The organism is Pseudonocardia oceanicola (assembly GCF_047200735.1).
In the GTDB taxonomy this organism is placed as follows: Bacteria; Actinomycetota; Actinomycetes; order Mycobacteriales; family Pseudonocardiaceae; genus Pseudonocardia.
Genome location: NZ_JBJZON010000006.1, coordinates 1 through 56,986, shown reverse-complemented (window position 1 = coordinate 56,986; position 56,986 = coordinate 1). Strand labels below are relative to the sequence as shown.

Below are 56,986 nucleotides of genomic sequence, written 5' to 3'. Positions count from 1 at the left end.
GCCGTCCTGCCGCGGTCGCGCGGGCGGAGGCGACGGCCTACGCCGGGCCGTGCGCCTGCGTGGTGGCGCTGGTGGTGGAGGCCGACCGCGCCGGGCTCGATGCGATGGCCGCGGCGCCCGGGGTGCGGGCGGTGGAGGCGGCCCCCGCGGGGGTCACGGCCCCCGAGCTCGCGCTCTCGCCGCTGCTGCCGGGGCAGACCACCGCCGCCACCCCCCTCCCGGACGACGGCCCCCTCCCCTCTCCCTGAGGGTGGCGGTCCCGGCCCGGTGAGGGTGGGGGTGGTGCATGCACCGCCCGGCGGGTGCCCCCGGGGCAGACACCGGAGGCCCGCCCGCGCGGCCCGATCCGGGCCCGCGACACGCCCGGCGCGGGCGACGCGCCGGCACTCCGACACGCCTCGAGGCGGTGAGCTGCGGGTTCGCGGCGGGCCCGGCGGCGGTCACGGAACTGTCGGTGCCCGGGGCTACTCTGGCCGCACCCCCGGACCCGGGGGACCCGACACCCGCCGATGCCCCGGCCACCGCCCGGCCACCGCCCGGTCGCCGGCCGTGCACCCGGACGCCGTACCCCGAGGGCGGCCGGGCGGCCGCCGTCGGGGCCTCGTGGGCCCGCCGCATCACCCGCGCGCGAGCGCGTGAAGGGAGTCTCGACGACCCATGGCCCCGGCGAGCGGGAACAGCAGTGTCGACTAAGGCCGACTCCTTCGTCCACCTCCACACGCACACCGAGTTCTCCATGCTCGACGGTGCGGCCCGGCTCGACGACCTCTTCGCCGAGGCCGCGCGGATGGAGATGCCCGCGCTGGCGATGACGGACCACGGGAACGTCTACGGGGCGTACGAGTTCTGGAAGAAGGCCAACGCGGCCGGGATCAAGCCGATCATCGGCATGGAGGGCTACCTCGCCCCGGGCTCGCGGCACGAGCGCAAGCGGGCCACTCTCGGCACGAACGGCGCGACGTCGGACAACCCCGACCTCATGTACACCCACATGACGCTGCTGGCCGAGAACACGGAGGGGATGCACAACCTCTTCCGGCTCTCCAGCCTGGCCAGCCTCGAGGGCTACTACTACAAGCCCCGCATGGACCGGGAGCTGCTGGAGACCTACGGCAAGGGGATCATCGCGACCACCGGCTGCCCGTCCGGCGAGGTCGCCCGGCTGCTGCAGCAGGACCGTTTCGACGACGCGTGCCAGGCCGCGTCGGACTACCGGGACATCTTCGGGAAGGACAACTTCTTCTGCGAGTTGATGGACCACGGGATCGAGATCGAGAAGCGGGTCCAGGAGGACCTCTTCGCGCTGAAGAAGAAGCTCGACCTGCCCGGGCTGGCCACCAACGACCTGCACTACACCTACCCGGACGACACGAAGCCGCACGAGGTGCTGCTCTGCGTGCAGACCGGGAAGACGCTCGCCGACCCGAACCGCTTCAAGTTCGACGCGCAGGACTTCTACCTCAAGTCCGCGCAGGAGATGCGGGCCCAGTGGGACCCGATCCACCCCGAGGCCTGCGACAACACGCTGCTGGTCGCCGAGCGGGTGGACGTCTCGTTCGGTCACCAGGACCTGATGCCGCGCGCGCCCGTGCCCGAGGGGGAGACGGAGGAGTCCTGGCTGATCAAGGAGGTCGAGCGGGGGCTGCACAAGCGCTTCCCGAACGGCGTCACCGAGCAGTACCGCCGCCAGGCCGAGTACGAGCTCGGCGTGATCATCCAGATGGGCTTCCCCGGGTACTTCCTGGTCACCGCGGACCTCATCCAGCACGCCAAGTCCGTCGGCATCCGGTGCGGCCCCGGCCGCGGCTCCGCGGCGGGCTCGCTCATCGCGTACGCGCTCGAGATCACCGACCTGGACCCGATCCGGCACAAGCTGATCTTCGAGCGCTTCCTCAACCCCGAGCGCATCTCCATGCCGGACATCGACATGGACTTCGACGAGCGCCGGCGCGGCGAGATGATCCGCTACACCACGGAGAAGTACGGCGAGGACCGGATCGCCCAGATCATCACGTACTCCACGATCAAGGCGAAGGCCGCGATCAAGGACTCCGCGCGCGTGCTGTTCGGCCAGCCCGGCTACTCCGTGGCCGACCGGATCTCCAAGGCCATGCCGCCGGCCGTCATGGGCAAGGACATCCCGCTGTCCGGGATCTTCGACCCGGGCCACAAGCGGTACGCCGAGGCCACCGAGGTCCGCGCGCTGTACGAGGCGGACCCCCAGGTCCGGGAGATCATCGACACCGCGCGGGGCCTCGAGGGCCTGAAGCGGCAGTGGGGCGTGCACGCCGCGGGCGTGATCATGTCCAGCACGCCGCTGATCGACGTCATCCCGATCCAGCGCCGCGAGGCGGACGGCGCCATCATCACGCAGTTCGACATGGGCGTCTGCGAGACGCTCGGGCTGCTGAAGATGGACTTCCTCGGCCTGCGCAACCTCACGATCATCGACGACGCACTGGAGAACATCGAGCTCAACGGCAAGCCGAAGCTCGAGATCGAGACCGTCGAGCTGGACGACCCGAAGACCTACGACCTGCTCGCCCGGGGGGACACGCTGGGCGTGTTCCAGCTGGACGGCGGGCCGATGCGGGACCTGCTGCGGCGGATGGCGCCCACCGAGTTCGACGACATCTCCGCCGTCGGCGCGCTCTACCGGCCGGGCCCGATGGGCGCGAACGCGCACAACGACTACGCGGACCGCAAGAACGGGCGGCAAGAGGTCACGCCCATCCACCCGGAGCTGGCGGAGCCGCTCAAGGACATCCTCGGCGAGACCTACGGCCTGATCGTCTACCAGGAACAGGTCATGGCGATCGCCCAGAAGCTCGCGGGCTACTCGCTCGGCAAGGCGGATCTGCTCCGCCGCGCGATGGGCAAGAAGAAGAAGGAGATCCTGGACAAGGAGTACGCCGGCTTCGCCCAGGGCATGAAGGACCACGGGTACTCCGAGGACGCGGTCAAGACGCTCTGGGACATCCTGCTGCCCTTCTCCGACTACGCCTTCAACCGCGCGCACTCCGCCGCGTACGGCGTCGTCTCCTACTGGACCGCGTACCTCAAGGCGAACTACCCCGCCGAGTACATGGCCGCGGTGCTCACCTCGGTCCGGGACGACAAGGACAAGGCCGCGGTCTACCTGGCCGAGTGCCGCCGGCTGGGGATCAAGGTCCTGCCGCCGGACGTCAACGAGTCGGTCCGCAACTTCGCCCCGGTCGGCGCGGACATCCGCTTCGGCCTGGGCGCGATCCGCAACGTCGGCTACAACGTGGTCGACGCGATCGTCGCCGCGCGCAAGGAGAAGGGCGACTTCACCGACTTCTCCGACTTCCTGCGCAAGGTCGACGCGGTGGTCTGCAACAAGAAGGTCATCGAGTCGCTGGTCAAGGCCGGTGCGTTCGACTCGCTCGGCCACTCGCGCAAGGGTCTGCTGCTCGTCCACGCGGACGCGATCGACGCCGTCATGAGCAGCAAGAAGGCCGCGTCGATGGGCCAGTTCGACCTCTTCGGCTCCCTCGACGGCAGCGGGGGCGACTCCGCCGGAGACCCCGCCCTCGGCTCCCTCTTCGACGTCAAGGTGCCCGAGGACGAGTGGGACACCAAGCACAAGCTCGCCGTCGAGCGGGAGATGCTGGGCCTCTACGTCTCCGGTCATCCGCTCGACGGCGTGGAGCAGGCGCTCTCGGCCAAGGCGGACACGCCGATCCAGTCGATCCTGGAGGGCACGGTCGGCGAGGGCGCGCAGGTCACCGTCGGCGGCATCCTCGCAGGCGTCAACCGCCGGGTGAACAAGAACGGCGAGCCCTGGGCGTCGGCCCAGATCGAGGACCTCGCCGGTGGCATCGAGGTGCTGTTCTTCCCGCGGGCCTACCAGGTGGTGGGGGTCGACGTGGCGGAGGACGCGATCGTGCTGGTCAAGGCCCGGGTGAACAAGCGGGACGACCGGGTGTCGCTGATCGCCAACGACCTCGCCGTCCCGGAGCTGCAGGCCGCGGGAGAGGCCGGCCTGCCGGTCAAGGTCAGCCTGCGCACCGAGCTGTGCACCCCCGAGCGGGTCGCGCAGCTCAAGGAGGTGCTCAGCCACCACCCCGGCACGTCCGAGGTGCACCTCGCGCTGGTCTACGGCTCGAAGATCACCCACTGGAAGCTCGCCGACACGCTCAAGGTCACCAACACGCCCGCGCTGATGGGCGACCTCAAGGCCCTGCTCGGGCCCGGTTGCCTCGGCTGACCAGCCGACGGCGAACGGCGCTCTCGCTCCCCCGGGTGGAGCGGGAGCGCCGTTCGCGGGGCGTGCGCTCCTGCCCTCGCTGCACCGGGGAACGCGGTCAGTCGGCGCGGTGCACCAGCGAGCGCCAGTGCGCCCGGGCCTGGCGCTGCCAACGGTGGTGCAGTGCGTCGAACAGCGCGGCGGCGCGGGTGCCCGCCCACTGGTCGGGCAGCAGCTCGGCCGGGAGCTCGGGGTCCAGGAAGGGGAAGCGCCGCCAGGCGTGCACGAGCAGGACCTGGTGGGTGAGCACGTCGGCCGGGTCGACGGGGGCGGCGTCGGCGAACTCGGCGAGGAACTCCTCGTACTCGCGCTCGACGGCGGCGAGGTCCCAGGCCTGGGCCACGACGGCGGCCTGCTCGCCGATCCGGCCGAAGGGGCCGACGAACGAGCTGGTCACGGCCTCGAGCCCGAGGTCGGCGACCACGTCCGCCGCCTCCGCCTCCTTCGCCGGGTCGGGGGAGACCCAGACGCCGGGGGCGGGTGAGCCGAGGCCCGCCCAGGCCAGGCGGGTGCGCAACCGGTGCCGCAGCTGCCGGCGCGACTCGGGGACGCTCACGAGTAGGACGAGCCACCGGCCGTCCCAGGCCGGGGCGGGGTTGCCGAAGGAGTAGATGCGCTCCGCACCGGCCGAGAGCAGCTCGCGCCCGGCGCCGGTGAGCGTCCAGCGCACCCGGCGCCCGGCGCGGTCCGAGCTGACCAGGCCCTCCGCCGCGGTCCGGGCGAGGGCCTGCCGCGCCGACTTGCTCTCCACGCCGAGCCCGGCGAGCACGTCGATCAGCACCTGGGTCCAGACCGGCTCGTCCCGCGGCAGCACGAACTCGCCCAGCAGGGTCAGCAGCAGCGAACGCGCGCTCGTCTGGCCGAGGCCGCGGCGGCGGGACAGGACCGGATGGGGGCCCTCGGGATCCCCGGCGTCGGCGCCCCCCGGACCGACATCCGTGCTGGCTTCGGCGGACATGGTCGGGTCAGGATAGTGCCCCGGATCGTGCGCCCCGCGGACGGCGGGAGGGGACGTAGGGTCCCCGCGTGACCGCCGAGTCCCGGACCCCCGCCGCCGACCTGCTCGCCACCGACCGGGCGCATGTCTGGCACCCGTACGCCCCGATGCCGGCGGCCGTGGACCCCGTGCCGATCACCGGCGCGCAGGGCGTGCGGCTGACCACCGCCGACGGCCGGGACCTGGTCGACGGCATGTCGTCCTGGTGGGCGGCGATCCACGGCTACCGGCACCCGGTCCTCGACGCCGCGGTCACGGACCAGCTGGGCCGGATGAGCCACGTGATGTTCGGCGGGCTCACCCACGGCCCGGCGGTGGAGCTGGCCCGGCTGCTGGTCGAGATCACTCCCGGCCCGCTGCAGCACGTGTTCCTGGCCGACTCCGGCTCGGTCTCGGTCGAGGTCGCGATCAAGATGGCGCTGCAGTACCAGCGCTCGCGCGGCCGGACGGCGAAGCACCGCCTGCTGACCTGGCGCGGCGGCTACCACGGCGACACCTTCGGCGCGATGAGCGTCTGCGACCCGGACGGCGGCATGCACTCCCTGTGGCGGGACGTGCTGCCGCAGCAGGTGTTCGTCGGCGCCCCGCCGCGCGAGTTCTCCCACGAGTACGTGGCCGAGTTGGCGGAGGCGGTCGAGCGGCACGCGGACGAGCTCGCCGCGGTGATCGTGGAGCCGGTGGTGCAGGGCGCCGGGGGCATGCGTTTCCACGATCCGCGCTACCTGCACGTGCTGCGCGAGCTCTGCCTGGCCCACGACGTGCTGCTGGTGTTCGACGAGATCGCCACGGGGTTCGGCCGCACCGGCGAGCTGTTCGCGGCCGACCACGCCGGGGTCTCGCCGGACGTCATGTGCGTCGGGAAGGCGCTGACGGGCGGCTACGTGACCATGGCGGCGGCGCTGTGCACCACGGAGGTGGCCCACGGGATCACCGAGGGCGAGGCCGGGGTGCTGATGCACGGGCCCACGTTCATGGGGAACCCGCTCGCGTCGGCGGTGGCGCTGGCGTCGACCCGGCTGCTGCTCGACCAGGACTGGCGCGGCCGCGTCCGCCGGATCGAGGCGGGGCTGACGAACGGGCTCGCGCCGCTGCGGCGGGCACCGGGTGTGACCGACGTGCGGGTCCTCGGTGCCGTCGGGGTCGTCCAGCTGGATCACGGGGTCGACATGGCCGCCGCGACCGCCGCGGCCCTCGAGGCGGGGGTGTGGCTGCGCCCGTTCCGGGACCTCGTCTACACGATGCCGCCGTTCGTCTGCGACGACGCCGACCTTGCGCGGTTGACGGAGGGGGTCGCCGCCGTCGTCGCCGCGGCGTGACCCGCAGCTCACGTCGGGATCACCCGGTCGGTGCTTCTGTGGCGCCACCCGTCGTGATCCATCCTATCGGGGTCGGACGGTCGCCGGGACGGAGGGTGCGGCACACCGCGCAGCACGTGCCGTCCCTCGGACGGGGCGTTGGTCCCCGATCGTGCTGGTGCTGGGCGCACCGCCACGAGCACGTCGAGTGATCGATTCAGGAGAACCGGACTTTCGGGCACGGACCGTCGGGAACCAGACAGGGCGCTCGTTCGATGGCTGGGTGGACTCGCCACCGTGGGGAGTTCGCCGCACGGCCGCACCGCCGCACTCGTGCGCCCCCAGCCAGATCGATCCCTGACCGGAGGACCCGACGTGCCGGACCAGAACCCGGGCACCGCCCTCGCCGGGCCTGCCCCCGACCGCTCCCCGGCGCCGGCGCCTCGCCGGCCCCGCCTCGATCCCCGGACCCTGCGCGCCGACCTCGGTGCCTCGGTCGTGGTGTTCCTGGTGGCCGTCCCGCTCTCCCTCGGCATCGCGCTCGCCTCGGGCGCGCCGATCATGGCCGGCCTGATCGCCGCCGTGGTCGGGGGCGTGGTCGCGGGCCTGCTCGGTGGCTCGCCGCTGCAGGTCAGCGGCCCGGCCGCCGGGCTGACCGTGATCGTGGCCGGCCTGGTCGACCAGTTCGGCTGGCCGGTCACCACCCTGATCACCGTGGGCGCCGGCATCCTGCAGCTCGGCTTCGGGCTGTCCCGCCTCGCCCGGTTCGCCCAGGCCATCCCGCCCGCCGTCGTGCACGGCATGCTCGCCGGCATCGGCGTCACCATCGCGCTGGCGCAGCTGCACGTCGTCCTCGGCGGCAGCGCGCAGACCGGTGCGCTCGAGAACCTCCGCGAGCTCCCGGCCCGGCTGGTGAACCTGCACGGCGGCGCGGTCCTGGTCGGGCTGGCCGCCGTCGTGATCATGATCGGCTGGCCCCGGCTGCCCGGGCCGCAGAAGTCCGTGCCGGGGGCGCTCGTCGCGGTGGGCGTGGCCACCGCGCTGAGCTTCGCGCTGTCCGGCGTGCCGCGGGTCGACCTCCCCGGGAACCTGATCGAGTCCGTGGCGCTGCCCGTGCTGCCGGGCTCCGGGCTCTGGCCCGCGGTGCTGGGCGGCATGCTCACCGTCGCGCTGGTGGCGAGCGTGGAGAGCCTGCTCTCGGCCGTCGCCGTCGACCGCATGACCCAGGACCGCGACGGCGGCGCCCGCGCGGTGCGCACCGACGCCGACCGCGAGCTGCTCGGCCAGGGCGCCGGCAACGCCGTCTCCGGCCTGCTCGGCGGTCTGCCGATCACGGGCGTGATCGTCCGGAGCTCGGCCAACGTCCGCGCCGGCGCACGGACCCGGGCCTCCGCGGTCCTGCACGGCGTGTGGATCGGGCTCTTCGGCATCGCCCTGGTGGCGGTGATCGAACTGATCCCGCTGGCGGCGCTGTCCGGGCTGCTCGTCGTCGTCGGCCTGCAGCTGGTGAAGCCCGCGGACATCCGCACCGCCCGTGCCCACGGCGAGCTGTCGCTCTACGTCGTGACCGTGCTCGGCGTGGTCTTCCTCACCCTGCTCGAGGGCGTGGCGGTCGGCCTCCTGCTCGCCGGCCTGCTCATGCTGCGCCGCGCCGTCCGCGCCCGGGTGCGCGTGCTCGAACCGACCGCTTCCACCCCGCGCCGGGTCGTCGTCGAGGGCACACTGAGCTTCCTTTCGGTGCCCGCGCTGTCCCGGGTGCTGGGCGCGGTGCCCGCCGGCGAGCCCGTCCGCGTCGACCTCGTCGTCGACTACCTCGACCACACCGCCTACGACCACCTCGAGTCCTGGACCCGGCGGCACCGCGCCGGCGGGGGCCGGGTCGAGGTGAGCGAGCCCACCGGCGCCCGCAGGGACCCGCGGCACGGCCGGTTCACCACCTGGGCCCAGTGGCGCTCGGAGCACGCCGGGCTCGCCGGGGAGGGTCCGAGCGCGCCGATGCTGGCCGGGGTGCGCGCCTACCACCGCGAGACGGCCGAGCACGTCCGGCCGACCTTCTCCGGCCTGGTCGGTGGGCAGAACCCCGCCGGGCTGCTGGTGACCTGTGCCGACTCCCGGGTACTGCCGAACATGATCACGCACAGCGGCCCCGGCGACCTGTTCACCGTGCAGAACGTCGGCAACCTCGTGCACGGCACCGGCGCGCTGGCCGCGGTCCGGTACGCCACCGCGGTGCTGCGGGTCCCGCTCGTCGCGGTGTGCGGGCACTCCGGCTGCGGGGCGATGCAGGGCCTGCTCGACGGCGTCCCCGCGGACCTGCCCGACGGCGCGCTGGGCGACTGGCTGCGCAGCGGCCGGCCCAGTGTCGAGGCGTGGCTGGCCGGCCACCCCGCGGGGCGGGCCGGGGCGGACGCCGGGTTCGCCCCACGGGACTGCCTGGCCATGGTCAACGTCGCGATGCAGCTGGACAAGCTGCGCGAGCTCGGGGTCGACGCCGAGCCGATGGGACTGTTCTTCGACATCCGCACCGCCGACGTCCTGGTCTACGACGCCGGCGCCCGCGCCTTCCGCCCGCACGACTCGGTCGACCCGGGGGCCGGAGCGCGACTGCCGGCCGCCCTGCGCGGGTAGCGGGGAACATCCGCGGAACCGGAGGTGTTGAGGCGGACATGGCAACGGTGGAACTGACGACCGACAACTTCAACGAGGTCGTGGCGGGCGACGGCACCGTGCTCGTCGACTTCTGGGCCTCCTGGTGCGGCCCCTGCCGGCAGTTCGCGCCGGTGTTCGACGAGGCGTCGGAGAAGCACCCCGACATCACCTTCGGCAAGGTCGACACCGAGGCCCAGACCCAGCTGGCCCAGGCCTTCGGCATCTCGTCGATCCCCACGCTGATGGCGGTGCGGGACGGCGTGGTCCTCTACGCGCAGCCCGGGGCGCTCCCGGCGCCGGCGCTGGAGGAGCTGATCGGCAAGGTCCAGGAGGTCGACATGGGCGAGGTCAAGGCCGAGGTGGCGCGCCAGCAGCAGGACCAGGACGGGCAGGCGGCCCAGTAGGGGTCCGTCACACCCCCGCCGGTCCTTCCGGGACCGCCGCCTAGGGTCTCCCGCGTGGCGCACCCCCTGGACTGGCTGCACGCTGGCGCCGAGCGCCGCAGGGCGGAAGGCCTGCGGCGCTCGCTGCGTCCGAGAACCCCGCACCCGGACGCGATCGACCTGGCGGGCAACGACTATCTGGGCCTGTCCCGGGACAAGCGGGTGGTCGACGGCGCCGCCGAGGCCCTGCGCACCTGGGGCGCCGGATCCACCGGGTCCCGGCTGGTGACGGGTTCCACCACGCTGCACGCCGAGCTGGAGGAGGAGCTCGCCGCGTTCTGCGGCGCAGCCGCCGCGCTCGTCTTCTCCTCGGGGTACACCGCGAACCTGGGCGTGGTCACCGCGCTGTCCGGCCGCGGCGCGCTGGTCGTGTCCGACGCGCACAGCCACGCCTCCCTCGTCGACGCCTGCCGCCTCTCCCGCGCCCGCGTCGTCGTCACGCCCCGCGCCGAGGTCGCCGCGGTCGACAGCGCGCTCGCCGCCCGCACCGAGGAACGGGCGCTCGTCGTCACCGACGGGGTGGACAGCATCGACGGCGGGATCGCGCCGCTGCGGGAGCTGCACGCGGTCTGCCGGGCGCGCGGTGCGGTGCTCGTCGTCGACGAGGCGCACGCCCTGGGCGTGTGCGGGCCCGGCGGTCGGGGCGTGCTGGTGGAAGCGGGCCTCGCCGGCGCCGACGACGTCGTGACGACCGTGACCCTGTCCAAGTCGCTGGGCGGGCAGGGCGGCGCCGTGCTGGGCCCGCGCGCGGTGATCGACCACCTCGTCGACACCGCCCGGACCTTCATCTTCGACACCGGGCTGGCCCCCGCGTCGGTGGGTGGCGCGCTCGCCGCCCTCCGGGTCCTGCGGGATGAGCCGGACCGGCCGGCCGCGGTGCTCCGGACCGCCGCGGAACTGGCCGGGATCGCGCGGGCGGCGCTCGCGTCGTCGCAGATCGACGTGGCGGAGGCGGGCCCGCACGCGCTCGCGCGGTCGGCGGTCGTCCCGGTGGTCCTCGGGTCACCGGTGGTGGCGTTCGAGGCGGCCGGACGGTGCCTGGAACGCGGGGTCCGGGTGGGCTGCTTCCGGCCGCCCTCCGTCCCGGAGGGCACCAGCCGGCTGCGGCTCACCGCGCGCGCCGACCTCACCGCGACCGACCTGGACCGGGTGCGGACGGTGCTGCACGAGGTCCTCGCCGGGATCCGCCCGTGACCGGCCGGGTGCTCGTGGTGAGCGGCACCGGGACGGACGTGGGCAAGACCGTGGTGACGGCCGCGGTCGCCGCCCTGGCGACGGCGGCCGGGGAGCGGGTGGCGGTGCTCAAGCCCGCCCAGACCGGGGTCGGCCCGGGCGAGCCCGGCGACCTGGCCGCGGTCGCCGCACTGGTGCCCGGCGTGACGACGGCGGAGCTCGCGCGCTACCCCGAGCCGCTCGCCCCGGAGACCGCCGCCCGGCGCGCCGGGCTCCCGCCCGTACCCCCCGCGGCGGCCGCCGACGCGGCCTGCGGCCTCGCCGCGGACCACGACCTGGTCCTCGTGGAGGGCGCCGGTGGGCTGCTCGTGCGGTTCACCCCCGACGGCACCCTCGCCGACGTCGCGGTCAGGCTCGGCGCCCCCGTCCTCGTCGTCGCCGCGGCCGGGCTCGGCACCCTCAACCACACCACCCTGACGACGGAGGCCCTGGCGCACCGCGGCATCACGTGCGCCGGAGTCGTCGTCGGGGCGTGGCCGGCGGAGCCGGACCTGGCGGCGCGCTGCAACCTCGCCGACCTGCCCGCCGTCACCGGCGTGCCGCTGCTCGGGGCGCTTCCGGAGCGGACCGGGACCCTCGCTCCGGCGGAATTCGCCCGGGTCGCGCGTCACACTCTGGCTCCCGCACTGGGCGGCGTTTGGCATAGTTCGCGCTCGTGACCACAGCGACGTCGATCATCCTCGGCCGTGCCCGCGAGCAGGTCCTCGAGCGAGGCGAGGGGCTCGCGGAGGAGCAGGTCCTGGAGGTCCTGCAGCTGCCCGACGCCGAGCTCGATGCGCTGCTCGAGCTGGCCCACGAGGTGCGGATGCGCTGGTGCGGGCCGGAGGTCGAGGTCGAGGGGATCATCTCGCTCAAGACCGGCGGGTGTCCCGAGGACTGCCACTTCTGCTCGCAGTCGGGGCTGTTCGAGTCGCCGGTGCGCTCGGCCTGGCTCGACGTGCCCATGCTGGTCGAGGCGGCCAAGCAGACCGCGAAGACGGGGGCCACGGAGTTCTGCATCGTCGCGGCCGTGCGCGGGCCCGACGCGCGGCTGATGGCGCAGGTCGCGGCGGGTGTCGCGGCGATCAAGGATGCGGTGGACATCAACGTCGCGTGCTCGCTGGGCATGCTCACGCCGGAGCAGGTCACCGCGCTCGCCGAGATGGGCGTGCACCGCTACAACCACAACCTCGAGACCGCGCGCTCGCACTTCCCGAACGTCGTCACCACGCACACGTGGGAGGAGCGCTGGGAGACCCTGCGCCTGGTCCGCGAGGCCGGCATGGAGGTCTGCTGCGGCGGGATCGTCGGGATGGGGGAGACCCTGGAGCAGCGCGCGGAGTTCGCCGCGCAGCTCGCCTCGCTGACCCCGGACGAGGTGCCGCTGAACTTCCTCAACCCGCGCCCGGGCACGCCGTTCGGCGACCTCGAGCCGATGTCGGGGCCCGACGCGCTGCGCACGGTCGCGGCGTTCCGGCTCGCGATGCCGCGCACCGTGCTGCGGTTCGCGGGCGGCCGTGAGCTGACCCTCGGCGACCTCGGCGCGCGCCAGGGCCTGCTCGGTGGGATCAACGCCGTGATCGTCGGCAACTACCTGACGACGCTCGGGCGGCCGGCCGAGTCGGACATCGACCTGCTCGGCGAGCTGGAGATGCCGATCAAGGCCCTCAACGAGACCCTGTGACGACCACGGTGGAGCCGGGGCCCGCGTCGGTGCCGGAGCCCGGGTCGGGGCCGGTGCGGGAGCCGGTGCCCTTCTGCGATCGCTGCGGAGCGCCCGCGGGCGGGGGTGACCACGCCCGCTGCGCCCGCGAGCGGGAGCTGGAGCCGCCCCGGTTCTGCCCGGAGTGCGCCCGGCGCATGGTCGTCCAGGTCGACCCCTTCGGCTGGACCGCCCGCTGCTCCCGGCACGGCGAACACTCCTCGTGAGTGGCGATAGCCGCTATGGCGGCTATCGCCACTCACAAGGTCGGTGGCAGTTCCAGAGCGGGGAACCAGGACCGGCCGAAGGTGCAGTGCCGCCCGCTGCCGGGGCGACAGGACCTGCAGGGCCACGAGGAACCCGAGCTCGATCGTCTCCCGCGTGACCGCGAGCGCGTCGGGCTCCTCCTCGGTGCTCGCCGGTTCGAGCAGGGTGTCCGGGTAGGGCGTCAACCAGGCCACCTCGGCCGCCGACGCCGGGCGGCGGGCCCGGGCGCGGGCGGCGTCGACACAGACCGTGGTCGCGATCCGGTACAGCCAGGCCCGCAGGTGCGTGCCGTCGAACCCTCCCGCCCCCGCCAGGCCCGCAGGTAGGTCTCCTGGACGGCGTCCTCGGCGTCGGACACCGACGCGAGCATGCGGTAGCAGTGCACGTGCAGCTCGCGCCGGTGCCGGGCGAAGCCCTCCTCGAGCCCCGTCATCGCTTCGGGGTCCGGACCTCCTGGACCGCCCACGAGTTGCCGTCCGGGTCGGCGAAGTGGACGAAGGTGCCGTAGTCCTCGTGCTCTGGGTGCACCCCGGCCCGCTGCGCGCCGTCGACGAAGTGCTGCGGCCCGCTGTTCTCGATGCCGGCGGCCTCCAGCTCGGCGTGCGCCTTCTCGATGTCCGTGACGACGAGGTGGCAGCCCTGCAGCGAGCCCGGCTCCGCCCCGCCCCCGAGGCCGGTGCCGAACACGATCGAGCACGCCGAACCGGGCGGGGTGACCTGCACGGCGCGGAAGTGCTCGTTCGGGTGGAAGTCGGAGTCGACGGTGAAGCCGAGCCTGCCGGCGTAGAACTCGTACGCGCGCTCCACGTCGGAGACGGGGACGACGACGACCTCGAGCCTGCAGTCCATGGTGGGTTCCTTCCCCTGCGGTGTGCTGTCACTGCCTGGAACGACCGCCGCGCCGGAAACTCATCGGTGGACCGATGAGATGCTGTCGACCATGGACTGGGGCAACCTGCTCAGGCAAGCGGCCGACGTGGGCTTCAGGCTCCTCGCACAGGCGGACGACGCGCCCGTTCGCCCCGCGCCGGAGGGCCACGGCGGGGTCCGCACCGCGCCGACGGGCGACCGGGCCCGGCGCATCGCCTACGCCCCCGAGCTCGACGGGGCCGCGGACCCGGGCGAGATCGTGTGGACCTGGGTGCCGTTCGAGGAGGACGCGAGCCAGGGCAAGGACCGGCCGCTGCTCGTCGTCGGGCGGCAGGGCGCGGAGCTGCTCGGGCTGATGCTGTCCAGTCAGCACAAGCGCGAGGGCGACCCGGACTGGGTCGCGATCGGGTCCGGCGAGTGGGACCGCGAGAGCCGCGAGTCCTTCATCCGACTCGACCGGGTGCTCGAGGTCGGTGAGCACGACATCCGCCGGGAGGGCGCGGTGCTCGACCGGCGGCGCTTCGACCGGGTGGCGGACGAGCTGCGGGAGCGCTTCGGCTGGGAGTGACGCGCCGGATCAGTGGGGCCCGAACGGCTCCGCGTAGGTGCTCATGGGCGTGGGCACCGCGCGGAGCCGCTGCAGCAGCCCGCGCTCCCGGGCGATGAGGAGCCGCACCATGCGCAGCCGCTCGACGGGGCAGGTCTGCTCCAGCAGCGCCTGCCGGTCCTCGAGCGGAAGCAGGCAGTCCGCGGCGAGCACGTGCGCCAGCTCCGCCGGGCCGACCTCGCGCGCCGGTTCGGACCAGTCGTCGTTCTTCCAGGCGGTGGCGCAGTAGGCGCGGTGGGCGGTGCGGGCGGCGGTGGCGAGCATCCGGGTCAGGTCGTCCGCCTCCGAGGCCTCCTTGTCGTCCGGGACGAACTCGACGGCGCCGCACAGGTAGGGCCTGGCCGCGTCGTCGAGCTCGTGCAGCCGGAACCGGCGGGCCCCCGTCGTCACGATGTCGTAACGCCCGTCCGGGAGCCGGCGGACGTCGAGCAGCCGGGCGGTGCACCCCACCGGGTGCAGGGCGTCGAGGCCCTGGACGTCGGGGTCGTGCCCCTCCCGCACGGCGACCACCCCGAACTCCTTGTCCGGCACCGCCCCCGTCACCAGGTCGACGGTGAGCTGGCGGTAGCGCGGCTCGAAGATGTGCAGCGGCAGCGACGCCCCGGGCATGAGCACGGTTCCCAGGGGGAAGAGGGGGATCGTCGCGACCACGCCGTCACGGTACGGGCCGCACCGCGCCGTCGCCCGCCGAATCGTGGCCGACCGGCGGGCGCAACACGGCCGAGGCGTCCGTGACCCGCAGGGCCCGCTCGGTGAACCGGAACACCGCGGCCGGACGCCCGCCGGCCGGTCCGGGCGGGGCGGTCTCGCCGGTGGCCGCCAGGACGTGTCGCCGGGTCAGCACCCGCTGCAGGTTGGTCGCCGACACCGGGTGGCCCAGCGCGGCGACGTAGAGCTCGCGCAGCGCGGAGATCGTGAACTCGCGGGGCGCCAGCGCGAAACCGAGGTTGGTGTAGGAGAGCTTGGCGCGCAGCCGGTCCCGCGCGTCCCGGACGATCTCGGCGTGGTCGAACGCCGTCTCCGGCAGGTCGGCCACGGGGAACCAGGCGGTGTCCGCGGGCACCGCCGGGTCGACGTCGGACGGGACGAGGCCGAGGAACGCCGTGGCCACCAGCCGGACGCCCGGCACCCGCTCCGGTGCGCTGAACACGCCGAGCTGCTCGACGTGGGTGACCTCCCGGACGTCGACCTTCTCGGTGAGCTGGCGGCGTACCGACTCCTCGACGTCCTCGGTGTCGCCGAGCGCCCCGCCCGGCAGCGCCCACCGGCCGCGGTCGGGGTCCTTGCCGCGCTGCCAGAGCAGCACCTGGAGGTCGTCCTCGCGGACCTGCAGCACGGCCGCGAGCACCTCGTGGCCCGTGGGACGGGCGGGCATGCGCCGATCGTAGGGGGACGCCGGGGAGCCGGTGCGGGACACGACGCGGAGCCGGGCGAACCGTCCGTTCCGGGACGGGCAGGTTACGGCCAGGTGAGTTCCGGGTCACGCAGACGGTGTCCTCGGGGCGGACACGATGCTACGATCGTCGTGTTTTCGACCAACAGGCGAAAACATCCGAGGAGGACGAGCGATGACCGTGACGGCTGACGTGCAGGCGGGGACCGGTGTCCCGTACCCCGGCTGGGCCGACGAGGTGCGCGAGCTGGCGCGCCGGCGCAACGCGGTGCTGCTGGCGCACAACTACCAGCTGCCGGCGATCCAGGACGTGGCCGACCACGTGGGCGACTCCCTGGCGCTCTCCCGGATCGCCGCCGAGGCCGACGCCGGGACGATCGTGTTCTGCGGCGTGCACTTCATGGCCGAGACCGCGAAGATCCTCGCGCCGGACAAGACCGTGCTGATCCCCGACGCGCGGGCCGGTTGCTCGCTCGCCGACTCGATCACCGTCGACGAGCTGAAGGCCTGGAAGGCCGAGCACCCCGGCGCCGTCGTGGTCAGCTACGTGAACACCACCGCCGCGGTGAAGGCCGAGACCGACATCTGCTGCACCTCGTCGAACGCGGTCGAGGTCGTCGCCTCGATCCCCGAGGACCGCGAGGTGCTGTTCCTGCCCGACCAGTTCCTCGGCGCGCACGTCCGGCGCACCCTGGACCGACGGAACATGCACGTGTGGGCGGGGGAGTGCCACGTCCACGCCGGCATCAACGGCGCCGAGCTGACCGCCCAGGCCGAGGCCCACCCCGACGCCGAGCTCTTCGTCCACCCGGAGTGCGGCTGCGCCACGTCGGCGCTCTACCTCGCCGGGTCGGGCACCGTGCCCGCGGACCGGGTCAAGATCCTCTCGACCGGCGGGATGGTCGACGCCGCCCGCGCGTCGCAGGCGAAGTCGGTGCTGGTGGCGACCGAGGTGGGCATGCTGCACCAGCTCCGCCGGGCCGCCCCGGAGATCGACTTCCGTGCCGTGAACGACCGCGCGAGCTGCACCTACATGAAGATGATCACGCCCATGGCGCTGCTGCGCAGCGTCCGCGAGGGCACCGACGAGGTGCACGTCGACCCCGAGCTCGCCGCGCGCGGGCGGGCCGCCGTCGAGCGGATGATCGCGATCGGCCGGCCGGGGGGTGGCGAGTGACCTGGGAGGCGGGCGCGGACCTGGTGGTGGTCGGCAGCGGCGTCGCGGGGCTGACGGCCGCGCTGGACGCCGCCGCGGCCGGGCTGCGCGTGGTCGTGGTGACCAAGGACGCGACCGACGCCGGCAGCACGCGCTGGGCGCAGGGTGGCGTGGCCGTCGTGCTCGGTGACGTCCCGGGCGACACGGTCGAGGCGCACGCCGCGGACACGCTCGCCGCGGGCGGCGGGCTGAACGACGCCGAGGCGGTCGCCGCGATCGTCGCCGGCGGTCCCGCGGCGGTCCGGCGGCTCCGCGAGCGGGGCGCGATGTTCGACGCCGTGTCCTCCCCGGCCGGCGTGCGGCTCGACCGGACCCGGGAGGGCGGGCACTCCGCCTTCCGCGTGGTGCACGCGGGCGGCGACGCGACCGGTGCCGAGATCGAGCGGGCCCTGGTCGACGCCGCCCGGTCGCTGACGATCCTCACCGGGCACGTGGCCGTCGACGCGCTCAAGGACGCCTCGGGCCGGGTGGCCGGGCTCGCGCTGCTCGACGACGCCGGCCGCCGCGGCCGCCTGCGCGCCCCGGCGGTCCTGCTGGCCACGGGCGGGTACGGGCAGCTCTACGCGAGCACCACCAACCCCGACACGTCGACCGGTGACGGTGTGGCGCTGGCCCTGCGCGCCGGTGCGGCCGCGGCGGACCTGGAGTTCGTGCAGTTCCACCCGACGGTGCTCTACACCGGCCCCGCGGTCGGCCGCCGGCCGCTGGTCACCGAGGCGGTCCGCGGCGAGGGCGCGGTGCTGCGCGACCGCGCGGGCACCCGGTTCATGCTGGGCCGCCACCCGCTGGCCGACCTCGCCCCGCGGGACGTCGTGGCCGCCGCCATCACCCGGCGGATGGCCGAGACCGGTTCCGACTGCATGTACCTCGACGCCACGGAGCTCGAGGGCTTCGCCGCCCGCTTCCCCACGGTGTACGCGTCGTGTCGCGAGGCCGGCATCGACCCGACCCGCGAGCCGATCCCGGTCACCCCGGCCGCGCACTACGCCTGCGGCGGCGTGGTCGCCGACGTCGACGGCCGCACCGCGGTCCCCGGCCTCTACGCCGCGGGCGAGGTGGCCCGCACCGGGTTGCACGGGGCGAACCGGCTGGCGTCGAACTCCCTGCTCGAGGGGCTCGTCGTGGGGGAGCGGGTGGTCCGGGCCGTGGTCGAGGACCTGGCCCACCCCCGGACGGCCACGGCCGAGCTGATCGCCCCCGCCCCGGGCGTCGGCGTGGCCGAGCGCGGCGTGGTGCAGCGTGCGATGAGCGCCTTCGCCGCCATCGGGCGGGACGCACCGGGCCTGGCCATCGCGTCGGACGTCGTCGAGCAGGCCACGCTGCCGGCCGTCCCGCTCGACCGCGCCGGGGTGGAGGACGCGGCGCTGACCCTGCTCGCGCAGGCGGTGCTCGCGGCCGCCGGCACCCGCCGGGAGAGCCGCGGCTGCCACGTCCGCACGGACTTCCCCGAGCGCGACGACGTGTGGCAGAAGGAGTCCCTGCACGTCACCCTCGACGACGCCGGTCGCCCGGTCGTCGGCACGGACGCCCTGGCGGGTGCGGCATGAGCACTGCGCACACAGCGGTCGCCGCGGGCGTCGGCGGGGCCACCGAGATCGGCGTGCCGGACCCCGAGGACCTGGCCCGCGTCGTGCGCACCGCGCTCGACGAGGACCTGCGCTACGGGCCCGACGCCACCACGGCCGCCACCGTGCCGGCCGACGCCGTGGCCGTCGGGAAGTTCACGCCGCGCCGGGCGGGGGTGCTGTCCGGCGTCCCGGTCGCCAAGGCCGTGCTGGACCTGGTCGTGCCGGAGTGGCAGCTGCTCGCCGAGCTGCCGGACGGGTCCCGGTTGACGCCGGGCGAGCCCGCGCTCGTCGTCCGGGCTCCGGTCCGCGCGCTGCTCACCGCCGAGCGCACGGCCCTCAACCTGCTCTGCCACCTGTCCGGCGTGGCGACGGCGACCGCGCAGTGGGTCGACGCCGTCGCGGGGACCCGGGCGCGGATCCGGGACACCCGCAAGACGCTCCCGGGGCTGCGGCTGCTGGAGAAGTACGCCGTGCGCTGCGGTGGCGGTGTCAACCACCGGCTGGGGCTCGGCGACGCGATCCTGATCAAGGACAACCACGTCGCGGCGGCGGGCTCGGTGTCCGCGGCGCTGCGGGCCGCGCGGGAACGGGCCCCGGAGCTGCCCTGCGAGGTCGAGGTGGACTCGCTCGCGCAGCTCGACGAGGTCCTGGAGCTGGGGGCGGAGCTGGTCCTGCTGGACAACTTCGACCCGGAGCGGACCGCGGAGGCGGTGCGCCGCCGGGGTTCCCGCCCGACCCTGCTGGAGTCCAGCGGCGGCCTGGTCCTGGCGAACGCCCGCGAGTACGCCGAGACCGGGGTCGACTTCATCTCCGTCGGCGCCCTGACCCACTCGGTGACCGCGCTGGACCTGGGTCTGGACCTGTGATCCCGTGAGCGGCAACTGCCCCTGGCGGGTCAGTTGCCGCTCAGCCCGAGGCCGAGCCTCGACACAGGTCAGTAGGGGGCGAGCTCGAGGACGGGGCGGCCGGACTCCGCGGCGTCCCGCGCGAAGGCGGCGAGGTCGGAGAGGATCTCGCCGAGCGCGTCGGGCTCGTCGTGCGCGATGGCCTCCGACCAGGCGGCCATCACCGGCGGTGCCGTGCGCGGGGTCATCTCCGCCAGGGCCTCGATCGCGGCCGCGGGCACCCGGGTGACGATCATGCCGGCGTCGACCTCGACGGCGAGCAGGCCGGCCGGACCGCCACGGTCCGCAGGCCGCGTGTCGGTCAGGGCGGCGTAGAGCGCAGCCAGCTCGCCGCGGTGCAGCGGGACGGACAGGTGCGGCCAGTCGTCGAAGGAGTGTTCGCCGGACGCCACCGAGGCCACCGCGTCGGCCTCCTCCTCGCCCGCCAGGAACCAGTCGCTCACCGCGCGGAATCTAGTGTGGTGCCGGCGGGGGGGTTCCGGGCCCTCTCGGGCCCGGGGACCCGCCCGCCGCTACCTCAGCAGCTCGGCTGTCACGGGGGCGGGGAAGCGGACACTGAACCGGACCTCGCCGAGCAGGGTCTCGAGGGCGTGGGCGGCGACGTCGACCTGCGCGCGGGCCTCGACCCCGACGTCGGCGAGCAGCTCCAGCGCGATCGTCCCGTCCTTGCGCTGGACCCAGCCGCCGACGATCGCGCCGTCGACCCAGATCGCGGGGCCGCCGTTGCCGTTGCGGTCGAACAGGCGGGGGACGAGCGCCGGGTCCAGGTAGTGGTCGCGCCGCTTCCAGCCCATGGTGGTGGGGTCGAGGCCCGGCAGGAGGGCCACGGACGGCTGCGGCTCCACGGGATCGAGGTCGTCGGGCAGCACGTAGCCGGCGTCGGTCTCCACCGCACCCACGTCGGTGAGCGCGGCCTTCGTGGTCGCGACCGTCCAGCCCGCCCACCACGTGAGGTCGTCGCGGGTCGCCGGGCCGAAGGCGCGCAGGTAGGCACGGGCGAGCCCGGCCGCGGCCTCGCGCTTGGGCAGCGGCTCGCCGAGCCCGCCGGGCACCCAGGTGTCGGCGGCGGCCCAGCGGTACTGGCCGTTGATCCAGGTGCCGGTGGGCCGGGCCCGGAGCAGCTGGCCGTCGAACCCCATGACCAGCAGCACCCGCGAATGCAACGACTGGGTGGTCGCCCCGATCGGGACGGGCGTGGCGAGTTCCGGCAACCGCAGCCCGATCTCGCGGGCGGGCAGCGGGCCCTCGGCCAGGAGCAGCGCCCGGATCCGGGCCCGGGCGTCGGCCAGCGTGGCGTCGGGGTCGGTGTACCCGCCGGCGGTCAGCTGCGTGTGCAGGTTGCGGCGCTGCACGGCGGCCACGTCGACGGTCGCGGCGTGGTGGGCGAGCCGGGCGTGGTGCGGGCCGAAGACCCACAGCGTGCGCCGCATCGCGTGGTGTCGCAGCAGGCTGCGGTCCGTGTAGAGCGCGCGCTCCACGGCGGCGAGGTCCGGGTGCGCCATCCGCGCCGCGGCCGACAGGTACACCGTCACGGGGTCGGTGGAGTGCAGCCCGACCAGGTCGTCGACGATCCGCGGGACGTCGTCGGTGCGGGTCGCGGGGGTCAGCCGGTGCCGGGCGACGAGCCGCGCCCGCCGCTGCGCCACGGAGATCGAAGAGAGCGCCACACCCCGATTCTGCTGTGAGTGGCGATGGTCGCCAGCGCAGTGATTGCCACTCACAGGGGAAGGGTGGGCGGGACGTACCCTGGACCCATGGTCCGCCCACTCCTGCGCCGCCTCGACCTGCGCCCCGAACCGCTGCCGCGACCCGCCGTGCTGCGGGGGATGCTGCCGCGCGCGGAGATCGACGTCGACGCGGCGCTCGAGGCGGTCCGGCCGATCGTCGAGTCGGTGCGCGAGCGGGGCGTCGAGGCCGCGCTGGAGGCCACCGAGCGGTTCGACAGGGTCCGTCCGGCCTCGGTCCGGGTTCCCGTCGCGGAGCTGGAGAAGGCCCTGGCGAACCTCGACCCCGCCGTGCGGCAGGCGCTGGAGACCTCGATCGAGCGCGCCCGGACGGTGCACGAGGAGCAGCGCCGGTCCGACGTCGTCACCCGGGTCGTCCCGGGCGGGACCGTCACCGAGCGGTTCGTCCCGGTCCGCCGGGTCGGGCTGTACGCGCCGGGCGGGCTGGCGGTCTACCCGTCGTCGGTGATCATGAACGTGGTCCCGGCGCAGGCCGCGGGCGTGGAGTCGCTGGTGGTGGCCTCGCCCCCGCAGGCGGAGAACGGCGGGCTCCCGCATCCGACGATCCTGGCCGCGGCCGCGCTGCTCGGCGTCGAGGAGGTGTGGGCGGTCGGCGGGGCCCAGTGCGTCGCGCTGCTGGCCCACGGCGGCACCGACACGGACGGCGCGGACCTCGAACCGGTGGACATGGTCACCGGCCCGGGCAACATCTACCTGACCGCCGCGAAGCGGATGCTCCGCGGGCTGGTCGGGATCGACGCCGAGGCCGGCACCACCGAGATCGCGATCCTGGCGGACGGCGGGGCGGACCCCGTGCACGTCGCCGCGGACCTGATCTCGCAGGCCGAGCACGACCCGAACGCCGCGTCGGTGCTGGTCACGACCTCGGACTCGCTGGCCGACGCGGTCGACGCCGAGCTGGAGCGCCAGGTCGCGGCCACCACGCACACCGAGCGGATCCGTACCGCGCTGTCCGGCCCGCAGTCCGGCACGATCCTGGTGCGGGACGTCGCCGACGGCGTCGCCGTCGTCGACGCCTACGCCGCCGAGCACCTCGAGATCCAGACCGCGGACGCCCGTTCCGTGGGCGCACGGGTGCGCAACGCGGGTGCGATCTTCATCGGTCCCTACGCCCCGGTCTCGCTCGGCGACTACTGCGCCGGCTCGAACCACGTGCTGCCCACCGGCGGCTGCGCACGGCACTCCGGCGGCCTGTCCACCAGCACGTTCCTCCGGGGCGTGCACGTGGTCGAGTACACCGAGGAGGCGCTGCGCGAGGTGGCGGACCGGGTCGTCACGCTCGCCACCGCGGAGGACCTGCCCGCGCACGGGCAGGCCGTCACCGCCCGTTTCGGGTCCGCGGGGTCCGGCCGGTGAGCGAGCGCGTGAGCGGAGGATCGGCGCGACCCGGGAGCGAGGTCCGGCTTGAGGACCTGCCGCTGCGGGAGTCGTTGCGCGGCAAGTCCCCTTACGGCGCCCCGCAGCTCGACGTGCCGGTGCGGCTCAACACGAACGAGAACCCGTACCCGCCGCCCCCCGAGCTGGTCGCGGACGTCACGGCCGCCTGCGAGGAGGCCGCGCGGAACCTGCACCGGTACCCGGACCGGGACGCGATCGCGCTGCGCGAGGACCTCGCGGCGTACCTGACCCGGCAGACCGGGGTGCGGCTCGGCGTCGAGAACCTCTGGGCGGCCAACGGGTCCAACGAGATCCTCCAGCAGGTGCTGCAGGCCTTCGGCGGGCCCGGGCGGACCGCGCTCGGGTTCGTGCCCAGCTACTCGATGCACCCGATCATCAGCTCGGGCACCCAGACCGAGTGGGTCGAGATCCCGCGCACCGCGGACTTCTCGGTCGACGTCGACGCCGCGCAGCTCCTGCTCAAGGAGAAGGCGCCGGACGTCACGTTCCTGACCAGCCCGAACAACCCCACCGGGCAGTCGCTGGACCCTGCGGACCTCGCGCTGCTGATCGACGCGGCACCGGGGATCGTGGTGGTCGACGAGGCGTACGCCGAGTTCTCGGCACACCCCAGCGCGACGACGCTGCTGGCCACCCACGGGCACAAGCTGATCGTCTCGCGGACCATGAGCAAGGCCTTCGCCTTCGCCGGCGGTCGGCTGGGCTACCTGGCCGCCGTGCCCGCCGTCGTCGACGCCCTGCAGCTCGTCCGGCTGCCCTACCACCTGTCGGTGCTGACCCAGGCGGCCGCGCGGGCGGCGCTGCGGCACGCGGACGCCACGCTCGGCTCGGTCGCGCTGCTGGCCGCCGAGCGGGACCGGATCGTGCCGGAGCTGGCCGCCCTGGGCTTCGACTGCGTCCCCAGCGACGCCAACTTCGTGCTGTTCGGCCGGTTCACCGACGCCCCGCGGGCGTGGCGGGCGTTCCTCGACCGCGGCGTGCTGATCCGGGACGTCGGGATCCCGGAGCGGCTGCGGGTCACGATCGGCACCCCGGAGGAGAACGACGCGTTCCTGGCGGCTGCCGCGGACGTGGTGGAGGAGATCGCATGAGCGCGAGCGGGACATCGGCAGGGCGCCGCATCGGGCGCGTCGAGCGCGTCACCAAGGAGTCGAAGGTCCTCGTCGAGATCGACCTGGACGGGACCGGACGGACGAACGTCTCCACCGGCGTCCCGTTCTTCGACCACATGCTCGACGCGATGGGCAAGCACGGCGCCTTCGACCTCACCGTGCAGGCCGAGGGCGACGTGCACCTCGACGCGCACCACACGGTCGAGGACACCGCGATCGTGCTCGGTCAGGCGCTGCGGCAGGCGCTGGGGGACAAGAAGGGGATCCGTCGCTTCGGCGACGCCTGGATCCCGATGGACGAGGCCCTCGCGCAGGCCGTCGTCGACGTCTCCGGCCGCCCCTACACGGTGCACTCCGGCGAGCCCGAGGTCATGCAGGGCTTCGTCGTCGGCGGGCACTACCCGACGGTGCTGAACCGGCACGTCTTCGAGTCGCTGGCCTTCCACGGCCACCTCGCGCTGCACGTGCGCGTGCTCGACGGCCGGGACCCGCACCACATCACCGAGGCCGAGTTCAAGGCGATCGCGCGCGCCCTGCGCGCCGCCACCGAGCCCGACGAGCGGATCACCGGCATCGCCTCGACCAAGGGCACCCTCTAGGAACCGGTGACCCGAGCCGCCAGGATGGGGGCGATGGACGCCCGGCACCTCCGTTCCTTCCTGGCCGTGGTCGACCACGGTGGGTACCACCGGGCGGCCGAGGCCCTGGCCGTCGGGCAACCCACCCTCACCCAGGCCGTCGCGGCGCTCGAGCGGGAGCTGCACACCACCCTGTTCCACCACGTCGGGGCGGACGTCGTGCTCACCGAGGCCGGCCGCGCGCTCGTCGGGCCGGCCCGGGAGGTCGGGCACGGGCTGGAGCTGGCCCGGGCCTCGGTCGAGGCCGTCGAGGGGCTGCGGGCCGGGCGGGTCGAGATCGTGGCGACCCCCTCCCAGGCCGTCTCGCCGCTGGCCGGGACCGTCGCGCGGTTCTGCGCCGCCTACCCCGGGGTGCGGGTGGTGGTGCGGGCCGCGTTCACCGCGGACGAGGTGGTCGACGCCGTCAGGTCCGGCGCCACCGAGCTCGGCCTGCTCGCCAGCGCGCGTCCCCTGCTCGCGACGGGGCTGGATCTGCATCCCGTCGTCCGGCAGCGGCTCGTGCTGGTCACGCCGCCCGGGTCGACCCTCGCCGGGCCGGTGCGGCCCGAGCAGCTCGACGGGTGCCGGCTCGTCGCCGGGCCGCCCGGCACGGCCATGCGGTCGGCGGCCGACGGTCTGGCGCGGCACGGTGCGACGGTCGCGGCGGAGTGCGGGCACCGGGAGGCGATCCTGCCGCTGGTGCTGGCCGGGGTCGGAGTGACGGTGCTGCCGGACTCGTGGCGGGAGCTGGCGGAGCGGGCCGGGGCCCGTGTCGTCGAGCTGGAGCCGCCGACGCACCTGGACATCGCGTACGTCAGCCGGACCGGCGCGGTCACCGCGGCCGCCCGCGCCTTCCTCGGGCAGGCGACCCCCGGGTCACCGCGGCCCGCGCCGATCGACGCCTGCTGACCGGGCCGGGCACCGCCGCGGCGGTCCGTACACTGGACGCGTGTCGCGGATCGTCGTGCTGGACTACGGATCGGGGAACCTGCGATCGGCCGAGCGCGCGCTGCGCCGCGTCGGGGCGGACGTCACCGTCACCTCGGACTTCGACGTCGCCTGCGAGGCCGACGGGCTGGTCGTGCCCGGCGTCGGGGCCTTCGCGCACTGCATGGAGGGCCTCCACGCGGTGCGGGGTCCGCAGCTGATCGGCCGCCGGCTGGCCGGCGGGCGCCCGGTGCTGGGCATCTGCGTCGGCATGCAGGTGATGTTCGACCGCGGCGTGGAGTTCGGCGTCGAGGCCGACGGGTGCGGGCAGTGGCCGGGCACCGTGGAGCGGCTGAAGGCGGACGTGCTGCCGCACATGGGCTGGAACACGGTGCGCGCCCCCGCGGGGTCGACGCTGTTCAACGGCCTCGACGCGGACACCCGCTTCTACTTCGTGCACTCCTTCGCCGTCCGCCGGTGGGAGCTGGAGGAGTCGCACGCCATCCGGCCCCCGCTCGTCACCTGGGCGCACCACGGCGAGGACTTCGTCGCCGCCGTCGAGAACGGGCCGCTCGCCGCCACCCAGTTCCACCCGGAGAAGTCCGCCGACGCGGGTGCGCAGGTGCTCGCGAACTGGCTGCGGGACGTCGTCGGCTGACCCCGGTCGGACAGGCGATCCGTGCCGCCCGGGCTGCCCTGCCTCCGGGGGCGGCGGGCCGCGGGTCCGCCGGTGGGTAGGCTCGATGGGTGAGTTTCACCCTTCTTCCCGCTGTGGACGTCGCCGACGGGCAGGCCGTGCGCCTGGTCCAGGGCGAGGCCGGCACCGAGACCTCCTACGGCGCCCCGCGCGAGGCCGCGCTCAAGTGGCAGGAGGACGGCGCCGAGTGGATCCATCTCGTCGACCTCGACGCCGCGTTCGGCACGGGCTCCAACGCGGAACTGCTCGCCGCCGTCGTCGGGGAGCTGGACGTCAAGGTGGAGCTGTCCGGTGGCATCCGGGACGACGAGTCCCTCGCCCGCGCCCTGTCCACCGGCTGCGCCCGGGTCAACCTCGGCACCGCCGCGCTGGAGAACCCCGAGTGGTGTGCGAAGGTCTGCGCCGAGCACGGCGAGAAGATCGCCGTCGGGCTGGACGTCAAGATCAAGGATGGGCAGCACCGGCTCGCCGCCCGCGGCTGGACGCAGGACGGCGGCGACCTGTGGGAGACCCTGGCGCGCATGGACCGCGACGGGGTGTCCCGGTACATCGTCACGGACGTCTCGAAGGACGGGACGCTGCAGGGGCCGAACATCGAGCTGTTGAAGCAGGTCGCCGCGAAGACCCCGGCCCCCGTGATCGCCTCCGGCGGCATCTCCGAGATCGAGGACCTGGTCGCGCTGGCCGAGACCGGGGCGGTCGAGGGCTCGATCGTCGGCAAGGCCCTGTACGCCGGGCGGTTCACCCTGCCCGAGGCGCTCGCGGCGGTCCGCTAGTGGGCGTCGCGGTCCGCGTCATCCCCTGCCTGGACGTCGACGCCGGGCGGGTGGTCAAGGGCGTGAACTTCAAGGAGCTGCGCGACGCCGGCGACCCGGTCGAGATGGCCGCGGTCTACGACGCCGAGGGGGCCGACGAGCTCACGTTCCTCGACGTCACGGCGTCGTCGGCGGAGCGGGCGACGATGGTCGACGTCGTCCGGCGCACCGCCGAGCAGGTCTTCATCCCGCTGACCGTCGGCGGCGGCATCCGCACGCCGGACGACGTCGACCGCATGCTGCGCGCGGGCGCGGACAAGGTGAGCGTCAACACCGCCGCCATCGCGCGGCCGGAGCTGCTGGGCGAGATGGCACGGCGCTTCGGCTCGCAGTGCATCGTGCTGTCCGTGGACGCGCGCCGGGTTGCCCGAGACGGATCGGCCGGGCCGCCCACGCCGTCGACCTTCGAGGTCACCACGCACGGCGGCCGCACGGGCACCGGGATCGACGCCGTCGAGTGGGCCGCCCGCGGCCAGGAGCTCGGCGTCGGGGAGATCCTGCTCAACTCGATGGACGCCGACGGCACGCGCGCCGGCTTCGACCTCGAGCTGATCGAGAAGGTGCGCCGGGTGGTCGACGTGCCGGTGATCGCCTCGGGCGGGGCGGGCGCGCTGGAGCACTTCCCGCCGGCGATCCGGGCGGGCGCCGACGCGGTGCTCGCGGCGAGCGTCTTCCACTTCGGGCAGCTGCGGATCGGCGAGGTCAAGGACGTGCTGCGCGCCGACCACGTGGAGATCCGGTGAGCGAGCTCGCGAGCGAGCCCTCGGCCCGGCGGGTGCGCGAGTCCGCCCTCGACCCGGCGGTCGCCGAGCGCCTCACGCGCAACGCGGACGGGTTGGTGTGCGCGGTCGTCCAGCAGCGGGGCACCCACGAGGTGCTGATGGTCGCGTGGATGGACGACGAGGCGCTGCACCGTACCCTCACCACGCGCCGCGGCACGTACTGGTCGCGATCGCGGCAGGAGTACTGGGTGAAGGGCGAGACCTCCGGGCACGTCCAGCACGTCCACGAGGTCCGGCTGGACTGCGACGGGGACACCCTCCTCGTCGTCGTCGACCAGGAGGGCGCGGCCTGCCACACCGGCGACCACACCTGCTTCGACGCCGACCGCCTGCTCTGACCGCTCGCCCGACCTGCACGAACGGCACTCTCGTGCGGTAGGTCCGCACAAGAGTGCCGTTCGTGCGGTTACGGGCCGGACATGACCCAGCGGATGCCCCGCGTGACGCCCTGGCCGGCGAGCCGGACGACCGTCGCCTCGGCGACGGGGAGGTAGGGCAGCCGCAGCGGGCCGCGCGCCCACCGCGGCAGCAACCCGACGGCCGCGGCCGCGAGCAGCGCGTACGGCGCCCTGGCGGGCAGCGCGAGCGGCGGCTCGAGCAGCAGGAACCGGGCCGCGGACCGCGCTTCGGGGGTGCCACGCAGCTCCGGGCGGTAGTCCCGGATGCGCGCGGCGAGAGCGGCCTCGCTCTCCGGCGGGTCGACGACGCCGAGCTCCCGCGCGACACGGGCGGTGTCGGCGACGTAGCCGTCCCGGCCCTCCTGGTCCAGCGGCTGCGCGCCGTAGCGCTGGTGCGCCCGCAGGAAGCTGTCGATCTCGGCGACGTGCACCCACTCCAGCAGGTGCGGGTCGCCCGCGGAGTAGGGCCTGCCGTCCGGCGCCACGCCCCGGACCCGTGAGTGCGCCGCCTTGATCCGGTCGATCGTGGCGCGGACCTCGGCGTCGGGGCCGAACGTCGTCGCCGCGAGGAAATAGCTGGTGCGCGCCAGCCGGCCCCACGGGTCGCCGCGATAGCCGGAGTGCCCCGCGACGCCGGCCATCGCCAGCGGGTGCAGCGACTGCAGCAGCAGTGCCCGCAGCCCGCCGACGAACATCGACGCGTCCCCGTGCACCCGCCGGACCGGGCGGTCCTCGGCGAACCAGCGCGGGCCGGGTGCCGAGTGGATCCGCTCCCGGCGGTGCGGCCCCTCGTCGCCGGCGACCTTCTGGAAGACGTCCGCGCCGAGCCGCGCCCGCAGGCCCGCGACCCGGTCCGCGAGGGCGCCGGACACGTCCCCGAGCCCCGGAACCTGCAGATCCACCACGAGATCCATCATGCGGCCCCGCGGCGCACCCGGCCACCCGATCGAGGGATCAGGGCCGACGCAGCCCGCCCCGGGGCCTCCGTCGGACGGTCCGATCATGCCCACCCGGCGCACCGGCGGGACCGGTGGATCTACGGCAGCGGGCCGGTGAGGTACCGCTGCACCGTCGGCCCGATCGTCGCGACGACGGCCGCGTGGTCGGCCGAGGCCAGCGGCTCGAGCGCCACCACGTAGCGGATCATGCCCAGCCCGATGACCTGCGAGGCCACCAGCGCCGCCCGTTCCTCGACCCGGTCCGGCGCCACCCGCCCGACGAGCGGGCCGATGACGAGCCGGAGGAGGAACTCCCGCATCATCCGTGTCGCCGCGGGGTGCCCGGCGACGCTGCGGATGAGCGTGACCAGCGTGCCGCCCGACGCCCCGTCCCACACCCGCAGGAACATCGCGACGATCCGCTCGCCCAGCCGTTCGGGATCGCCCGGCACGACCGTCGCGACGAGCGCCGCCGGGTCGACCGGCACGTCGAGCGACGCCGTGAACAGCTGGGCCTTGCCGCCGAACCAGTGGTTGACCATGGCCGCGTCCACGCCCGCCCGCTCGGCGATCCGCCGCACGGTGGCGCCGTCGTAGCCGCGCTCGGCGAACTCCACCCGGGCCGCCGCGAGCAGGGCGGCCCGGGTGTCCTCGCCCGAGGTACGGCGGCCGCGGCGGCGCGGTTCGCGGGTGTTCACGGGTCCATCTTCACCCGCCCCGTCGTCGTCCATCCCGGCCGGCACGGGAGAATGACCCCGTGACCGCAGCCACCACGCGTCCCACCGCACCTCCCGCCGCGCTGGGAGCGGTCAGCCCCACCCGCGAGGAATTCCGCGCGCTGGCCGAGAACCACCGGGTGATCCCGGTGACCCGCCGGCTGCTGGCGGACGACGAGTCGCCGGTCGGGGTGTACCGCAAGCTCGCCGCACCGGACGGCCGCGCCCGCCCGGGCACCTTTCTGTTCGAGTCCGCGGAGAACGGGCGGTCCTGGTCGCGCTGGTCCTTCGTCGGTGCCCGCTCCGCCGCCGCGCTGACCACGGTCGACGGACGGATCCGCTGGACCGGCGAGGTGCCCGAGCACCTGCCCACCGAGGGTGACGTGCTGGAGGCCGTCCGCGGCGTGGTCGAGGAGTTGCACAGCGAGCCGCTGCCGGGCATGCCCCCGCTGACCGGGGGCCTCGTCGGGTACATGGGCTACGACATCGTCCGGCGGATCGAGCGGATCGGCAGCGAGACGAACCCCCCCGTCGACGACCTGCGCATCCCCGAGCTGGTCATGCTCTTGGCGACGGACCTCGCCGCCGTCGACCACCACGAGGGCACGATCACGCTGATCGCCAACGCGATCAACTGGGACGACTCGGACGAGCGGGTCGACGAGGCCTACGAGGACGCGGTGGCCCGGCTGGACCGGATGACCGCGGAGCTCGCCGCGCCGGCCCGCTCGACCGTCGCGGTGTTCAGCGCCGTGTCCCCGGACTTCGAGCGCAAGCGCACCCAGGCCGAGCACTTCGCCGCCGTCGAGGTGGCGAAGGAGCAGATCCGCGCGGGGGAGTGCTTCCAGATCGTCGTCTCGCAGCGGTTCGAGATGGACTGCGGGGCCGACCCGCTCGACGTCTACCGGGTGCTGCGCACCACGAACCCGAGTCCGTACATGTACCTGCTGACCATCGAGGACCAGTCGGGCGGCAGCCCGTTCACGATCGTCGGCTCCAGCCCGGAGGCGCTGGTCACGGTGGCGGACCGGCAGGCCACCACGCACCCGATCGCCGGGACGCGCTGGCGCGGCGCGACCGACGAGGAGGACGAGCTCCTCGAGAAGGACCTCCGCCACGACGAGAAGGAGCGCTCGGAGCACGTCATGCTCGTCGACCTGGGTCGCAACGACCTGGGTCGGGTCTGCGAGCCGGGCACGGTGAAGGTGCGCAACTTCTTCTCCGTCGAGCGCTACAGCCACGTCATGCACCTGGTCTCGACGGTCACCGGGACCCTGCGGGAGGACAAGAACGCGGTCGACGCCGTGCTCTCCTGCTTCCCCGCCGGCACCCTGTCCGGCGCGCCGAAGGTCCGCGCCATGCAGGTGATCGACGAGCTGGAGCCCACCCGCCGGGGGCTGTACGGCGGGATCGTCGGCTATCTCGACTTCGCCGGCAACGCCGACACCGCCATCGCCATCCGAACCGCGCTGATCCGCGACGGGCGGGCATACGTGCAGGCCGGCGGCGGGATCGTCGCCGACTCGGACCCGCAGGCCGAGGACACCGAATGCCTCAACAAGGCCCGGGCCGTGCTGTCCGCGGTCGCGACCGCGGCCACACTGGGCCGACCGGGCGGGCATGCCTGACACCCCCGCCCCCGCCCGCCGCGGCCGGCTGTTCCTCCTGACGGCCGCGCTGCTGCTGCTCGGCGCGCTCGGCCTGTGGGGCACGACCCGGCTGGACTGGGCGTCCATCCAGGTCGAGGTGGCCGGGCACGGGGCGACCGGGGCGGTGCCGGTCGCGGCGACGGGTGCGCAGATCGCGCCGGCGCTGCTCGGGCTGGCCGCCCTCGCGGTCGCGGCCGTGGCCGCGGCGATCGCCGTGTCGGGGATCGTGCGACGCGTCCTCGGTGGGATCGTGGTGCTCGTCGGGGCGTACGGGGTCTACGCGGCCCTGGCGGGGTGGCTGCGGCCGCCGGGCCCGTCGGAACTGCCCGTGCTGGTGGGCAGTGCGGCGGCGGGGGCCACGACGGCGCCGGGTGCCACGGTGACGACCACCGCCGCGCCGCTGCTGGGCGTGCTGGGCGGGTTGCTGGTCGTCGCCGGGGGTGTGGTGCTGCTGGTCGCGGACCGGCGGCTGCCCCGGATGGGTGCGCGGTACGACGCCCCGGGCGCGCCCCGCCGCCCGGCCGACCCCGAGCGGGCGGCCTGGGACGAGCTCGACTCCGGTGTCGACCCGACCACGGAGGGTGCGTTCGCGCGGGAGCCCGGCCCGGACGGCGGCCCCCGGCCGGGCCCCCGGGAGGGCACGGAATAGCATGCTGGCAACGCCTTGGTAGGCCCGAACCCGGAAGGGGAGTGCGCCCCGTGGGCGAGCACGGTGAGGTGAGTGCGGGAGTCCGGTCCAGCGTCCTGGACTCCATCGTGGAGGGGGTCCGGGAGGACCTCGCGGCCCGGGAGGCCGCGGTGGACTTCGCGGAGATCAAGCGGCGGGCCGTGGCGGCGGCGCCGCCGAAGGACGTCATGGCCGCGCTGAACGAGCCCGGGGTCGGGGTGATCGCCGAGGTCAAGCGGCGCAGCCCGTCGAAGGGCGCGCTGGCGACGATCCCGGACCCGGCGGTCCTGGCCAAGTCGTACGCCGAGAACGGCGCACGCGTGATCAGCGTGCTCACCGAGCAGCGCCGGTTCGGGGGCAGCCTCGACGACCTGGCCGCCGTGCGCGCCGCCGTCGACGTCTGCGTGCTGCGCAAGGACTTCGTCGTCACGCCGTACCAGGTGCACGAGGCGCGGGCCTACGGTGCGGACCTGGTGCTGCTGATCGTGGCGGCGCTGGAGCAGCCGGTCCTCGTCTCGCTGCTCGACCGCGTGGAGTCCCTTGGCATGACCGCGCTGGTCGAGGTGCACACCGAGGAGGAGGCGGACCGCGCGCTCGAGGCCGGGGCGAAGGTCATCGGCGTCAACGCCCGGAACCTCAAGACCCTCGAGGTCGACCTGGGCATCTTCGGGCGGCTGGCTCCCGGCCTGCCCAACGACGTGCTGCGCGTGGCGGAGTCGGGCGTGCGCGGTCCGGGCGACCTGCTCACCTACGCGGGCTGGGGTGCCGACGCCGTGCTCGTCGGCGAGGGCCTCGTGACCAGCGGCGACCCGGGCGCGGCCGTGCGGGCCCTGGTGGCTGCGGGCTTCCACCCGTCGTGCAGCAGAATGGTGCGGTGAGTTCCTCCACCAGCGTCCGGGCGAGCAGCCAGGTCACGGCCAGTCAGGGCATCGAGACCCCGTCGGGCCACGAACCCGACGAGCGCGGCCACTTCGGCCGCTACGGCGGCCGATGGGTGCCGGAGGCGCTGGTCGCCGCGCTCGACGAGCTGGAGACGGCCTACGAGAAGGCCCGGCACGACCCCGAGTTCCTCGCCGAGCTGGACCGGCTGCACCGTGACTACACCGGCCGGCCCTCGCCGTTGACGGACGTGCCGAAGCTCTCGCGGCACGCCGGCGGCGCGCGGATCCTGCTCAAGCGCGAGGACCTGAACCACACCGGGTCGCACAAGATCAACAATGTGCTCGGCCAGGCGCTGCTCACGAAGCGGATGGGCAAGTCGCGGGTCATCGCCGAGACCGGCGCGGGCCAGCACGGCGTGGCCACCGCCACCGCGTGCGCGCTGCTCGACCTCGAGTGCGTGGTCTACATGGGCGAGGTCGACACCCACCGGCAGGCGCTCAACGTGGCCCGGATGCGGCTGCTCGGCGCCACCGTGATCCCGGTGAAGACCGGCTCGCGCACCCTGAAGGACGCGATCAACGAGGCGCTGCGGGACTGGGTCACCCACGTCGACAGCACCCACTACCTGCTCGGCACGGTCGCCGGCCCGCACCCGTTCCCGCAGATGGTGCGCGACTTCCACCGGGTGATCGGGCTCGAGGCGCGAGAGCAGGTGCGCGAGCGCACCGGCCGGCTGCCCACGGCCGTCGCCGCGTGCGTGGGCGGCGGGTCCAACGCGATCGGGATCTTCCACGCCTTCCTCGACGACCCGGGCGTCCGGCTGGTCGGTTTCGAGCCCGGTGGCGACGGCGTCGAGACCGGCCGGCACGGGGCCACCCTGTCCGAGGGGTCACCCGGCGCGCTGCACGGCGCCTTCTCGTACCTGTTGCAGGACGAGGACGGGCAGACCGCCGAGTCGTACTCGATCTCGGCGGGCCTGGACTACCCGGGCGTCGGGCCCGAGCACGCGCTGCTCAAGGACCTCGGGCGCGCCGAGTACCGGTCGGTCACGGACGCCGAGGCGATGGAGGCGTTCGCGTTGCTCTGCCGGACCGAGGGCATCATCCCGGCCATCGAGTCGGCACACGCCGTCGCCGGCGCGCTGCGGCTGGGCACGGAGCTGGGTCCCGACGCGGTGATCCTGGTGAACCTCTCCGGGCGCGGGGACAAGGACGTCGACACCGCCGCGAAGTGGTTCGGCATGATCGGGCGGGACGAGAGCGCCGAGGCGGCCGACGGCACCGCCATCGCCGAGGGGGAGCTTGCGACCCCGACCGTCGGTGCCGAGGGCGCCGCGCAGCAGCGGTCCGGGTCGTTCGCCGACCCGGGCAGCGAGACCGAGGGGATCCAGGCGTGAGCGAGCTCGCGAGCGAGACATCCGCACCGGGTGTCGCCGATGTCTTCGCCCGGTGCCGGGCCGAGGGGCGTGGCGCGCTGGTCGGCTACCTGCCCGCGGGCTACCCGACCGTCGACGGCGGCGTGGAGTTGCTCACCGCGATGAGCCAGGGCGGCTGCGACCTGCTCGAGGTCGGCGTGCCGTACTCGGACCCGGTGATGGACGGGCCGACGATCCAGGCGGCCGCGGACACCGCGCTGCGCAACGGGTTCCGGCTCCGGGACGTCTTCAGCACCGTCGAGCGGGTCACGGCTGCCGGCGGCCACTGCGTGGTGATGACGTACTTCAACCCCGTGCTGCGCTACGGCGTCGACCGCTTCGCCGCGGACCTCGCCGCCGCGGGCGGGCTCGGGGTGATCACGCCGGACCTGATCCCGGACGAGGCCGACGAGTGGTTCGCCGCTTCCGAGAAGCACGGGCTGTCCCGGATCTTCCTGGTGTCGCCGTCGTCGACGGACGAGCGGATCGCCTCGACCACCGCCGCCTCCAGCGGCTTCGTCTACGCGACCTCGATCATGGGCGTGACGGGCGCGCGGGACTCGGTGAACTCCGCCGCCGGCGAGATCGTCGCCCGGACCCGGCCGCACACGTCCCTGCCGATCGGCGTCGGGCTCGGGGTGCGCAACGGCGACCAGGCCGCCGAGATCGCGGGCTTCGCCGACGGCGTCATCGTCGGCTCCGCGTTCGTCAGTGCCGCCGAGCAGGGCGGGCCCGAGGCGGTGCGCACGCTCGCCCGGGAGCTCGCCGCCGGGGTCGCGCGGGCGGGCCTGCCCCAACCCGTCTGAACCCGGTGGCACCATGATCGCCGGCTCGGACCGTGCGCGGCCGGATGTGGCCCTGACGGGTCCAGACTGGTGATCACTGGTCGGCCGGGCGTCCGGGGCGCTGGCGCGGCTGTTCCGGCCGTGATCGTCGATCGGGACCGGCCGGGGCCGGGTGTGGCCGTGCCGGCTCCGGGCTGGTGATCTTGGTCGGCCGGGCGTCCGGGGCGCTGGTGTGGCTGTTTCCCGGCCGTGATCGCTGATCGGGACCGGACGCGGCCGGGTGTGGCCGTGACAGGTCCGCAATGGTGATCACCGGTCGAGCAGCGACCCGTCCCGCGGTCCGACGGCGGCCGGACGAGGAACGGTGACGGACGGGCGGAGGTCGGGGACCCGGTCGTCCGTGTCCCCGCGCTACGGTGACGGGCGTGAGCGCCCTCGCGAGCAGCACCGTGCTGGCCTACCTCCCCAGCCCGGACCGCGGAGTCTGGCACCTCGGACCGGTCCCGATCCGGGCGTACGCGCTCTGCATCATCGCCGGGATCGTCGTCGCGATCTGGTGGGGCGAGCGGCGCCTCGTGGCCCGCGGCGGCCCGGCGGGCACGGTGGTCGACGTCGCCGTGTGGGCGGTGCCGTTCGGCCTGCTCGGCGGCCGGCTCTACCACGTCGCCACCGACTGGCGGACCTACTTCGGGCCCGGCGGCGACCCGGTCAACGCGCTCAAGATCTGGGAGGGCGGTCTCGGGATCTGGGGAGCGATCGCGCTCGGCGCGGTCGGGGCCTGGATCGGCTGCCGGCGACGTGGGATCCCGCTGCCCTTCTTCGCCGACGCGGTGGCGCCCGGCATCGTCGTCGCGCAGGCGATCGGCCGGCTGGGCAACTACTTCAACCAGGAGCTCTACGGCGCCCCGACGACGCTGCCGTGGGGCCTCGAGATCTACGAGCGAGTCGACCCCGTCACCGGCGCGTCGGACCCGCTGGGCGGGGTGGCCGTCGACACCGCGAACCCGATCGCGATCGTGCAGCCCACGTTCCTGTACGAGCTGATCTGGAACCTGATCGTCGCCGCCGTGATCGTGTGGGCGGACCGGCGGTTCCGGCTCGGCCACGGCCGTGTCTTCGCGCTCTACGTCGCCGGGTACACGCTCGGGCGGTTCTTCATCGAGCTCATGCGCACGGACCCGGCGACCCGGGTGTTCGGCGACATCCGGATCAACGTCGTCGTCTCCGCCCTGGTGTTCCTGCTGGCCGTGCTCTACGTCGCGCTGGTCCGCAAGCCCCGTGAGGTGCTGCCGCCCGAGGTGGCGAACCCGGACGGCGAGCCCGAACGCGTCGAGCCCTCCGACGAGCGCGCGCGCGACCCGGAGGTGCCGGAGGGCTCCGGCCGGGCGGGCGACCGCTCACCATGACCTCCGTGACCGCGCGCTTCGAGGGCTTCGGCGACGGCGCCGTCGAGTTCTACGACGGCCTGCTCGCCGACAACAGCAAGGCGTACTGGACCGATCAGCGCGAGATCTACGAGACCCACGTCCGCGCCCCGATGACGGCGCTGCTCGACGAGCTGGAGGCGGAGTTCGGGGCCGGCAAGGTCTTCCGCCCGTACCGCGACGTCCGGTTCGCCCGGGACAAGTCGCCCTACAAGACCCACTGCGGCGGGTTCGCCCCACCCTTCTACGTCCAGGTGGGCCCCGACGGTCTGCTGGCGGCGGCCGGGTACTACGGGATGGCGCCCGACCAGGTCGCCCGCTACCGGGCCGCGGTCGACGACGAGCGGCGGGGTGAGGCTCTGCGCGGGATCCTGCAGGCCGCGGAGAAGGCCGGGCTGACCGTCGGCGGGGAGCAGTTGCGCACGAGGCCGAAGGGCACGAATCCCGACCATCCGCGGCTCGACCTGCTGCGGCACAAGGGGATCATGGTGTCGCGCCGGTGGCCGCCGGACGACGCGCTGCACGAGCGCACGTGCCTCGACCGCGTCCGCCGCACCTGGCGCACCGCCCGGCCACTGGCCGAGTGGCTCGCCGACCACGTGGGCCCGAGCGAGCAGCCCCGGCGCTGAGCTCGAGGACGCACCAGGGCCCGACGACGCGCTCCGGGCCCGTCTGAGCGCAGTATGGTTCCATAACGCGCTTCGCGGTCCGATCTGAGCGCAGTATGGTTCCATAACGCGCTCGAGGGGTCGACTTGAGCGCACTATGGTTCCACGGTGCGCTCCGCCGACCCGGCCGAGCGCGCTACGGCTCCTGACGCGGCCGCCCCGGCGCTACCGCCGCGCCTGCCGCACGAGCAGCTCGTGCAGGGCGATGCCCAGCGACACGCCCACGCAGTCCACGACCGCGTCGAGCACGTCGGGGCTGCGCCCGATCGGCAGGAGGCCCTGCAGGACCTCGGACAGCCCGGCGTACCCGGCGAGCGCGAGGACCAGTGGGAGCGGCGGCACGCCCGCCCACCGCCCGGTGAGGCCCAGCAGAGCGAACACACCCAGATGGACGAGTTTGTCGACCCCTGGTGGGGCACTCGGTACACCGGACGCCGGTAGGAACAGCACGACCAGGCTGACCAGCACCGCAAGGCCGAAACCCAGCCGTCCCACTGTTCGACTTCCTCCAACCTGATCGTTACAGAGAGCGCGCTAGGCTGAACGTCGTGACCCGTCGCACCAAGATCGTCTGCACCATCGGTCCGGCCACCGCCACGCCCGACCGTATCCGGGAGCTGGTCGCGGCCGGCATGGACGTGGCCCGGCTCAACTTCAGCCACGGCACGCGCGAGGACCACAAGCGCGTGTACCAGATGGTGCGGGAGGCGGCCGACGCCGAGGGCCGCGCCGTGGGCATCCTGGCGGACCTGCAGGGGCCGAAGATCCGGCTCGGCACGTTCGCCGACGGGCCGACGGAGTGGCAGACCGGCGAGGAGGTCCGGATCACGGTCGAGGACTGTGCCGGCACCCACGACCGGGTCTCCACGACCTACCAGGGCCTGGCCCGGGACGCCCGGGCGGGGGACCGGCTGCTGGTCGACGACGGCAAGGTCGGCCTGCGGGTGGTCGACGTCGAGGGCGACGACGTGGTCTGCCGGGTCACCGAGGGCGGCCCGGTCAGCAACAACAAGGGCATCTCGCTGCCCGGGATGAACGTCTCGGTGCCGGCGTTGTCGGAGAAGGACCTCGCGGACCTGGAGTTCGCGCTCACGCTGTCGGTCGACGTGATCGCGCTGAGCTTCGTGCGCAGCCCGGCGGACATCGACGGGGTGCACCGGGTGATGGAGAAGGTCGGGGTGAAGCTCCCGGTCGTGGCGAAGCTGGAGAAGCCGGAGGCCGTCGACAACCTCGAGGCCATCGTGCTGGCCTTCGACGGGGTGATGGTCGCCCGCGGCGACCTGGGCGTGGAGCTGCCGCTGGAGAACGTGCCGCTGGTGCAGAAGCGGGCGATCCAGATCGCCCGGGAGAACGCCAAGCCGGTCATCGTGGCCACCCAGATGCTGGACTCGATGATCACCAACTCGCGGCCGACCCGCGCCGAGGCGAGCGACGTGGCCAACGCGGTGCTCGACGGGGCGGACGCGCTGATGCTCTCCGGCGAGACCGGCGTGGGCCGCTACCCGATCAAGACGGTCCGCACGATGTCCACGATCATCGAGGCCGTCGAGGCGGGCCCGGCCACCGTGCCCCCGCTCAACCACGTGCCGCGGACCAAGCGGGGCGTGCTGTCCTACGCCGCGCGGGACATCGGCGAGCGCCTCTCGGCCCGCGCACTGGTCGCCTTCTCCCAGTCCGGGGACACCGTGCGCCGCCTGGCCCGGCTGCACACCCGGCTGCCGCTGCTGGCCTTCACCCCGGCCCCCGAGGTGCGCAGCCAGCTGGCGATGACGTGGGGTGTGGAGACGTTCCTGGTCGAGGCCGTCGACTCCACGGACGCCATGGTCCGCCAGGTCGACCACGCCATGCTCTCGATCGGCCGGTTCCAGCCGGGCGACCTCGTCGTGATCGTCGCGGGCTCGCCCCCCTCCACGGTGGGTTCGACCAACCTCATCCGGGTCCACCGGCTGGGCGAGGAGGACCACGCCTGATCCTGTCGGGGGTCCGCGGGTTTGACAGGATCCGGACGTGACCGAACTGCCCGACCCCGGGATCCTGCTCGACGTCGACGGCGTGCCCCGCGGGCAGCGCGTGCTCGACGAGCTCATGCGACTGCTCGAGCTGGAGCAGCTCGAGGTGGACACGTTCCGCGGCACCAGCCCCACCACCTCGCCCGTGCGCGTGTTCGGCGGGCAGGTCGCGGCACAGGCGCTGGTCGCCGCGGGGCGCACGGTCGAGCCGGATCGCGGCGTGCACTCGTTGCACGCCTACTTCATCCGGGGCGGCGACCCCGGCCGGCCGATCGTGTTCCGCACCGAGCGGGTCCGCGACGGCCGCTCGTTCAGCACCCGCCGGGTGCTCGCGATCCAGGGCGGCGAGGCCATCTTCGCGCTGTCGGCGTCGTTCCAGCTCGCGCAGGAGGGGCTGGAGCACTCCGTGCCGATGAGCGACGGGGTGCCGACCCCGGACGAGCTGCCCAGCATCGGCGACCGGGTGCTGGCCGGGGCCGGGGCCGGGTGGATCGAACAGGTGCCCCGCTCGCTGGACATCAGGTTCGTCGACGAGCCGGTGTGGACCGAGGACCGGGTCGCCACCGACGACCCGATGCGCGCCTGGATGAAGGCCGACGGGCGGCTGCCCGACGACCCGCTGCGGCACGTCTGCCTGCTCACCTACATCTCCGACCTCACCATGCTCGGCTCGGTGGTGGGCCGCCACGACCTGACGAGCACGTCCGTGCAGATGGCGAGCCTCGACCACGCCATGTGGTTCCACCAGCCCTTCCGCGCGGACGAGTGGCTGCTCTACGAGTGCTGGAGCCCGGCGGCGTCGGGCGGGCGCGGGCTGGCCCAGGGCCGCTTCTTCGCCCGCGACGGGCGGCTGGTGGCCAGCACGATGCAGGAGGGCCTGGTGCGGCTCCCGCCCCGCTGACGCCGGTCGGCACCACCGAGCTCGCGCCGTCGAGCCGGAAGGGGAGCGCGGTGCGGCCGTCGCCGGGTGTCGGGCCGGAGAGGCAGGATGGGGTCATGAGCGACACGGCGGACGCGACCGGCGGCCGGGAGCGCAGGGATCGGGCCTGGGGGTTCAACACCCGGGCGGTGCACGCCGGGGCGGTGCCGGACTCCGCGGTGGGTGCCCGGGCCGTCCCGATCTACCAGTCGACGAGCTTCGTCTTCGAGGACACCCAGGACGCGGCGAGCCTGTTCGCGCTGCAGAAGTACGGCCTGACCTACAGCCGGATCGGCAACCCGACGGTCTCGGTGCTGGAGGAGCGGCTCGCGAGCCTCGACGGGGGCATCGGCGCGGTGGCCACCGCCAGCGGGCAGGCCGCGGAGTTCCTCACCTTCGCCTGTCTGGCCGGGGCGGGGGACCACGGCGTCGCCGCGTCCGGGTTGTACGGCGGGACGATCACCCAGCTCGACGTCACCCTGCGCCGCTTCGGCGTCGACACCACCTTCGTCACCGGGCGGAGCGGAGGGGGAGCCCGCATCGGCACCGGGCGGAGCGGAGGGGGAGCCCGCATCGGCACCGGGGGAGACCCGGCCGACTACGCCGCGGCGATCACGGAGAGGACGAAGTTCCTGTTCACCGAGGTCGTCTCCAACCCCGGCGGCGAGGTGGCGGACCTGGCCGGGCTCGCCGACGTCGCGCACGCGGCCGGCGTCCCCCTGGTCGTCGACGCCACTCTGGCCACCCCGTACCTCTGCCGGCCGATCGAGCACGGCGCCGACATCGTGATCCACTCCGCCACCAAGTTCCTGGGCGGTCACGGCACCACGCTCGGCGGCGTCGTCGTCGAGTCCGGGCGGTTCGACTGGGGCAACGGCCGGTTCCCGTCGATGACCGAGCCCGTCCCCAGTTACGGCGGGCTCACGTGGTGGGGGAACTTCCAGGAGCTCGGCTTCCTCACCAAGCTCCGCGCCGAGCAGCTGCGCGACATCGGGCCGGCCCTGGCCCCGCACTCGGCGTTCCTGCTGCTCCAGGGCGTGGAGACGCTGCCCTTCCGGATGCAGGCTCACGTGACCAACGCCCGCCGGGTCGCGGAATGGCTGCACGCCGACCCGCGTGTGGAGTACGTGCGGTACGCGGGCCTGCCCGACCACCCGCACCACGAGCGGGCGCGGCGGTACCTGCCCGAGGGCCCGGGCGCGGTCTTCAGCTTCGGTGTGAAGGGCGGCCGCGCGGCCGGGGCGCGATTCATCGAGTCGGTCCGGCTGTGCAGCCACCTGGCCAACGTCGGAGACGCCCGCACCCTCGTCCTGCACCCGGGCTCCACCACCCACCAGCAGCTGACCGCCGAGCAGCTCGACGCGGCCGGAGTGCCCGAGGACCTGATCCGGATCAGCGTCGGGCTCGAGGACGCCGACGACATCATCTGGGACCTCGACCAGGCGTTGGCCGGGGCCGCGAAGGAGAGCGCATGAGCTGGCAGAACCCGTCGGCGCTGGAGCGGCAGCGGATCCTGCGCGACACGCGCACGATCGCGATCGTGGGGGCCTCGCCGAACCCGGCGCGGGCATCGAACTTCGTGGCGACCTACCTGCTGTCCAGCACGGACTACGAGGTCTGGTTCGTGAACCCGAACGCCACCGAGGTCCTCGGCCGCCGGGTGTACCCGTCGCTGGCGGACTGCCCGGGCGTGCCCGACCTCGTCGACACCTTCCGCCGCCCGCAGGACCTGCCCGCCGTGCTCGACGAGGTGCTCGCGCTCGGGTCGGACGCGCAGGGCGTGCGGACGTGGTGGCTGCAGTTCGGGCTGTGGGACGAGGACCTGGCGGCGAAGGCCGAGGCCGCGGGCCCGACCGTCGTGATGGACCGGTGTCTGAAGGTGGAGCACGCCCGGTTCGCCGGCGGGCTGCATCTCGCCGGCTTCGACACCGGGGTCATCAGCTCCCGCCGCCGGGACTGACGGCACGGCCGGACGGGCGCCCCGGACCGTGCGGCCCGGGGCGCCCGCACGGTCAGCTCAGCACCTGGTTCTGGGTCAGGAAGGCCTTGGCGACCTCGGCCGGGTCGCCGCCGTTGAGCTGGACCTCCTGGTTGAGGGCCTGCATGACCTTCGTGGTGAGCAGGCTCGACACGCAGTCGAGGGTCTGGGAGAACTCCGGGCCCTGCGCGTCGGCCACCGACTGCTTCACCACCGGCGCCACGTACTGGTAGCCGAAGATGTGCTTCGGGTCGTCGAGCGTGGTGTAGTTGCCGGTGGCCAGCTGCCCGTCGGTGGAGAAGGCGTCGGCCGCGTTGGCCTGGCCCTGGTCGAGGACCTGGTAGACCAGGCCGGGGTCGACACCGATGAACGTGATCCCGGTCAGCCCGTAGTCGTTCTTCATGCCGACGAGGCCGTTCTGCCGGGTCTCGAAGGGCGGCTGCGCCGCGAGCGTGATGCCGCTGCCCGCGTCGCCGACCTTGGCCAGGTCCGCGACCGAGGTCAGCCCGTTCTGCTGGGCGAAGTCCGACTTCACGATGATGACGTCGGTGTCCTCGAACGGGGTCTGCTTGAAGATCGTGGCCTGGCGCTCCTGGGCCTCGAACTGCTTGACCGTGTTGTAGGTGTCCTCGGGGGAGGAGCCGACCGGCTTGCCTGCGATGCTGCTCTCGATCTCACCGAGGTACTCGGCGTAGGCGTCGATCTGGCCCGCCTGGAAGGCCCGGTCGATGACCTCCGAACCGCCGATGTTCGACTGGTAGGACACGTCGTAGCCGCGGGACTTCAGTGCCTGGGTGTAGAGCTCGCCGAGGACGAACTGTTCGGAGAAGTTCTTGCTGCCGAACCGGACCGGTGGTTTGCCCTCGCCGGGGGTCCCCGAGGGACAGCTGACGTTCTGCGCCGTCACCGGCGTGATGACGTCCTCGGCCGCGGGCTGCGCGCCGGCGCTCGGCGCGGCCGACCCGGGGGACCCGGACGAGCTGCCGCCACCGCAGGCTGCGACGACGAGGGCCAGTGCCGCGACCCCCGCGGCGAGCGCGGCCGCCCTCCCGCGCCGGCCGATGATGCTCTCGGACATGAGGATCCTTCCTGTGATGGGAACTCAGGCCGCCGTGCCGGGGGAGATCTTCATCCCGGCCGGGGTGACGGCGCGTTGCACGAGCAGCAGCAGGCCGTCGACCGCGAAGGCCAGGACGACCGCCAGCACGGTGTAGGCCAGCAACTGCGAGACCGGCAGCGTCGGGTTGGTGATGACCGATCCGAGCGTGTGCGGGTAGCCCGCGGTGCCGGCGAGGTAGGCCGTCGCGATCACGAAGACCGTGCCGGTCCGGATGCCCGCCATGATCAGCGGGATCGCGTGCGGCAGCTCGACCTGCGTGAGGACCTGCCAGCCCGTCATGCCCATACCGCGCGCGGCCTCGACCGTGCCGGCCTCGACCTCCGCGACCCCGACGTAGGTGTTGGTGAGGATCAGGGGCAGCGCGAGGATCACCAGCGCGACCATGATGTTGACGAAGCCCACGCCGTAGAGCCCGATCCCGATGGCGATGATGGCCAGGGTGGGCAGGGCGCGGAGCACGTTGGCCCCGTTCACGGCGAGCAGCGCGAACCGGCGGGTGTGGCCGATGGCCGCACCTAGCGGCACGGCGACGGCGATCGCGATGGCCACCGACACCAGGGACAGCACGAGCTGGCCCGCGACATCGCCCAGCACGCGGGCGGGGTCGTCGGCGAGGAACCGCCAGGCGTCGACGAGGATCACCTAGGCACCTCCCCGCCGGGCCCGCGCCCACGGCGTGACGAGCGTCGTGAGGCCGACGATGAGCGCGTCCGCCACGAGGGCGAGCAGGATCGCCAGCACACCCGCCGAGATCAGGCCCGAGATGAACGTGTTGCCGATGTAGAAGAGGATCGACTGGCCGAGCCCGTAGGGCGCGATGTACGCCGCGAGCGTGGCCAGCGAGATCGTGGTGACCGTGACGACGCGCAGACCGGCCATCACCGCCGGCAGGGCCAGCGGGAAGGTGATCCGCACCAGGATCTGCCCGGGGGTGAGGCCCATGCCGAGCGCCGCGGCCCGCACCTCCGGCGGCACCGAGCGCAGGCCCGTGAGCGTGTTCCGGAACAACAGCAGCAACGTGTAGCCGACCAGGGCGATCTCGATGGTGAGCAGGCCGATCCCGGTCACCGGGATCATCAGCAGGAAGAACCCGAGCACCGGGATGGTGTAGAGGATCGTCGAGAACACCACGGCGGGCGTCTCGAGGCGCGGCAGGCGGTAGGCCAGGAGCGCCGCGGGCAGCGCGATGACCAGCCCGATCACGATCGCGATGGCGCTGACGTAGACGTGCTGCACCAGCTCGGTCGCGAACCGGTCCCAGTGGTCGGCGAACCAGTCCCAGCAGAAGGTCTCGTTGGCCCGGCAGCCCGAGTCGTTGCCGAAGTCCGGGATGACCGGTCCCCGCGGCGCAACGGTGTTCACGAGCCCGCCGCCTCACGGATCTCCGCCAGGGTGACGGCGCCGGCCTGCCGACCCTCCTTCGTCACCCCCAGGACCTCCGCGTGGGCGGACAGCAGCACCGACAACCCGACGCGCAGGGAGGTGTCCGCCGACACCGACGGCGCGCCGGGCGGCGCCTCGCGTCCGGGATCGGCCAGCTCGCCCACGCTGCGCAGGGAGAGCCGCTTGAGCCCGCGGTCGGCGCCGACGAAGTCCGCGACGAAGTCGTCGACCGGGTCGCCGAGCAGCTCGTCCGCGCTGCCGTACTGGGCGAGCCGCCCGCCGGGCCGCAGCACGGCGATCTTGTCGCCCATCTTGATGGCCTCGTCGACGTCGTGGGTGACGAAGATGACCGTCTTGCGGATCTCGTTCTCCAGTGACAGGAACTCGTCCTGGATCTCGGCGCGGGTGATCGGGTCCAGGGCGCCGAACGGCTCGTCCATGAGCATCACCGGCGGGTCCGCGGCCAGGGCGCGGGCCAGGCCGATGCGCTGCTGCTGGCCGCCGGAGAGCTGGGCGGGGTAGCGCTTCGCGTAGCCGCGGTCGAGGCGGACCAGGTCGAGCAGCCGGTCGGTCCGCTCCGCTATCCGCTCCCTGTCCCAGCCGAGCAGCCGGGGGATCGTGCCGATGTTGGCGCCGATCGTCATGTGCGGGAACAGCCCGACCTGCTGGATGACGTAGCCGATGCCGCGGCGCAGGGCGGTCACGTCGTAGCTCAGCACGCTGTGCCCACCGATCAGGATGTCCCCGGAGGTCGGCTCGATCAGCCGGTTGACCAGTTTCATCGCCGTCGTCTTGCCGCCCCCGGAGGGCCCGACCAGGCAGCAGGTCTCCCCCGGGGGCACGGTCAGTGACAGGTCGTCGATCGCGGGGGAGTCCTGCCCCGGGTACCGCCTGGTGACGTGGCGGAACTCGATCGCGAGCGCCTCGCCCGCGCCGGCGGGTTCCTCCTGCGTGGCCGGACGGGTCATCCGTCGAACCTCCCGTGCCCCGGATGGGTCATCCGTCGAGCCCTCCCGTGGCTGTCGCGGTGGCGACGCGTCCGGGGTGGGCGGAGGTGGCCGCGCTGACGGCGCCCACCGGTACACGCGTCGTGATGCGCAACGCACCCTAGCCACGACCGGGTGTATCGGTGCGTCGTGAAATGCGATCGTGACCCTGGGCCCGAAACTGTCCGGAAGGCCGGGAATGCGAAGAATCCGTGCCGTGGGCGAGTCGTGCCGGTTCAGTGCCGACCCGGCGCCGCTCCCGCTCCGGTGCCGCTCCGGTGCCGATTCAGTGCCGATTCAGTGCCGATTCAGTGCCGATTCAGTGGAAGAGCAGGCGGTCGAGGATCAGGGTGACGGCCCGCAGCACCCAGAAGGCCGGGGCGGCGAGGAGGAAGAGCTTCCACAGCTCCGGCCAGCCCCGCTGCCGGGCGGCGTACCAGGTCGGCCAGGCGGCGAGGACCACGGCGATGAGGATCCAGCCGACCTGGATCAGCAGGCCCGTGCTCCCGCCGTTCTCGCCGAACACGACCTGCAACGCGAAGGCGATCACGCCCCAGCCGAGCGCGCCGGACAGGGCCCGGTGGTAGGGGACGCCGGCCGTCGGCGCCGGCTCGCTCGTCCGCTTCGCGCTGCTGTCCTGCTCCGCCACGGGGTAGACCCTATCCGGGCTGGTCAGCGCGGGGGGGGCGGAGGTCGGCGGCGGTGGGCTGCCGTAGGTCAGCCGGCGCAGCAGCACCTCGGCGGGCCCGCGCCGGCCCGCGCGGTCCAGCAGCGTCGCGACCAGCACGGACGCCCCCCAGGTCGCGAGCGCGAGCAGCGCGGCCCCGGGCACGCCGATCCGGGCGCCGAGGCCCAGCGTCCACGCCGGCAGCAGCGCGCAGAACACCACGGACTGGGCGAGGTAGAAGGTCAGGGACCGGCGGCCCGTCGCCACCAGCGCCCGGCCGACGGGGCCGGCGGCGCGGGTGGCGAGCAGGCCGAACAGCGCGGCGTACCCGATCCCGCCGGCGAGCCCGCCCACCGCGTGCAGCAGCCCGAGCAGGGCCGACAGCCCCGCCGACGGGTGCCACCACCCCGCCGCGGCCACCGCGAGCGGGAGTCCGGCGACGACCGCCACGGCGAGCCCGCCCACCGCCGCCCGGGTGAGGGTCCGGCGGTGCCGGTCCGGCTCGTCGAGCAGCCCGTGCCGCGCGGCCAGGGCACCGACGGCCAGCATCCCGGCGGTGAACAGGGCGGAGGAGAGCGTGCCGGCGAGCCACTCGCCGATGTGCACGACCAGCGCGGTGCCGACCTGCCCAGCGGCGACCGAGGGCAGGGTGAGTGCGCCCGTCCGCAGCCCGGTGCCCGCGCCGAGCAGGACCGTCACCGCCACGCCGACGGCCGCGATCGTGCGCAGCGTGACCCCGGTCCCGCGGACCAGGACCCCGGCCAGCAGGACCAGGAGCAGTCCGTAGGCGCCCACGATGTCGCCGGGGAACAGCAGGATCCCGTGCACGGCGCCGATCGCGACCATCCACGCTCCACGCCGGCGCAGCAGCCGGACGGCCGCGCCCGGATCGTCGCGCCGGCGGGCGAGCTGGACCGCGCCGTAGCCGACGAGCAGCGCGAACAGCGGGTAGGCACGCCCGTCGACCAGCACCATCTGCAGGAGGACGACCGTCCCGCCCACGCCCCCCGGGTCGTCCGGATATCCACGGACACCGGGAGCGGCCAGCAGGAACAGGTGCACGTTGGCCAGCGCGATCAGCAGCAGCATCGCGCCCCGGGCGAGGTCGGGGGCGACCGCCCGGGCAGAGAGCGGCAGGGGAGCGGTCACGCCCGGATCATCCCGCGACGCCCGGTCCGGGTCCTCCCGGGGAGCGCATCCGGCGACGGGTCGGACGTCACACCGGAACGCCCACGACCGGGGTGATCCCCGTCGCGGCAGACCGGCCCACGGAGGGCTAGCCTCACGGCGTGTCCACTCCTGTCACCGTCACTGTCACCGGAGCCGCTGGCCAGATCGGTTACGCGCTGCTCTTCCGGATCGCCTCCGGGCAGCTCCTGGGGTCCGACACCCCGGTGAAGCTGAACCTGCTGGAGATCCCGCAGGCCGTCAAGGCCGCCGAGGGCACCGCGATGGAGCTGAGCGACGGCGCCTTCCCGCTGCTGGCCGGCGTCGACATCTTCGACGACGCCACCAAGGCCTTCGACGGGGCGAACGTCGCCCTGCTCGTCGGCGCCCGGCCCCGCACGAAGGGCATGGAGCGCGGCGACCTGCTCGAGGCCAACGGCGGCATCTTCGCCCCGCAGGGCAAGGCGATCAACGCCGGCGCCGCGGACGACATCAAGGTCCTGGTCGTCGGGAACCCGGCGAACACCAACGCCCTGATTGCGCAGAGCGCCGCACCGGACGTCCCGGCCGAGCGGTTCACCGCGATGACCCGCCTCGACCACAACCGCGCGCTCGCGCAGCTGTCGCAGAAGCTGGGCGTGCCGGTGTCCGAGATCACGAGGATGACGATCTGGGGCAACCACTCCGCCACCCAGTACCCGGACCTCTACCACGCCGAGGTCGGCGGCAAGATCGCCGCCGAGCAGGTCGAGGAGTCCTGGCTGCGGGACGAGTTCATCCCCACCGTCGCCAAGCGCGGCGCGGCGATCATCGAGGCCCGCGGCGCGTCGTCCGCGGCGTCGGCCGCCTCCGCGGCGATCGACCACGTGTACACCTGGGTCAACGGCACCCCCGAGGGCGACTGGACCTCGATGGCGGTCCCGTCCGACGGGTCCTACGGCGTGGCCGAGGGCGTCATCTCGTCCTTCCCGGTCACCACGACGGACGGCAGGTACGAGATCGTCCAGGGCCTGGAGATCGACGACTTCTCCCGCGAGAAGATCGACGCCTCGGTCGCCGAGCTGGTCGAGGAGCGCGAGGCCGTCAAGGGTCTCGGCCTCCTCTGACGTCGCTCCCCCGTACTGCACGAACGGCACTCTTGTGCGGACCTACCTCACGAGAGTGCCGTTCGTGCATTCGGGCCCAGGTCGCCGCCATCGCACGAACGGCACTGTTGTGCGGACCTACCGCACAAGAGTGCCGTTCGTGCAGTCGGGGCCGGGCTGCTACTCGGCGAGGACCGCGATCGCGAAGGACTCGCCGGGCAGCGTGATGTCCGACTGCTCACTGGCCGTGGGCTCACTCGCCAGCAGGATCCGGGTGATCGTGGCCCCCAGGTCGATCCGGACCTCCTCGGTGCCGAGGTTCACCAGCACCCGCAGCCGACCGCGGTGGATGACCAGTGTGCGGGCCTCGGGGTGGACGTCGACCGTGACCTCGTCGAGCCAGGGGTCGGAGAGCTCCGGCCAGGCCTTGCGGACGGCGACGAGCTCCTTGTGCATCGCGAGCAACGTCGCGTGCGGCTCCTGCTCGTGCTCGGTCCAGTCGAGCTTCGAGTCGAGGAAGGTGCTCTCGGCGTTGGGGTCGGGGACCTCGACGTCGCCCCAGCCGTGCTCGGCGAACTCGGCGGTGCGGCCCGTGCGGACGGCCTCGCGCAGCCCCTCGTCCGGGAAGTAGGAGAAGAACTGCCAGGGCGTGCGGGCGCCCCACTCCTCGCCCATGAACAGCATCGGGGTGAACGGCGAGGTGAACAGGATCGCCGCACCGCAGGCCAGGATGCCGGGGGAGAGCACCTGGGTGAGCCGGTCGCCGGCGGCCCGGTTGCCGATCTGGTCGTGGTTCTGCAGGTAGGTCACGAACCGGTGACCCGGGATCCGTGCGGTGTCCACGGGCGCGCCGTGGGTCCGCTTGCGGAAGCTCGACCAGGTGCCCTCGTGCAGGAAGCCGCGGGTCAGCACGTGCGCCAGCCCCGCGAGGTCGGCCTCGGCGAAGTCGGAGTAGTAGCCCTGGCCCTCGCCGGTGAGCACGCTGTGCAGGCTGTGGTGGATGTCGTCCGTCCACTGGGCGGTCATGCCGAGTCCACCGCCTTCCCGCGCCGTGATCATCCGCGGGTCGTTGAGGTCCGACTCCGCGATGAGCGACAGCGGCCGCCCGACATGGGCCTCCAGCGCCGCCACCTCCACCGCCAGCTGCTCGAGGACGTGCTGGGCACGGGTGTCCCGCAGCGCGTGCACGGCGTCGATGCGCAACCCGTCGACGTGGAAGTCGCGCAGCCACATCAGCGCGTTGTCGATGGCGAACCGGCGCACCTCGTCCGACCACGGGCCGTCGAGGTTGAGCGACGGGCCCCAGATGTTGCTGCCCGCGAAGTACGGCCCGAACCTGTCGAGGTAGGCCCCCGACGGGCCGAGGTGGTTGTAGACGACGTCGAGGATCACGCCGAGCCCGCGGGCGTGCGCGGCGTCGACGAACCGCTTGAAGCCGTCCGGGCCGCCGTAGTTCTCGGTGACGGCGTACCAGCCGACGCCGTCGTACCCCCAGTTGCGGGGACCGTCGACGGCGTTGACGGGCAGCACCTCGACCATGTCGATCCCGAGCCCCACCAGATGGTCCAGCTTGTCGATGGCGGAGTCGAAGGTGCCCTCGTCCGTGAACGTGCCGATGTGGCACTCGTAGAGCACGCTGCCGGCCAGCGTACGCCCGGTCCACCCCTGGTCGGTCCACCAGAAGGCGTTCTGGTCGTAGCGCCGGGACGCCGAGTGGACGCCGTTGGGCTGCCACGACGAGCGCGGGTCCGGCAGCGGGGTGGGGTCGTCGTCGATCAGGAAGGCATAGGCCGAGCCCGGCCCGTTGTCCTCGACGTCGGCGCGCCACCAGCCGCCCGGTTCCCGCCGCATCGCGTAGGTCTCGCCGTCCACCAGGACCCGGACCCTGTCCTTCTCCGGCGCCCACACCGCGTACTCAGCCACGGGGGGAATCCTGCCCAACGGACGGCGGCCGTGCCCGCGCGGGCCACGTGACACCCGGCGCAGTCGTCGGCGAGGGGTTCCCGCCGCCACCGCGCGGCCGGAACCTGGGCGGGACCGCCGGCCGGTCGGGGGGCACGGAGTCGGTCGGGGATCCCGGCAACGGGGTTCCGGTGGGACGGGGGACGAACCCGGACCTCTGCGCGTTGCGGTATCGACCGTAGGAACGCACGTGGATGCCGGAATCGGCCGTTCAGCCGCTTTTCTCCGGAAGATATCCCGAGGCCGAGAAGTACCTGTGCCGAACGACTCCCGGGACGGACGCCACCCGGCCGATGTCGTGCGCCTCCAGGGTCGGCTGCATACTGCCGCCGATCCGGGGTAGGCACGACGGGTGCCCGGATACCGGCACCACGCCCTGATCCACGACACGTCCGACGACCTGCTCCGCGCGGCCGTGCCGTTCCTGCGGGCCGGACTCGCCGGCGGCGACACCGCGGTGCTCGTGTGTCGTCCCGAGCGCAACGCCCAGATCGGGGAGGCGCTCGGGCCGGACGCGGGGGTCGCGGTCCTCCCGCAGGGCGACATCTACCTCCGGCACGCGTACGCCGTGGCCACCTACCGCGCGATGATGCGCCGGCATCTCGACACCGGGACGGGCCGGGTGCGGCTCGTCGGCGAGGTGGACTTCGGGGCCGGCCCGGACACCTGGGACGAGTGGATCCGGTTCGAGTCCGTGGTGAACGCGGTGCTCGCGCCCTACCCGCTGTCGAGCGTGTGCGTCTACGACACCGCCGTGCTCCCGGAGGCGGTGGTCGCGTCCGCCGAGCAGACCCATCCGATGCTGCTCACCCCGACCGGCCCGCGGCGCAATCCGCGCTACGTCCCACCGGAGGCCTTCCTCCGCGCCGAGCCGGAGCGCGACCCGCTGGAAGCCGGTGCGCCGACGGTCGAGTTCGGCGTCCTCGGCACCCTCGGGGAGATCACCGGGCTGCGCCGCCGGATGCGCGCGACACCGGCTCTGACCGGGCTCCCCACCGGCCGGACGGACCTCGTGGCGGCCGTGGCGGAGGTGGCCGCCAACGGTCTCGTCCACGGGCGCAGACCCGTCCGCGTGCGCATGTGGGTCGCGTCGACCCGGATCCTCTGCACCGTCACGGATCAGGGGCCGGGGTTCGACGGCGGCCTCGCGGGATACGCCCCGGTCGACACCGACGACCCGCAGCGCACCGGCGCCGGGCTGTGGCTCGCCCGGCAGAACTGCGACCGGCTGGAGACGGCGAGGACGCCGGAGGGCTTCGTCGTGCGTCTGTCCCTCGACGTGCCGGGGTCCGCCGTCCGGGCCCCGCACGCCGCCGAGGCCCGTGCCGAGACGGCACACCGGCGTGCCGAGAAGGCTCATCGGCGGGTGCGCGAACTCGAGCGGGCGGTCGCCCGGCTCGACGCCCGCATGGCCGCGCGCCGGCACCGCCGGCGACGTCCTCCGCCCGCGCCCGGCCCGATCGGGCGGCGGTGACCCGCGTCCGGTCGCCGGGCGCCAGGCGGGTACGACCGCCGCCACCGGTGCTCGACGCCGAGCCCGACGGCCCGGCGCTCCCGCCGGATCAGGCCGGGCGGACGAGCAGGGCGACGGGGTAGCGCGCCAGCAGGGTGCCCAGGCGCGGCGCGCCGCCGTCGACCGGGGTGTCGGTGATCATGTCGTGCCAGTCGGCGGCGCCGTCGGGCAGCGGGAGGACCGTGTCGGCCCAGCCGCCCTTCGCCTCGAGCCCGACCGGAAGCCGGGTCGCGAGGGCGACGAGCCTGGGGCTGCGGGTGAACGCCACCGCGTGCTCGGCCGTGCGACCCTGCGCCGGCACGGCTCGGTAGCCGTGGAACAGCTCGGGGCGGTAGCGCCGCAGCCGCGCCGCCGTGGCCGTGACCAGCAGCTTCGCGGCGCCTTCGCTCGCGGTGTCGTCGATCTCGGGCAGCCAGCCCTCGTCGAGCCGGGCGAGCAGCCGCTGCCGGGCCGCGAAGTCCACGGGGCGCCGGTTGTCCGGGTCGACCAGGGAGTACTCGAACAGCTCGGTGCCCTGGTAGACGTCCGGCACGCCGGGCCCGGCGAGCTGCAGGAGCTTCTGGCCCAGGGAGTTCGACCACCCCGGCCCGGAGATCCGCCGGACGAACTCCGCGATCTCGGCGACCAGCTCGGCGTCGCCCAGGACCTGCTCCGGCCAGGCCGCGACCGCGGCGTCGACCTCGGGCACGGCCTCGACGTGGCTGGTGGCGAGCTTGGCCTCCTTCGCGGCCTTGCCGAGGTAGCCGGCCAGCCGATCCGCCGGGATCGGCCAGGCCCCGACCACGCTCTGCCAGGCCAGCAGCTCCAGCGACCGTTCGGGCAGCGGGTGCCGTGCCGACCAGCGGCGCACCTTCTCGACCCACTCGCCCGGGATCTCCGCGAGCACGGCCAGTCGCGCCCGGACGTCCTCCGAGCGCTTGGTGTCGTGCGTGGAGAGCGTGGTCATGGTCCGCGGCCATCCGGCCTCGCGGGCGGAGAGCGCGGCGTGGAACGCCGCGGGGGCCAGCCCGAACCGGCCGGGGTCGCCGCCGACCTCGTTGAGCGCGACGAGCCGGTTGTACCGGTAGAACGCGGTGTCCTCGACGCCCTTGGCCATCACCATGCCGGAGGTCTGCTGCACCCGGGTGGCGAGCAGGCCCTCCGGGTCGGCGAGCATCGCCGCGTGGATCGCCTCGAGGAGCGGGGCGAGGTCCGGCCGGTGCGTCCGTGCCACGGCGACCGCGGTGTCCAGCGCCTCGCGGCCCTCGGGCAGGTAGCTGCGGTAGACCGGGAACCCGCACAGGAACTCGGCGACCGCGTCCCGCACCCGGTTCGCGGCCTCGCCCGGCTCCTCCTCGGTCGACGGCGCGGCCTCGGGCACCGGCACGAGTGCGGCGATCCGGCGCACCTCGGCGGCCAGGATCGTGTCGGCGACCTCGCGGCGACCCTGATGCTCGACGGCGTGCGACGACGTCTTCGCGCCGGTGTGCTCGGCCGCGAACTGGGTCAGCAGCCCGGCGCCCGACGGGTCGACGAACACGCCCTGGACGTCGGCCAGCGCCTCGTACCCGGAGGTCCCGTCGCACGGCCAGGAGACCGGCAGCTCCTCGCCGAGGTGCAGGATCTTCTCGAGCAGCAGCCAGCGGTCCGGCCCGATCGCCTCGCGCAGCCGGCGGACGTAACCGCCCGGGTCGGACAGCCCGTCCGGGTGGTCCACGCGGAGGCCGATGATCGTGGGCTCCTCCGCCAGCCAGCGCAGGATCTCGCGGTGGGTGTCGGCGAAGACCTCGGGCACCTCCACGCGCACCGCGGCCAGCGTGGAGACGTCGAAGAACCGCCGGTAGGTCAGCTCCGCAGCCCCGCGCTTCCAGGACACGAGCCGGTAGTGCTGCCGCTCGTGGATCTCGGCGACGGCCCCGTGCTCGGTGCCCGGCGCCAGCGGGAAGGCGTGCTCGTAGTACCGCAGCTCGCCGTCCTGCACCGACAGCTCGGACAGGGCCTTCGGCTCGTCGGCGTCGAGGATCGGCAGCAACACCGGACCGGCCGCCCAGTCGATGTCGAAGTGCCCCGCGAAGCGTGAGCCCTGCCCGTGCCGCAGGACGTCCCACCACCAGGGGTTGGCCTTCGGCACCTCGACGCCGAGGTGGTTGGGCACCACGTCGAGCAGCAGGGTCAGACCGGCCTCGCGCAGCCGGGCCAGCAGGGCGGCCAGCCCCTCCGGGCCGCCACGCTCGGCGGAGATCCGGGTGGGGTCGACGACGTCGTAGCCGTGGTTGGAGCCGGCCCCCGACTCCAGCAGCGGCGACGCGTACAGCGCGCCGGCCCCCAGCCGTTCCAGGTACTCGACCAGCCCCTGGGCGTCGGCGAAGGTCTGGTCCTTCGAGAACTGCAGGCGGTAGGTGGAGGACGGGACGGGGCGCGCCATCAGACGGTCCGCTGGAGGACGAGGAGGGAGCGGGCGGGCACGGTGTGCGTGGCTCCGGCCCTGGTCATCGGGGGTTCGGCGGCGACCACGCCGGGCGCGGTCGACAGGGTGACCACCTCACCCGCGGCCGTGTCGACGACGATCGCCCACTCCTTGCCGTACTCGGCGGTCGGCAGGGTCACCTCGATGTCCTCCCAGTGTGCGTTGAAGGCCATGAGGAACGAGTCGTCGGTGACCCGTTCGCCCCGCGGGTCCAGGTCGGAGATGCCCTCGCCGTTGAGGAAGGCGATCACGCACCTGCCGAAGCCGGAGTCCCAGTCCTGCTCGGTCATCTCGGTGCCGTCCGGGGTGAACCACGCGATGTCCGCCAGCGAGTCCCGCCGGCGCGGGGCGATCGGCCTGCCCTGGAAGAACCGGCGCCTGCGGAACACCGGGTGCGCGTGCCGCAGGGCCGCGACCCCGGCGGTGAACCCGACAAGCCCGGCGTTCTTGCCGGCCAGCGACCAGTCCACCCAGGCGATGTCGTTGTCCTGGCAGTAGACGTTGTTGTTGCCGCCCTGGGTGCGGCCGAGCTCGTCGCCGTGCAGCAGCATCGGCACGCCCTGGCTGAGCATGAGCGTGGTGAGGAAGTTGCGCTGCTGGCGGGCGCGCAGCTCCAGCACGGCGGCGTCGTCCGTGGGGCCCTCCACACCGCAGTTCCAGGAGCGGTTGTGGCTCTCGCCGTCGTTGCCGCTCTCGCCGTTGGCGTCGTTGTGCTTGTCGTTGTACGAGACGAGGTCGGCCAGGGTGAACCCGTCGTGCGCGGTCACGAAGTTGATCGAGGCGTACGGGCGGCGGCCGTCCTCCTGGTAGAGGTCCGAGCTGCCGGTGAGCCGCGAGGCGAACTCGCCGATCGTGCCCGGCTCGCCGCGCCAGAAGTCCCGGACGGTGTCGCGGTACTTGCCGTTCCACTCGGTCCACAGCGGCGGGAAGTTGCCGACCTGGTAGCCGCCGGGCCCGACGTCCCACGGCTCGGCGATCAGCTTGACCTGCGAGATCACCGGGTCCTGTTGGACGAGGTCGAAGAACACCGACAGCCGGTCGACGTCGTAGAACTCGCGGGCGAGGGTGGAGGCGAGGTCGAAGCGGAAACCGTCGACGTGCATCTCCGTGACCCAGTACCGCAGCGAGTCCATGATCAGCTGCAGGGTGTGGGGGTTGCGGACGTTGAGCGAGTTCCCGGTGCCCGTGTAGTCCATGTAGTAGCGCGGGTCGTCGTCGACCAGCCGGTAGTAGGCGTGGTTGTCGATGCCGCGCATGGACAGCGTCGGACCCATGTCCGAGCCCTCCGCGGTGTGGTTGTAGACGACGTCGAGGATCACCTCGATGCCCGCCTCGTGCAGGTCGCGGACCATCGCCTTGAACTCGTGCACCTGGCTGCCGGGCCGGCTGCTGCGCATGGTGTAGGCGTGGTGCGGGGCCAGGAAGGCCAGGGTGTTGTAGCCCCAGTAGTTGGAGAGGCCCTTCTCCTGCAGGTGGTGGTCGTCGAGGAACTCGTGCACCGGCATGAGCTCCACCGCCGTGACGCCGAGCCGCTGCAGGTGCTCGATCATCACCGGGTGTGCCAGGCCGGCATAGGTGCCGCGCAGCTCCTCCGGGATCTCGGGGTGCGCGATCGTGAGGCCGCGCACGTGCGCCTCGTAGATGACGGTCTCGTGGTAGGGGATCTTCGGCGGGCGGTCCGAGCCCCAGTCGAAGTAGGGGTTGACGACCACGGACTTGGGCACGAACGGCGCCGAGTCGCGGTCGTTGCGCGAGAGCGGGTCGCCGAAGTGGTAGCCGAAGACGGCCTCGTCCCACCGCACCGGCCCGTCGAGCGCCTTGGCGTACGGGTCGATCAGCAGCTTGTTCCGGTTGCACCGCAGGCCCTGCGCGGGGTCGTACGCCCCGTGCACCCGGTAGCCGTAGCGCTGGCCGGGCTCGACGGTCGGCAGGTAGGCGTGCCACACGAAGCCGTCGACCTCGGTGAGGGGGACCCTGGTCTCCTTGCCCCGCGGGCTGAACAGGCACAGCTCGACCTTCTCGGCGGCCTCGGAGAACACGGCGAAGTTCGTCCCGGCCCCGTCGTAGCTCGCACCCAGGGGGTACGGGTTGCCCGGCCACGGACGCATGCGATCCCTACTTCCCGGCGGCAGCCCGCCGACCGTCTCGGTTGTGCTCGGCACTACTGGAGGAACCCGGCAACGCTACCGGGGCCGCCGGTCAGGAGTCGGCGAGCCGCGCGGGGAACCCGCCCGTCGCCACCGGGCTCCACCGGGTGGGTGTGACGCGGATCAACGCTTTGCCCTGGTCGCGCATCGCCTGCCGGTACTCCACCCAGTCCGGGTGCTCGCCGGAGATCGCGCGGAAGTAGTCGACCAGTGGCTCGACGGCCTCCGGCAGGGTGATCAGCTCGGCCTCGCCGTCGACCTGGACCCACGGGCCGTTCCATTCGTCGGACAGCACGACGACCGAGGCGGTGCCGGTCCGCGCGACGTTGCGGGCCTTGGCCCGCTCCGGGTAGGTGGACATCACGATCCGGCCCTGCGCGTCCACCCCCGCGGTGACGGGGGAGCCCTGGACCCCGCCGTCCGACCGGGTGGTGAGCAGGACGACCCGGTGCCGCGGGCGGAGGAACTCCAGCAGCTCCTCCCGGTCGACGGTCGTGTTCGTGGCGATCGTGCGGGGCATGGCGGGAACTCTAGGAGAGCGCACCGACGGCCGCCCCCCGCAACGGCGCCGGGCCG

General features: G+C 73.7%; 53 protein-coding genes (1 of these 53 cut by a window edge). 34 read left to right on the top strand and 19 right to left on the bottom strand.

Going from position 1 to position 56,986, the window contains the following annotated elements:
- Window positions 1-248 carry the 3' end of a hypothetical protein gene (locus tag ACL02T_RS11320; protein WP_412830608.1) on the top strand. 496 nt of this gene lie to the left of the window's left edge, so only the last 248 of its 744 coding nucleotides appear in the window; its start codon lies beyond the left edge, outside the window; its stop codon occupies window positions 246-248.
- 434 nt (window positions 249-682) lie between these two features.
- The gene (gene dnaE / locus ACL02T_RS11315) at window positions 683-4,231 is read left to right on the top strand and encodes a DNA polymerase III subunit alpha (protein ID WP_412830607.1); all 3,549 of its coding nucleotides are present in this window, start codon (window positions 683-685) and stop codon (window positions 4,229-4,231) included.
- Window positions 4,232-4,328: 97 nt separating this feature from the next.
- On the opposite strand, the gene ACL02T_RS11310 is transcribed toward dnaE, so the two are convergent.
- A complete protein-coding gene (locus ACL02T_RS11310; protein WP_412830606.1) occupies window positions 4,329-5,228 on the bottom strand; it encodes a PaaX family transcriptional regulator in 900 nt (299 codons plus the stop codon).
- Between the two features lie 146 nt (window positions 5,229-5,374).
- On the opposite strand from ACL02T_RS11310, the gene ACL02T_RS11305 reads away from it, so the two are divergent.
- From ACL02T_RS11305 to bsaP, 7 genes are all read left to right on the top strand, one after another.
- Window positions 5,375-6,583 carry an adenosylmethionine--8-amino-7-oxononanoate transaminase gene (locus ACL02T_RS11305; RefSeq protein WP_412830809.1) on the top strand — a complete coding sequence of 403 codons (1,209 nt, stop codon included), beginning with the start codon at window positions 5,375-5,377 and terminating at the stop codon, window positions 6,581-6,583.
- A gap of 354 nt (window positions 6,584-6,937) precedes the next feature.
- The gene (locus ACL02T_RS11300) at window positions 6,938-9,190 is read left to right on the top strand and encodes a SulP family inorganic anion transporter (protein ID WP_412830605.1); all 2,253 of its coding nucleotides are present in this window, start codon (window positions 6,938-6,940) and stop codon (window positions 9,188-9,190) included.
- A 38-nt stretch (window positions 9,191-9,228) separates the two neighbouring features.
- Window positions 9,229-9,615, top strand: a complete 387-nt coding sequence (gene trxA, locus ACL02T_RS11295; RefSeq protein ID WP_412830604.1) for a thioredoxin — start codon at window positions 9,229-9,231, stop codon at window positions 9,613-9,615.
- Window positions 9,616-9,669: 54 nt separating this feature from the next.
- Window positions 9,670-10,848: an 8-amino-7-oxononanoate synthase gene (locus ACL02T_RS11290; protein WP_412830603.1), complete on the top strand. Its 1,179-nt coding sequence runs from the start codon at window positions 9,670-9,672 to the stop codon at window positions 10,846-10,848.
- Complete coding sequence (bioD, locus tag ACL02T_RS11285) at window positions 10,845-11,546, top strand: dethiobiotin synthase (RefSeq protein ID WP_412830602.1); 702 nt, start codon at window positions 10,845-10,847, stop codon at window positions 11,544-11,546. The genes ACL02T_RS11290 and bioD overlap by 4 nt, the downstream gene beginning before the upstream one ends.
- Window positions 11,543-12,550, top strand: coding sequence for a biotin synthase BioB (gene bioB, locus ACL02T_RS11280; RefSeq protein WP_412830601.1), 1,008 nt, complete (start codon window positions 11,543-11,545; stop codon window positions 12,548-12,550). The genes bioD and bioB overlap by 4 nt, the downstream gene beginning before the upstream one ends.
- A 53-nt stretch (window positions 12,551-12,603) precedes the next feature.
- Entirely contained in the window at window positions 12,604-12,795 is a 192-nt protein-coding gene (gene bsaP / locus ACL02T_RS11275; RefSeq protein ID WP_412830808.1) for a biotin synthase auxiliary protein BsaP, read from the top strand.
- A 221-nt stretch (window positions 12,796-13,016) separates the two neighbouring features.
- Here the strand turns inward: bsaP and ACL02T_RS11270 are convergent, their stop codons facing one another.
- Together ACL02T_RS11270 and ACL02T_RS11265 are read right to left on the bottom strand one after the other, a co-directional pair.
- Window positions 13,017-13,205, bottom strand: coding sequence for a hypothetical protein (locus ACL02T_RS11270; protein WP_412830807.1), 189 nt, complete (start codon window positions 13,203-13,205; stop codon window positions 13,017-13,019).
- Between the two features lie 59 nt (window positions 13,206-13,264).
- Window positions 13,265-13,684, bottom strand: a complete 420-nt coding sequence (locus ACL02T_RS11265) for a VOC family protein (RefSeq protein WP_412830600.1) — start codon at window positions 13,682-13,684, stop codon at window positions 13,265-13,267.
- A 91-nt stretch (window positions 13,685-13,775) separates the two neighbouring features.
- Here ACL02T_RS11265 and ACL02T_RS11260 point away from each other — a divergent pair, with 91 nt between their 5' ends.
- Window positions 13,776-14,273 (top strand): type II toxin-antitoxin system PemK/MazF family toxin, encoded by a 498-nt coding sequence (locus ACL02T_RS11260; RefSeq protein WP_412830599.1) that lies wholly within the window; start codon window positions 13,776-13,778, stop codon window positions 14,271-14,273.
- A gap of 9 nt (window positions 14,274-14,282) precedes the next feature.
- Here ACL02T_RS11260 and ACL02T_RS11255 read toward each other — a convergent pair whose 3' ends face one another.
- On the bottom strand, window positions 14,283-14,963 hold the full coding sequence (locus ACL02T_RS11255; RefSeq protein WP_412830598.1) for an LON peptidase substrate-binding domain-containing protein: 681 nt from the start codon (window positions 14,961-14,963) through the stop codon (window positions 14,283-14,285).
- A gap of 4 nt (window positions 14,964-14,967) precedes the next feature.
- Window positions 14,968-15,687: an NUDIX hydrolase gene (locus ACL02T_RS11250; RefSeq protein WP_412830597.1), complete on the bottom strand. Its 720-nt coding sequence runs from the start codon at window positions 15,685-15,687 to the stop codon at window positions 14,968-14,970.
- Window positions 15,688-15,880: 193 nt separating this feature from the next.
- Between ACL02T_RS11250 and nadA the strand changes: the two genes are divergently transcribed.
- From nadA to nadC, 3 genes are read left to right on the top strand one after another with little or no spacing between them, the layout of a single operon-like run.
- Window positions 15,881-16,882 (top strand): quinolinate synthase NadA, encoded by a 1,002-nt coding sequence (gene nadA, locus ACL02T_RS11245; RefSeq protein WP_412830596.1) that lies wholly within the window; start codon window positions 15,881-15,883, stop codon window positions 16,880-16,882.
- Window positions 16,879-18,468, top strand: coding sequence for an L-aspartate oxidase (locus tag ACL02T_RS11240; RefSeq protein ID WP_412830595.1), 1,590 nt, complete (start codon window positions 16,879-16,881; stop codon window positions 18,466-18,468). Before nadA ends, ACL02T_RS11240 begins: the two co-directional genes overlap by 4 nt.
- A complete protein-coding gene (gene nadC / locus ACL02T_RS11235) occupies window positions 18,465-19,355 on the top strand; it encodes a carboxylating nicotinate-nucleotide diphosphorylase (RefSeq protein ID WP_412830594.1) in 891 nt (296 codons plus the stop codon). Before ACL02T_RS11240 ends, nadC begins: the two co-directional genes overlap by 4 nt.
- Before the next feature lie 68 nt (window positions 19,356-19,423).
- Here the strand turns inward: nadC and ACL02T_RS11230 are convergent, their stop codons facing one another.
- Together ACL02T_RS11230 and ACL02T_RS11225 are read right to left on the bottom strand one after the other, a co-directional pair.
- On the bottom strand, window positions 19,424-19,837 hold the full coding sequence (locus ACL02T_RS11230) for a hypothetical protein (RefSeq protein WP_412830593.1): 414 nt from the start codon (window positions 19,835-19,837) through the stop codon (window positions 19,424-19,426).
- A gap of 69 nt (window positions 19,838-19,906) precedes the next feature.
- Complete coding sequence (locus tag ACL02T_RS11225) at window positions 19,907-21,061, bottom strand: winged helix DNA-binding domain-containing protein (protein WP_412830592.1); 1,155 nt, start codon at window positions 21,059-21,061, stop codon at window positions 19,907-19,909.
- An 87-nt stretch (window positions 21,062-21,148) separates the two neighbouring features.
- Between ACL02T_RS11225 and hisD the strand changes: the two genes are divergently transcribed.
- From hisD to hisI, 8 genes are all read left to right on the top strand, one after another.
- Complete coding sequence (gene hisD, locus ACL02T_RS11220; RefSeq protein WP_412830591.1) at window positions 21,149-22,495, top strand: histidinol dehydrogenase; 1,347 nt, start codon at window positions 21,149-21,151, stop codon at window positions 22,493-22,495.
- Window positions 22,492-23,628 carry a histidinol-phosphate transaminase gene (locus ACL02T_RS11215; protein WP_412830590.1) on the top strand — a complete coding sequence of 379 codons (1,137 nt, stop codon included), beginning with the start codon at window positions 22,492-22,494 and terminating at the stop codon, window positions 23,626-23,628. The genes hisD and ACL02T_RS11215 overlap by 4 nt, the downstream gene beginning before the upstream one ends.
- Window positions 23,625-24,248 (top strand): imidazoleglycerol-phosphate dehydratase HisB, encoded by a 624-nt coding sequence (gene hisB / locus ACL02T_RS11210; RefSeq protein ID WP_412830589.1) that lies wholly within the window; start codon window positions 23,625-23,627, stop codon window positions 24,246-24,248. Before ACL02T_RS11215 ends, hisB begins: the two co-directional genes overlap by 4 nt.
- A gap of 33 nt (window positions 24,249-24,281) precedes the next feature.
- On the top strand, window positions 24,282-25,175 hold the full coding sequence (locus tag ACL02T_RS11205; RefSeq protein ID WP_412830588.1) for a LysR family transcriptional regulator: 894 nt from the start codon (window positions 24,282-24,284) through the stop codon (window positions 25,173-25,175).
- A 40-nt stretch (window positions 25,176-25,215) separates the two neighbouring features.
- Window positions 25,216-25,851, top strand: a complete 636-nt coding sequence (hisH, locus tag ACL02T_RS11200) for an imidazole glycerol phosphate synthase subunit HisH (protein ID WP_412830587.1) — start codon at window positions 25,216-25,218, stop codon at window positions 25,849-25,851.
- An 89-nt stretch (window positions 25,852-25,940) separates the two neighbouring features.
- Window positions 25,941-26,666: a bifunctional 1-(5-phosphoribosyl)-5-((5-phosphoribosylamino)methylideneamino)imidazole-4-carboxamide isomerase/phosphoribosylanthranilate isomerase PriA gene (gene priA, locus ACL02T_RS11195; protein WP_412830586.1), complete on the top strand. Its 726-nt coding sequence runs from the start codon at window positions 25,941-25,943 to the stop codon at window positions 26,664-26,666.
- Window positions 26,666-27,448 (top strand): imidazole glycerol phosphate synthase subunit HisF, encoded by a 783-nt coding sequence (hisF, locus tag ACL02T_RS11190; protein ID WP_412830585.1) that lies wholly within the window; start codon window positions 26,666-26,668, stop codon window positions 27,446-27,448. Before priA ends, hisF begins: the two co-directional genes overlap by 1 nt.
- Before the next feature lie 32 nt (window positions 27,449-27,480).
- Window positions 27,481-27,825, top strand: coding sequence for a phosphoribosyl-AMP cyclohydrolase (gene hisI / locus ACL02T_RS11185; RefSeq protein ID WP_412830806.1), 345 nt, complete (start codon window positions 27,481-27,483; stop codon window positions 27,823-27,825).
- Window positions 27,826-27,893: 68 nt separating this feature from the next.
- Here the strand turns inward: hisI and ACL02T_RS11180 are convergent, their stop codons facing one another.
- Window positions 27,894-28,790: an oxygenase MpaB family protein gene (locus ACL02T_RS11180; protein ID WP_412830584.1), complete on the bottom strand. Its 897-nt coding sequence runs from the start codon at window positions 28,788-28,790 to the stop codon at window positions 27,894-27,896.
- Between the two features lie 131 nt (window positions 28,791-28,921).
- Window positions 28,922-29,554 carry a TetR/AcrR family transcriptional regulator gene (locus tag ACL02T_RS11175; protein WP_412830583.1) on the bottom strand — a complete coding sequence of 211 codons (633 nt, stop codon included), beginning with the start codon at window positions 29,552-29,554 and terminating at the stop codon, window positions 28,922-28,924.
- A gap of 26 nt (window positions 29,555-29,580) precedes the next feature.
- Here ACL02T_RS11175 and ACL02T_RS11170 point away from each other — a divergent pair, with 26 nt between their 5' ends.
- The 7 genes from ACL02T_RS11170 to ACL02T_RS11140 all read left to right on the top strand — a co-directional run bounded on the left by ACL02T_RS11170 (window position 29,581) and on the right by ACL02T_RS11140 (window position 36,989).
- On the top strand, window positions 29,581-31,167 hold the full coding sequence (locus ACL02T_RS11170; RefSeq protein WP_412830582.1) for an anthranilate synthase component I: 1,587 nt from the start codon (window positions 29,581-29,583) through the stop codon (window positions 31,165-31,167).
- A complete protein-coding gene (locus ACL02T_RS11165; RefSeq protein ID WP_412830581.1) occupies window positions 31,160-31,837 on the top strand; it encodes a Trp biosynthesis-associated membrane protein in 678 nt (225 codons plus the stop codon). Before ACL02T_RS11170 ends, ACL02T_RS11165 begins: the two co-directional genes overlap by 8 nt.
- Window positions 31,838-31,905: 68 nt before the next feature.
- Window positions 31,906-32,733 (top strand): indole-3-glycerol phosphate synthase TrpC, encoded by an 828-nt coding sequence (gene trpC / locus ACL02T_RS11160; RefSeq protein ID WP_412830805.1) that lies wholly within the window; start codon window positions 31,906-31,908, stop codon window positions 32,731-32,733.
- 50 nt (window positions 32,734-32,783) lie between these two features.
- Entirely contained in the window at window positions 32,784-34,133 is a 1,350-nt protein-coding gene (gene trpB / locus ACL02T_RS11155; RefSeq protein WP_412830804.1) for a tryptophan synthase subunit beta, read from the top strand.
- Window positions 34,130-34,957 (top strand): tryptophan synthase subunit alpha, encoded by an 828-nt coding sequence (trpA, locus tag ACL02T_RS11150; RefSeq protein ID WP_412830580.1) that lies wholly within the window; start codon window positions 34,130-34,132, stop codon window positions 34,955-34,957. The genes trpB and trpA overlap by 4 nt, the downstream gene beginning before the upstream one ends.
- A 395-nt stretch (window positions 34,958-35,352) precedes the next feature.
- Window positions 35,353-36,342: a prolipoprotein diacylglyceryl transferase gene (gene lgt / locus ACL02T_RS11145; RefSeq protein ID WP_412830579.1), complete on the top strand. Its 990-nt coding sequence runs from the start codon at window positions 35,353-35,355 to the stop codon at window positions 36,340-36,342.
- Window positions 36,339-36,989: a DUF2461 domain-containing protein gene (locus ACL02T_RS11140; RefSeq protein WP_412830578.1), complete on the top strand. Its 651-nt coding sequence runs from the start codon at window positions 36,339-36,341 to the stop codon at window positions 36,987-36,989. The genes lgt and ACL02T_RS11140 overlap by 4 nt, the downstream gene beginning before the upstream one ends.
- Before the next feature lie 204 nt (window positions 36,990-37,193).
- Here ACL02T_RS11140 and ACL02T_RS11135 read toward each other — a convergent pair whose 3' ends face one another.
- Window positions 37,194-37,523, bottom strand: coding sequence for a VanZ family protein (locus tag ACL02T_RS11135; RefSeq protein WP_412830577.1), 330 nt, complete (start codon window positions 37,521-37,523; stop codon window positions 37,194-37,196).
- A gap of 53 nt (window positions 37,524-37,576) precedes the next feature.
- Between ACL02T_RS11135 and pyk the strand changes: the two genes are divergently transcribed.
- The 4 genes from pyk (at window position 37,577) to ACL02T_RS11115 (ending at window position 41,916) form a co-directional block, all read left to right on the top strand.
- On the top strand, window positions 37,577-38,998 hold the full coding sequence (gene pyk / locus ACL02T_RS11130) for a pyruvate kinase (protein WP_412830576.1): 1,422 nt from the start codon (window positions 37,577-37,579) through the stop codon (window positions 38,996-38,998).
- A gap of 37 nt (window positions 38,999-39,035) precedes the next feature.
- Complete coding sequence (locus ACL02T_RS11125; protein ID WP_412830575.1) at window positions 39,036-39,938, top strand: acyl-CoA thioesterase; 903 nt, start codon at window positions 39,036-39,038, stop codon at window positions 39,936-39,938.
- A gap of 95 nt (window positions 39,939-40,033) precedes the next feature.
- A complete protein-coding gene (locus ACL02T_RS11120; protein ID WP_412830574.1) occupies window positions 40,034-41,431 on the top strand; it encodes an O-acetylhomoserine aminocarboxypropyltransferase/cysteine synthase family protein in 1,398 nt (465 codons plus the stop codon).
- Window positions 41,428-41,916, top strand: coding sequence for a CoA-binding protein (locus tag ACL02T_RS11115; RefSeq protein WP_412830573.1), 489 nt, complete (start codon window positions 41,428-41,430; stop codon window positions 41,914-41,916). Before ACL02T_RS11120 ends, ACL02T_RS11115 begins: the two co-directional genes overlap by 4 nt.
- 52 nt (window positions 41,917-41,968) lie before the next feature.
- On the opposite strand, the gene ACL02T_RS11110 is transcribed toward ACL02T_RS11115, so the two are convergent.
- The 5 genes from ACL02T_RS11110 to ACL02T_RS11090 form a co-directional block, all read right to left on the bottom strand.
- Complete coding sequence (locus tag ACL02T_RS11110; RefSeq protein WP_412830572.1) at window positions 41,969-43,012, bottom strand: ABC transporter substrate-binding protein; 1,044 nt, start codon at window positions 43,010-43,012, stop codon at window positions 41,969-41,971.
- Window positions 43,013-43,036: 24 nt separating this feature from the next.
- Complete coding sequence (locus tag ACL02T_RS11105) at window positions 43,037-43,696, bottom strand: ABC transporter permease (protein WP_412830571.1); 660 nt, start codon at window positions 43,694-43,696, stop codon at window positions 43,037-43,039.
- Entirely contained in the window at window positions 43,697-44,416 is a 720-nt protein-coding gene (locus ACL02T_RS11100; RefSeq protein WP_412830570.1) for an ABC transporter permease, read from the bottom strand.
- Entirely contained in the window at window positions 44,413-45,405 is a 993-nt protein-coding gene (locus ACL02T_RS11095; protein ID WP_412830569.1) for an ABC transporter ATP-binding protein, read from the bottom strand. The genes ACL02T_RS11100 and ACL02T_RS11095 overlap by 4 nt, the downstream gene beginning before the upstream one ends.
- A 337-nt stretch (window positions 45,406-45,742) precedes the next feature.
- Window positions 45,743-47,239, bottom strand: a complete 1,497-nt coding sequence (locus ACL02T_RS11090; protein ID WP_412830568.1) for a DUF418 domain-containing protein — start codon at window positions 47,237-47,239, stop codon at window positions 45,743-45,745.
- Between the two features lie 140 nt (window positions 47,240-47,379).
- Between ACL02T_RS11090 and ACL02T_RS11085 the strand changes: the two genes are divergently transcribed.
- Complete coding sequence (locus tag ACL02T_RS11085; RefSeq protein ID WP_412830567.1) at window positions 47,380-48,363, top strand: malate dehydrogenase; 984 nt, start codon at window positions 47,380-47,382, stop codon at window positions 48,361-48,363.
- A gap of 159 nt (window positions 48,364-48,522) precedes the next feature.
- Here the strand turns inward: ACL02T_RS11085 and treZ are convergent, their stop codons facing one another.
- The gene (treZ, locus tag ACL02T_RS11080) at window positions 48,523-50,265 is read right to left on the bottom strand and encodes a malto-oligosyltrehalose trehalohydrolase (RefSeq protein WP_412830566.1); all 1,743 of its coding nucleotides are present in this window, start codon (window positions 50,263-50,265) and stop codon (window positions 48,523-48,525) included.
- Window positions 50,266-50,656: 391 nt separating this feature from the next.
- On the opposite strand from treZ, the gene ACL02T_RS11075 reads away from it, so the two are divergent.
- Entirely contained in the window at window positions 50,657-51,778 is a 1,122-nt protein-coding gene (locus ACL02T_RS11075) for an anti-sigma factor RsbA family regulatory protein (RefSeq protein WP_412830565.1), read from the top strand.
- An 88-nt stretch (window positions 51,779-51,866) separates the two neighbouring features.
- On the opposite strand, the gene treY is transcribed toward ACL02T_RS11075, so the two are convergent.
- The 3 genes from treY to ACL02T_RS11060 all read right to left on the bottom strand — a co-directional run bounded on the left by treY (window position 51,867) and on the right by ACL02T_RS11060 (window position 56,930).
- Complete coding sequence (gene treY / locus ACL02T_RS11070; protein WP_412830564.1) at window positions 51,867-54,221, bottom strand: malto-oligosyltrehalose synthase; 2,355 nt, start codon at window positions 54,219-54,221, stop codon at window positions 51,867-51,869.
- Window positions 54,221-56,371, bottom strand: a complete 2,151-nt coding sequence (gene glgX, locus ACL02T_RS11065; RefSeq protein WP_412830563.1) for a glycogen debranching protein GlgX — start codon at window positions 56,369-56,371, stop codon at window positions 54,221-54,223. The genes treY and glgX overlap by 1 nt, the downstream gene beginning before the upstream one ends.
- 91 nt (window positions 56,372-56,462) lie before the next feature.
- Complete coding sequence (locus ACL02T_RS11060) at window positions 56,463-56,930, bottom strand: PPOX class F420-dependent oxidoreductase (RefSeq protein ID WP_412830562.1); 468 nt, start codon at window positions 56,928-56,930, stop codon at window positions 56,463-56,465.
- Window positions 56,931-56,986 lie beyond the last annotated feature (56 nt).

What these genes read in the sequence shown, in the direction of transcription:
- ACL02T_RS11310 (WP_412830606.1), bottom strand. Translation starts at nt 5,228, where the DNA reads ATGTCCGCCGAAGCCAGCACGGATGTCGGTCCGGGGGGCGCCGACGCC.
- ACL02T_RS11305 (WP_412830809.1), top strand. Translation starts at nt 5,375, where the DNA reads ATGCCGGCGGCCGTGGACCCCGTGCCGATCACCGGCGCGCAGGGCGTG.
- trxA (WP_412830604.1), top strand. Translation starts at nt 9,229, where the DNA reads ATGGCAACGGTGGAACTGACGACCGACAACTTCAACGAGGTCGTGGCG.
- ACL02T_RS11270 (WP_412830807.1), bottom strand. Translation starts at nt 13,205, where the DNA reads ATGCTCGCGTCGGTGTCCGACGCCGAGGACGCCGTCCAGGAGACCTAC.
- ACL02T_RS11265 (WP_412830600.1), bottom strand. Translation starts at nt 13,684, where the DNA reads ATGGACTGCAGGCTCGAGGTCGTCGTCGTCCCCGTCTCCGACGTGGAG.
- ACL02T_RS11260 (WP_412830599.1), top strand. Translation starts at nt 13,776, where the DNA reads ATGGACTGGGGCAACCTGCTCAGGCAAGCGGCCGACGTGGGCTTCAGG.
- ACL02T_RS11250 (WP_412830597.1), bottom strand. Translation starts at nt 15,687, where the DNA reads ATGCCCGCCCGTCCCACGGGCCACGAGGTGCTCGCGGCCGTGCTGCAG.
- nadA (WP_412830596.1), top strand. Translation starts at nt 15,881, where the DNA reads ATGACCGTGACGGCTGACGTGCAGGCGGGGACCGGTGTCCCGTACCCC.
- nadC (WP_412830594.1), top strand. Translation starts at nt 18,465, where the DNA reads ATGAGCACTGCGCACACAGCGGTCGCCGCGGGCGTCGGCGGGGCCACC.
- hisD (WP_412830591.1), top strand. Translation starts at nt 21,149, where the DNA reads ATGGTCCGCCCACTCCTGCGCCGCCTCGACCTGCGCCCCGAACCGCTG.
- hisB (WP_412830589.1), top strand. Translation starts at nt 23,625, where the DNA reads ATGAGCGCGAGCGGGACATCGGCAGGGCGCCGCATCGGGCGCGTCGAG.
- ACL02T_RS11205 (WP_412830588.1), top strand. Translation starts at nt 24,282, where the DNA reads ATGGACGCCCGGCACCTCCGTTCCTTCCTGGCCGTGGTCGACCACGGT.
- ACL02T_RS11175 (WP_412830583.1), bottom strand. Translation starts at nt 29,554, where the DNA reads ATGGACGACGACGGGGCGGGTGAAGATGGACCCGTGAACACCCGCGAA.
- ACL02T_RS11165 (WP_412830581.1), top strand. Translation starts at nt 31,160, where the DNA reads ATGCCTGACACCCCCGCCCCCGCCCGCCGCGGCCGGCTGTTCCTCCTG.
- ACL02T_RS11140 (WP_412830578.1), top strand. Translation starts at nt 36,339, where the DNA reads ATGACCTCCGTGACCGCGCGCTTCGAGGGCTTCGGCGACGGCGCCGTC.
- ACL02T_RS11120 (WP_412830574.1), top strand. Translation starts at nt 40,034, where the DNA reads ATGAGCGACACGGCGGACGCGACCGGCGGCCGGGAGCGCAGGGATCGG.
- ACL02T_RS11115 (WP_412830573.1), top strand. Translation starts at nt 41,428, where the DNA reads ATGAGCTGGCAGAACCCGTCGGCGCTGGAGCGGCAGCGGATCCTGCGC.
- ACL02T_RS11110 (WP_412830572.1), bottom strand. Translation starts at nt 43,012, where the DNA reads ATGTCCGAGAGCATCATCGGCCGGCGCGGGAGGGCGGCCGCGCTCGCC.
- ACL02T_RS11095 (WP_412830569.1), bottom strand. Translation starts at nt 45,405, where the DNA reads ATGACCCGTCCGGCCACGCAGGAGGAACCCGCCGGCGCGGGCGAGGCG.
- treY (WP_412830564.1), bottom strand. Translation starts at nt 54,221, where the DNA reads ATGGCGCGCCCCGTCCCGTCCTCCACCTACCGCCTGCAGTTCTCGAAG.
- glgX (WP_412830563.1), bottom strand. Translation starts at nt 56,371, where the DNA reads ATGCGTCCGTGGCCGGGCAACCCGTACCCCCTGGGTGCGAGCTACGAC.
- ACL02T_RS11060 (WP_412830562.1), bottom strand. Translation starts at nt 56,930, where the DNA reads ATGCCCCGCACGATCGCCACGAACACGACCGTCGACCGGGAGGAGCTG.